A 41,345-nucleotide genomic window follows, 5' to 3' on the forward strand; every position below is an offset into this window, starting at 1 on the left:
GGACACCCTACGGGACGCCTACTCCTCACGCGCGAGCCGTATGCCATCCACCTCGACGCCATTCTGGAGAAGGCGGCACGCGTGGGCGTGGCGATCGAACTCAACGCCGACCCGCACCGGCTCGATATCGACTGGCGCGCCTGCCGGATTGCCGCGGAGAAAGGTGCCATGGTGAGCATCGGCCCCGACGCCCACTCCCCGCAAGGGTTCGACAATCTCGAACTCGGCGTGGCGGTGGCACGCAAGGGATGGTTGAGGGCCTCGAATGTGCTCAACACGAGATCCGCCGCGGAGGTGATGGCGTTTGCGGCGGCACGGCGCGCGGGAGCAATCGGGACCGCAGCAGGGACCGCAGCAGCACGATCTGGTGCGGCGCTGCTGCGCGTGATCTAGACACCGCGCGGATGCCCAAAGGATCGAACGCCCCCCGCCAGCCGTTGAGCGTGAAGAAGCCCGCGAAGGCCGCGCGCCAGGCCCCGGCCGCGGCACCCGTCCTCCCCGAGCGCAGCGCGGGGAAGGGCAAGCGCAAGACGTCGAAGACCTTCGGGCTCAAGCCGTCGCAGCGCGCCGCGCCGGTGGCCAAGAGCCCCAAAACGAAGGCCGAGAAGCAGGCGGTGGCGGGCGTGGTGCTCGAACGGCTCAAGGCCGAATATCCGGATGCCCACTGCGAACTCGATCATCGCAATGCGTTCGAGCTCCTGTGCGCCACGATCCTGTCGGCACAGTGCACCGACGCGCGGGTGAACATGGTGACGCCCGCGCTCTTCGAGGCCTATCCCACGGCGCACGCCCTCAGTGTGGCGAAGGTAGAGGCGGTGGAAGAGATCGTGCGCACCACCGGCTTCTTCCGCGCGAAGGCCAAGAGCCTGGTGGGGATGGCGAACATGCTGGTGGACCGCTTTGGCGGTGACGTACCGCGCACGATCGCCGAGCTCGTGCCGCTCCCCGGAGTGGGGCGCAAGACGGCCAACGTGATCCTTGGCAACGCCTTCGATATCAACGAAGGGATCGTGGTGGACACCCACGTGCAGCGTCTCGCACGACGCTTCGGCCTCACGCGCGAACCCGACCCCATCGGCATCGAGAGAGAGCTGATGCCGCTGTTTCCGCAGCAGGACTGGGCGCTGCTGAGTCACCTGCTCATCTGGCACGGCCGGCGCGCGTGCTTTGCGCGGAAGCCGGCATGCGGGTCGTGCGTCGTGGCGGATGTGTGCCCGAGCGCCGGAATGGAATGAGGGAGAGGGGACGCACCGGCTGAGCAGAACAGGCCGTGCGCACCGGCGTCGGCCGCTATGGCTGCCCCGGTCTCACCCCATTCGGTCCGGTGCCACTGATAAAGTCCCGCCCACCGCCACCGATGAACAGGCCGCCACCCGGCACCACCGTGCCGCCATTGGAGCAGGTCGTGACATTGGTCGGTACCTCTGCCAGCCACTGCGTCCCGTCGAAGCGCCGGATCGTGGTATTGCCGCAACCGCCGGCGTACACATCGCGATCGCCGCTGCCGGTAATCCACTGGTAGTTGTGGCCGGCGAACGGCGCGGAGACGTGCCACTCACCGTCACGTCGATCGAGCAGTTGTGTGGGCGCCGCAACGAACGCGCGCGTCGGCCCCATAAACACCGCACGCAGGCTCTGATCGGTACCGCTTTCCTCACGGGTCCACGCGCGGCCGTCGAACTTCCAGATGCGCCCGTCCTCGCCAACCGCCAGGATGTTACGCGCATCGCGTCCGTGAATGGCGTTGAGCGTACGCCCGGTGCGGAAGGTGAGCGCCCAGCGTGCACCGTTCCAGAAGAAGATCTCCCCCGCCTGAGTGACGGCCCACACGCTGTCGCGCGTCGTGCCCCACACCCCCGAGACCACCGCTGTCGTGGGCATGGGATAGTCCTGCCAGGTGGCTCCGTTGTAGAGCACGGCCGCTCCATTGCCCCCGACGGCCCAGACGGCATTGCGCCCCGTACCCCAGAGCGCGCGGATTCCCTGCCCCGCGCCGAACGGGCGGATGTTGCGCCACGTGCTGCCATCCCACAGATCCACCATGCCGCGTCCACCGGCGGCCATGATGAGGTCGGGGCCACCGGCCCAGGTGGCCCAGTACCCGGACGAGCCGTGCGTGACGGTCCATCCGCTTGCGGTGCGCCGTGCCACAAGCCCGTCACCGCCGAAGAGCATCGCACCACCCGCATCGACAAAGCCGGCGCGGAAGCCGGTGTCGTTCACGCGCTCGGCGTCGCTCACCCAACGACTGCCCTCCAACCGCCAGACCACGTTGTTCCAGCCCGCGGCGTACACCTGCCCTGCCCCTTCGACAATGGTGTTCATCAGGTCGCGCGACGGCCCCTCCATGCGTTCGAACGTCTTGCCGTCCCAGCGCTGGATGTTGCCCCCCCACCCGCGTTCGTTGCAGGCGAGCATGACATCGTTGGCGGCACGCACGTGCACGGCGGTGCACTCGCTGTACAATCCGCCGGCAGGCAACACCGTCTGCCACGCCATGCCGTCGTAGCGGAGCACCACACCGCCATCGCCCACGGCCCACAGTGTGGAACCAGACACACCGTCGATCGCTCGCAGGGTACCGGTCACCCCGGAGTTCATCGTACTCCATGTGCCGTTCACATTGCGGACGATCATCCCATCGCGGCCAACGGCATAGATCACGTTCTCAACGGTGACGGCGCCAAGGATCTCGCGCGGCGGCGTGTAGCTCTCCCGCGCCCAGGCGGTGCCGTTGTAGCGCCAGGATTGCGGGCCGAGCACGTACACATTGTTGTCGCCGGTACCGGTGACCGCATTGGCACAGGGGCCGATATTCGTTTCGTAGCGCCAGGTTGCGCCGTTCCAGCGTGCGATGCCGCCACAACCGGCGACGATCACGTTGTTCCCCTGCAGCGCCCAGGCCCCGTTGATGCTGAACGACGGTTCGGGGCGTATCATGGCGTTCACGTAGCGGTACTGCGAGGCGGCGCGATACGGGTCTACGGTGATCGACACGCTGCGCACCTGCGTGGGATCGGCATCGGGTGCAGCGGAGATCGTCACGGTGCCTTCAGCGCGCCCGGTCACGAGACCGGTGCTGTCCACGATGGCCACGCTGCTGTCGCTACTGGTGTAGCGGACCCGCTGACTCACGCCGGGGGCCACCTGCAGTGTGGGTATGACCCGCACCGTGAGTGTGCGCATCACGTTGGGCGCCGCGGCAGAGAGCGAGAACTGCTGCAGCATATTCACGGTGACCGCCACGCGTGCCGTGCGCGATTCACGCGCGGCCGTCACCACCGCGCGACCGCCGCGGACTCCCACCACCTGCCCGGCAGCGTTCACCGTGACGATCGATGGATCACTCGACGTGAAGGTGAGCGGTCGCCCCACCAATGGACGATCGGCGTTGTCGAGCACCGCGACGGCCACGGTGCGACCGACCCCCATGGGGAGCACGATCGCGGTATCGAGGAAGACGAGCCGATGCACCGGACGGAACTCGAACCCGGAGGCGGTGCGCGTGTCGCCGCCAGCGAGGGTGAAGGCCGGGGTATCTGCCGAGTCGAACGGTACGCCGGAGGCATCGAGCAGTCGGACGCGTACGACTACTGTGCACGCGATGCTGCTGCCGCAGCCGAGTGTCCCGGCGACGGGCACGCTGCTACCGAAGCTGCTCGCGGGCACGGCGGCGCGGCCGTACGTGCTCCATCCACCTCCGCCGGTCTGTCCCACCAGCACCTCGGCGCTCGCCGCAGCGATGGGGTTGGGGCCGGTGGTGAGTGTGGGAACGGCGGCGTTGACGGTGAAGGTGGTCACGCGCACCGGTGACTCCACCGCTTTGCAGGCGCCGAGGAGCAGCAAGGCGGCGGCGAGTACGCGTGGTGGGCGAGGCGCGGTCACGCCGTCACCACATTGCGACGATGTAGTAGCGCCACCCGACCAGCCCGTTGGTGATGGTGATGGACTTGGTGGTACCGGCCGTGGTGATGCCGCAGTACACATCGCCGTTGGTGGCGGGCACCTGACTCACACTGAGCCAGGTGTTGTTGTTGGTGCTGATCCAGCACGCCACAAAGGGCAGGCGGTTGTTGGCCACGGCAGCGGCGGGAAGCACGAGCGAGAAGGTGCCGGTTTCGTCGAACAGGCCCGTGCTTTCCAAGCGATTGACCACGCCGGCCGGGCCCTGCGGACCGGTGGGGCCGGTGGGACCCTGCGCGCCGGTTGCTCCGGTGGGACCCTGCGGTCCCGTGGGCCCCTGCGGACCGGCGGGGCCCGCGGGTCCTTGCGGCCCGGCGGGGCCCTCGATGCCAGCGCAGGCCTGTAGCGCGAGCAGCCCCGCCGCCGTGATGACCGACTGCGTCCGCGACAGCACTCGCGGCATTACACGAGGGCTCGCGGGTGCCGACGCGGCAGCCGTCACGCGGCTCACAGAAAGACTCCACGGAACCGGGGGACGTAATTGGGGAAGATCAGCGACTGATTGGGATTGTTGAGGCGCGCCTGCACGAGTTCCGCGAGAATGTCGCGGGTATCGGTGGTCACTCGCAGGTCCTGACCGTCCTCGAGCTGTTCGCGTGCGATGCCTGGCCAGTCGCCGAACACGCGGCCGCCGCGTACGGCGGGTCCCATCACGAACATCACACCGGCGCGGCCATGGTCCGTGCCCATGCTGCCATTTTCGCGCACGTTGCGACCGAACTCCGTGGCTACCACCAGCGTGACACGGATCGCCTGCGGCCCCTGCATGATGTCCTGCCAGAACGCCGCGAGCGCGCGCGAGAACTCCGTCATGCTCGTGGCCATCGCGCCGCCGTTCCCCACGCTGCCTTGCTGGTTATGCGTATCCCACCCGCCGTAGTCCACGTGCGCCGCCTCGAGCCCGATTTCCCCCCGGATCATCGTGGCAATCGCACGCATGGAGTTGCCCATCTGGTTGTCGTCGTAGCGCGCACCGTTCGCCGGCTGATACCCGGGGAAGTTGAGCCCACGCATCACGTTGATGGTGGCGAGCCCGTCGAGCGCTGCGCTGCGCAGGGGCGCCCATGCACTGGCGAAGAGGCGCTGCAGGGCCAGTTCGTGCGGTGTGTTGAGCGAGAAGTTGGCGGGATTGGGTACGGGCAGCGTCTTCGGGCCGCCCTGCAGCGTGCGCGGCATGCCGCCGGTGAGCGACACGGCGCGCATCGACGCCGAGGGGTCGAGGGGGCGCGAGCTGGCCAGATGGCGCGCAAGCCAGCCGCTTTCGAGCGAATAATCGTCGGGCTTCCCCTGCTCGAGATATCGCTCCGCCTCGAAGTGCGAGCGCGAGGTGCTGTAACGCTGCCCCGCCGCGTGCACGATCGCGAGCTGGCCGGCACGGTACGCCGGCAGCAGCGCCACCATGCCCGGAGGGAGCATGAAGAAGTCGTCGAGTGCGGTGCCGCGATTCGGCGACGTGGAGTCGGGGCGCGGGACGGCAATCGTTGGACGCACCGCGTAGTAGGTGGGATCGCCGTAAGGCGCCACGAGCGTGAGGCCGTCGGCGCCGCCGCGCATGAAGACCGACACGACGATGTCGCGCGCGGAATCCTGCGACTGCGCCAGGCGCACCTCAGGAAACCACGACGGCAGCGCGGCCGCCATGGCACTCATGGAGGTCATGCCGATGAAGCGGCGGCGATCGAGCGCGCGATATTCCTCGCAACCGCCGCTCGCGCCATGATGGGGCTCTGGATGATGCATGAGAGGAGAGGCGGTCAGAAGAAGTGGAATTCCGGCGCAGTGACCGCGAGGCGCAGGGCGCTGGCCACGCGCGCGCTGTTCACACCCGGGCGCAGGATCACGCGCAGTTCGTTCTCGAGCGCCAGGGACATCTCGCCACCGAAGAGGCGCGTGTTGATGGCGCGCACCGCGCCGTCCTCGGTGCCGTTGCCCATGAACAGCGACCAGTTGGTCACCGCACGCCCCGGTGCGTCGAATTCGGAGACGAGGTTGTTGTTCGCCTCGTTCCAACGATCCACGATCAGCCCCGCCCAGAACTCGGCGTGATCGGGATAGCCGTCGGGCGTGGGCCAGTTCATGAACGGCTGGCTCATGTTGTTGATCGGATAGACGGCTGAGAGATAATCGCGGCGAATGTCGACGACGGGGCGCAACGTGGCCTGCGTGGCGCGCAGCACGGAGACGCCGTAATGAAACGGCCGCTTGAGCATGGCCGGCGCGCGCATGAGGTTCTCGCGCGAGAGCGCCACGCGCAGCATGGCTTTGATGTCGCCCTCCGCGCCATAGGCGTTGATGACCGCCTGGATCTGCGCTTCCGTGGGATCGGGGGACACGAACCAGCGCAACATCTTCGTGGCGAGGAAGCGCTTGGTGCTGGGATGGCGGATGAGCATCTCACCGAAGGCGATGCCCTCGTCCATGCCGGCGGTGCCGCTGTCGGCCTGCGGGCGGGCAGGAAACGACATGCCGAACGCGCGCTTCGCGCCGAAGTCGTGATTCCACGCCTTGTATTCGAACTCCATGTCTGCGTTCATGCTCCACCCGGTGAGAATGCGGGCGAGTCCGGCGACATCGGCTTGCGTGTAGCCGCCATCCCACCCCACGGTGTGGAGCTCCATCAGTTCACGCGCGTAGTTCTCGTTGACGCCCCAGCGCGTGCTCCAGATCTGATCGAGATATTGCAGCATGGACGTGCTGCGCATGCCGGCGCGCGTGAGGGCCCCGAAGCTCCCGAGTACGTGCGGGCGAATCGTGCGTTCGTAATGAATGGGCGGCAGCCCGCTATTCCAGATGGGGACGTACAGCTGATCGAGGAAGAATTCATACATGCGCTCCTGCAGCTGCCGGCGCGAGCAGATCGCGCGCTCGGACGTGAGGAGCGACATGGGAAGCTGCGCGTCGAAGTAGGAGGAGCCGCGCTCCTGCTGCTCGGCGAGCTGCCGCGGGGTGAAGCCGAGGAGCTGCGTGAACAGGGGGGCCTGGAGGCGGGCGTCCATCACCGGGTCGGGGATGGTGCCGGGGTTGAGCTGCTCCTCGAGGTAGGCGGTGTAGCCGAGCTGCTGCACGCGCACGACGTCGGCCTCCGAGAGCCCGAGGGTGACGCGGCGCACGAGGCGCAGCTCAGGGCTCTTCCACTGGGTCTGCTGGCTGAGCTGGTTGAGCAGCCCACCGATGCGGCCGGTGTTGGGCTGACGCGGGGGCTGGGCGTCGGCGGGGCCGGCGAGCAAGGGAGCGGCGAGGGTCGCGGCACCGAGCGCGACGGCGCTCTGACGCAACAGGTCGCGTCGGGACGCGGCGGTGGGCTCTGAAGGCATGGCCGGACTGGAGAGGGGAACGGGCCGTCTCCGGGTAAGTTCCATCACAAGGACGAGCTGAGCAATAGGCCACCCGTTGCCGCGGCGGTGGTTCGAGCCGTGGCTCGGGCCGTCGCGGTGGCGATTTCCGCCCGTGGTCCCCCCGTGTAGATTGCGCGCCAGTCCGTCAACCTTCCGAGGATTCCGTGGCCAAGCTGGCAACTTTTGAAACGAACAAGGGCACCATCGTCGCCGAACTCTTCCCGGGCGAGGCGCCGATCACCGTCGACAACTTCGAGCAGCTCGCGAACGCCGGGTTTTACGACGGCATCAAGTTCCACCGGGTGATCCCCGAGTTCGTCGTGCAGGGTGGCTGCCCGCACACGAAGGACGGCAAGGGCCCCGTCGGCACGGGCGGCCCGGGCCACAAGATCAAGTGCGAGACGGCCGGCAACCCTCACAAGCACGCGGTCGGGGCACTCTCCATGGCGCACGCCGGCAAGGACACCGGGGGCAGCCAGTTCTTCATCGTGCTGAGCGAGGCCAACACCCGCCACCTCAATGGGGTGCACACGGTGTTCGGCCAGGTGACGCAGGGGCTGGACCTCCTGCCGTCCATCGCCCAGAATGATCACATGGTGTCGGTGCGCGTCGCCGACACGCAGTAAGCGATAGCGTTCCGGCAGTTCCGACACTCCCCCACAGATTCCCACCACGATGGCTGGTCACGAGAAGCAGGGCAGTGACATGGGCGCGGCGTTCACCGGTCTGATCGGTGGCCTCGTATTCCTTGGCGCGATCATTTACGGGATCGTGCTTTGGACCAACGCGCGCTTCGCGTCGCATCACAAGGCCGAGGCGGCTGTCACCGTTTCGTCGCCGACGCTGGGCTGAGCGGCGCGTCGTACCACCGCGCCGACCGCAGCAGCAATACGACAGTTTAGCAGCAGCATCGCACCGCAGGTGCCGGAACCCCCGGCATCTGCGGTTTTGCGTTGCCAGGCACCCCGCCCATCCGCGCGCTCCGCCCCCACCGGCCACGCGAAGCCCACCGCCCATGTCGCCACGGGCCGTATACAAACTGACTGGTCAGTCACTAACTTCCCAGTGTGCCAACCCGTCGCCGCGCCCCGGAGTCCCGCCCCACGCAGATCCTCGACGCCGCCTTCCATGAATTCGGCGAGAAGGGGCTCGCCGGGGCACGACTCGACGACATCGCCAAACGCGCCGGCGTAGCCAAAGGCACCATCTATCTCTACTTCCCCCACAAGGATGCGCTGTTTCGGGAGATGGTCCGCACCACCATCGTCGACGCCATCGCCAGCGGGGAAGCGCAGCGCGACGAAGCCGACGGCGACGCCAGCGCGGAATCGCTGCTCCGCCAGCTCGCCACCGCATGGTGGCACTTCCTGCGCGAAGAGCGCGTGCACACGCTGCATCGGCTCGTGATGGCCGAACTGCCCCAGTGCCCCGACCTGATGGCCTTCTACGCGAGCGAAGTGATCGCGCGTGCGCGCCGCCTCGTGGCGGGGATCATCGAACGGGGGGTCGCACGCGGCGAGTTCCGCCCCGTCGACCCGCTGATCGCCGCCCGCATGTACTCCGCCCTCTGGATGTCGCACGCCACATGGGCCGCCAACCGCCCACTGCACCCCACGCTCGGCGCCGACGAGCAGATCCTCGAGGAGATGCTCGAGTTCTATCTCCACGCGCTCACATCGCGCACCCCATGACCCTCTCCCGATTCATGCGTCCGGCCGTGGTGTTCGCGGTTGTGGCGCTCACGTCCGCACCGCTGCACGCAGTGCGCGCCCAGCGCCTGTCGCTTGGCGATGCCGCCCGTCTCGCCGCCAAACAGAATGGAGCCGTCGACGTGGCGCGCGCCCGCGTATCGCAGGCGTCGGCCCGCGTCACGCAGCGGCGCGGTGCACTCCTGCCCGATCTGGCCGCCGGCGTGCAACAGGCGGAGCGCACGCTCAACTCCGCCACCTTTGGCTTTTCCTTCAACAACCCCGCAACGGGGCGCCCCCTGCTCCGCCCCGACGGGGAGCTGCTCGGCCCCATCCCCACGCTCGACCTGCGCTATCGCGTCCAGGCGCCGCTGCTAGACCTCGGGAAGTACCAGGGATGGCGCGCCGCGCAGGCTATCGCCGGCGCCGCATCGCTCGACGTGGAAGCGCAGGCCGAGGCAGCCGCCGCGCAGGCCGCCGCCACCTACGTGCGGGCTGCGCGCGCCGACGCACAGCTGGCGGCACGACGCGCCGATTCGGCGCTCGCCGCTGACCTCGTGCGCATCGCGCGTGACCAGCTGAGCGCCGGCGTGGGGATCGCGCTCGATGTGACCCGCGCCGAATCCCAGCTGGCGAACGTGCGCGCACAGATCATCGGCGCCCGCAACGAACGCGATCGCACCCTGCTCGAACTCAAGCGCGTAACGGGCATGCCGCCCAGCGCCCCGATCGAACTGGCCGATTCGCTCGCCGCGCTACCGCTGGAGAGCACGCCTCCCTCGGAGAGTGCCGCGCTCGACGCCGCGCTCGACGCCGCGCTCGACGCGCGCCCCGACGTCCGAGCACTCCGCGCGCAGGAATCCGCCCAGCAGCTCGCCGCCAAGGCGATCCGCTGGGAGCGCACCCCGCAGCTGTCGGCGCTGGCGGAGCACGGCGTGATCGGACGCAATTACGAGCGCCTCCTTCCCACCTACACCTGGGGCGTGCAACTGTCGCTCGGCATCTTCGACGGCTTCCGTCGCGAGTCACGCCTCGAGGAGCAGCTCGCCGTGGCGCGCGAGACCGACGCGCGGCTCAAGGAGCTGCGCGCCCAGGGCTCGCTCGACGTACGGACCGCGCTGCTCGATCTCGCGTCGGCCACCGAACAAGTGGAGGCCGTGCGCGAGCGCTTGCGCCTCGCCGAGCAGGAGGTGTCGCAGGCCCAGGAGCGCTTCCGTGCGGGGGTGGCCGGCAACGCCGACGTGATTATCGCCCTGCTCTCTCTCAATCAGGCCCGTACGCTCCGCAACGACGCCCTCGCCACTTATCAGGGCGCCCGGGTGGCACTGGCGAAGGCGATGGGGACCGTCCGGCGCATGCCATGAGCACGGCTCCTCTGTTTTCGACGTGTCCATCCGCACCCTCCGTATCCATCCAATGAACATCCGTCTCGTCGTTCCCGTCGCGCTGGCTCTCGGTGTCGGTGTGTGGGGCTACTCCAAGTGGGCGTATGGTCAGTCGCACGAGTCCACCGATAACGCCCAGGTCGAGGGGCACATCGTGCCGATCGTGGCGAAAGTGGGCGGCTACGTACTGGCCGTGAACGTGGCGGAGAATGCGCCCGTGACGCAGCAGGCGGAGCTGGTGCGCCTCGATGACCGGGAGTTCGCGGTGAGGCTGGCGCAGGCAGAGGCGGAGCTGGCGGCCGCGCGGGCGGCTGCGGGCGGCCCAGGGCTGGATGGACAGGCGGTGACCATGGTGCGCACCGCTTCCAGCCAGCGCGACGTGGGGAACGCACAGGTGGCAGCGGCACGCGCACAGCTCACGAAGGCCCGGAGTGATCTTGCACGCGCGCAGGAGCTTTCGGCCAAGCAGATCATCAGCATGGCGCAGCTCGATGCGGCGCGAGCGGCGTACGACGCCGCGCAGGCGCAGCTCACGGCCATGCAGCGCCAGGTCACGTCGGCCACGAGCAGCATCGCCAATGCCGAAGCGGGAGTGCACATGGCGGAGGCGCGCCTGGCGGCGGCCGAGGCCATGCGTGACAACGCGCGGCTGCAGCTCTCGTACACCACACTCACCGCCCCCATCGCCGGCGTCGTGTCACGCAAGCAGGTGGAGGTAGGGCAGCTGGTGCAGGCCGGGCAAACGCTCATGAGCCTCGTGAGCGACAGCGGCGTATTCGTCACCGCCAACGTCAAGGAAACGCAGCTTGCGCGCATCCGCGCCGGCCAGAAGGTGGTGATCGAGGTGGATGCCTACGATGGCGCCGCCGTCGAGGGTGAAGTGGAGAGCATCGCGAGCGCCACCGGCGCCAAGTTCGCCCTGCTCCCCCCCGACAATGCCACCGGCAACTTCACCAAGGTCGTGCAGCGCGTACCCGTGCGCATCCGCATCACCAAGGGGCTCGGCGCCGATCGCCCGCTGCGTCCCGGCATGAGCGTGCTCACGCACATCGTGGTCAAGTAGAGCGTGCTGGTGGCCACCGAGGGAGCGCGCACGCCGCAGGTGCTGCCCGCGGATGCGGTCGACGATCCGTACAAGAACAAGTATCTGATCGCGATCGCCGTGACGCTGGCGGCGGTGCTCGAGCTGGTGGATACGAGCATCGTCAACGTGGCAATCCCGCACATGATGGGGACCCTCGGAGCCACGCTCGACGAGATCGCGTGGGTGAGCACCTCCTACATCATTGCAAATGTGATCGTCATTCCGATGTCGAGCTGGCTGAGCGCCTTCTTCGGGCGGCAGCGCTACCTCACCGGCTCGATCGCCCTCTTCGTGGTGGCCAGCTTCTTCTGTGGGGCAGCCACCACCCTGTGGGGGTTGGTGTTCTGGCGCGTGCTACAGGGGTTGGGCGGCGGGGCACTCCTCAGCACCGCGCAAACCACGCTCTTCGAGTCGTTCCCGCCGCACGAGCGCGGCATTGGGCAGGCGATCTTCGGCGTCGGCGTGATGGTCGGCCCCACGCTCGGCCCCACCCTTGGCGGCTTCATCGTGGATGCGTACGCGTGGCCGTGGATCTTCTACATCAATGTGCCCCTCGGCATGATCGCTGGGATCATGGTGTGGACGTACGTGAAAGATGCGTCGCATCAGGTGAAGGCCAAGTCGGTCGACGTGCTGGGGATCGTGCTGCTCACCCTCGCCGTGGGCTCGCTGCAATGGATGCTCGAGCGCGGCGAGCGGTACGACTGGTTCGAGTCCCGCTTCGTGACCACGCTCGCGGTGGTGACGGTGGTGAGCACCATCTTGCTGGTGTGGCGTGAGCTTACGATCGACGAGCCGGTGATCGACTTCCGCGTACTCAAGTCGCGGCAGCTCGCGCCGGGGGTGACCTTCGCGGCGTTCCTCGGTCTGGCCCTGTACGGATCGGTGTTCGTGCTGCCGGTATTCCTGCAGTCGCTGCATGGCTACACGGCCCAGCAGACGGGGATGGTCATTCTCCCGGGCGCGATCGCCAGCGCGGTGAGCATGGCCGTGATGGGGCGGCTGGGCGGGAAGCTCGATGCGCGCCCGCTCATCGTGATCGGCGCGCTGCTCTTCCTGGCGTCGATGTATTCGCTGTCCACCCTCACGCTCGATGCCGGGCAGGACGACATGTTCTGGCCGCTCATCCTCCGCGGCGTGGGGCTGGGACTGCTCTTCGTGCCGCTGACTGGCGCCAGCATGGCGGGGCTGCCCATGCACAAGCTTGGCCAGGGTACGGGGATGTTCAACCTCATGCGCCAGCTCGGCGGCTCACTGGGCATCGCCATCATGGCCACGATGCTGTCCCATCAGACCAAGGTGCACCAGGCGCTCCTGTCGGAGCACGCCGGCGCGTACGACCCAACCACCATCGAACGACTCGGCGGTGTCACCCGCGGTCTCATGGCTCGCGGCTACGACGTTACGGCAGCCAAGGCCATGGCGCTCTCGATGATCGACCGGCAGATCGGCGCCCAGGCAAGCGTGATGGCCTTCTCGAAGATCTATCTGATCTCCGGCGTGTTGCTCGTGTCGGCGTTGCCGTTGCTGCTGTTGTGGAGGACGGGACGGGCGGTCCCGGTCAAACTCGATCATTGACCGGCGGGATGGGCTGACCGTCGCAGAGTTTCCCCCTACCGCGCGAGACGCCCCGCCTGCAGTCTTCCCCCGATGCCTACCCGTCAAGACGCCTTCGCCCTCGTGCAGGAGTGGACCCAGTCGGAGTCCCTCCGTAAGCACATGCTCTCCGTTGAAACCGCCATGCTTGCGTATGCGCGCCGTTTCGGCGCCGACGAGGAATCGTGGGCGGTGGCTGGCCTCATCCACGACTTCGACTACGAGCGCTACCCCAACGACGCGCAGGCGGCGGACGCGGAGCACCCGGCCGAAGGGGTGCGGTACCTGCGCAGCCTCGGGTGGCCGGAGGAAATCCTGCAGGCGGTGCTCGGCCACGCCCACTACACCGGGGTGGCGCGCGCATCGCTCATGGCTAAGGCGCTCTTCGCCGTCGACGAGCTCACGGGGCTCATCACCGCCTGCGCCTTGGTGAAGCCGTCCAAGGCGGTTCGTGACGTGGACGTGGCGGGAGTGCGGAAAAAGATGAAGGACAAGGCGTTCGCGCGGGGGGTGAACCGCGACGACATCGTGCAGGGCGCGGAGGCGCTGGGTGTCCCGCTCGACGAGCACATCGGGGCGGTGCTCGCCGCCATGCAGGCCAACGCCGAGGCGCTGGGGCTGGCGGGGGTGCCGATGGCACCATCGTCGGCGGCCTCGACCTCAACGACGATTTCGAGCGATGCGTAATTCGGGTGAACCCGCCCGATCACGTGACTGCCATCCCGCTTCCTTCGTCGCTGGCGGCGCCCCGTCCCGGGGCCCGACCTGCTCCGCGCCTCGTGGGGGGCCCCCCGACCGGGGCGCCCCTCACTGGGGCGCTCCATGTGGGGACCGGCATGGGCGCTGAGCATCCCGTGTCGCCGGAGGTGCTGGAGGAGCGCGAGTTGGTGCTGGCCGCGCAGGCCGGCGACAACGTCGCGTTTGCCGGTCTTGTCCGACGGCATCAACGGCGGGCGTACGCCGTGGCTCGGGCCATCGTCCTGTCTCATGACGATGCCGAGGATGCGGTGCAGGAAGGCTTTCTGCATGCCTTCCGGGCATTGGAGCGGTTCCGTCCGGAGCAGGCCTTCGGGGCGTGGCTCCATCGGATCGTGGCGAATGCCGCACTCGACATTGCGCGGCGTCGCAAAGTGCGTGATGCGGATGAGTTGCCGGAAACCTTGTCGAAGCCGCACAAGGACCCGGCGGAATCGGATGAATTGCGGGTGCGCTTGTCCAGGGCGCTCGACACACTCGGCGAACGGCAGCGCGCGGTGATCGTGCTGCACGACGTCGAGGGCTACAAGCACGCGGAGATCGGCGCCATCCTCGGAATTCCCGAGGGCACGGCCCGGTCGGACCTGCATCATGCTCGGGCGCACCTGCGGCGCCAGCTGAGCAATCTTCGGAGTGAATCATGAACGTCACGCGGAACGACGACGGGCGGAGCGCAGGGCGCTCCCCGGGCGCGGATCCTACAGTGACCGCGGCCCTGCGGGCGCAGTATGCGGCGCCCTCGAGCGAGGCCTATTGGGAAGGGTTGGAAGGGAGCATCATGCGACGCATTTCGGCCGCGACCAGCGGGGTGGTGCGCGAGCTGCGCCCCTCGTGGTGGAGCGGCTTCACCGAACTGCGCCGCGCCGACTGGGGGGCCCTGGGGATGATCGCCGCCACGCTGGCGCTCCTCGCGGCGGGGGCGACGTTCGTGCGCGACCAGCAGGCCCACGCCAACGCGCGTGACCTCGCGGCGCGCGCCGCGGTGGAAACGGCCATGCCCCTCCCCATCGACGGCACGTTGACCGGCGCCCGCCGCCATCTCTCGCCCGACGCCCCGGAGCGGTATCTCAATCCGCTCGACTACTAGGCGCGGCGAGCGTTCCATGTCCCAGTCTCCCCGTCCCAAGTCGCTCGCGCTGATGTTCATCCTCGGCGCCCTCCTCACCGGGGGCGCGGTGGGGTTCGTCGCGGCGCGCGCGGCCAGCCAGCCGGTCGTGATGGCCACCGACGACCGGGCCATGCGCGCCGCGCTCGCGCGTGAGCTCGAACTCACCCCGCAGCAGACGGCCTCCGTTGATTCCGCCTGGGATTGGCGCCGTGCGCGCTCCCGGGAGATCATGACCGTCGTCCGCCCCGCCCTCGACTCGGTGCGCGACAGCGCCCGCGTTCTCATGATGACCACGCTCTCGGAGTCGCAGAAGGAACGCTTCCGCGCCCTCATCGAGCGGAACCAGCGCATAGCCGACAGCACCGCCAAGGCGCGCGCGAACACCAGGTGATCGGCATGATGCCACGTAGTCGCCTCCGCAGCACGCCTTTGTCATCGCGCGGCGCGTCCCGCCAGCGCCGCATGCTGGCAGTGTTGGGGGCGGTCCTGGTGGCCGCCCCATTGTCATCTCCGGCGCAGCCCCAGACACCGGGGCAGCCCACGCGCGTCGCCGCCGGCGACGACGACGCCCGCCCCATCCGCCTCGCTGAGGCGGTGCAGCAGGCCCAGCGCAACGCCCCGGCCGTGGTGCAGGCGCGCGGTGTCGAGCGGAACGCCGCCGCCGCCGGGCGCAGCGCCCTCGCCGCGTACCTCCCCAATCTCACGCTCAACGCCGGCAGCGCGCGCACACAGGGTGTGCAGTTCTTCCAGGGTGCCCTCGTGCCGCTGCGCGGTGACCCATGGAACTACAACAACGGCCTTGCCGCGAACGTGCAGCTGTTCGATGGCAATCAGCGGTGGAACGAGATTTCGCGGAGCCGCGCCACGGCCGATGCCGCCGATGCCGCCGTGGTCCAAGCGCGCTTCGACGCCGCCCTACAGACCAAGCAGCAGTTCTACGCCGCCGTCGCCGCCCGCGAGTCCGAAGCGGCGGCCCGCGCCCAGCTCGAACAGGCCGAACAGCAGCTCAAGGCGTCGACGGCACGTGTCGCGGCCGGCGTGGCCACCAAATCCGACTCACTCCGGTCCGTCATTCAGGTGGGCAATGCCCGTCTGGCGGTACTGACCGCCCAGAACGACCTGCGCGTGGCCAACGCCGCGCTCACCCGCGTCATTGGGTCACAGGTGCTCGTGACCCCCGCCGCCGACGATACCGTCGACACGGTGAACGAGCTGCCCAGTGAGCAGGAGCTCACGCAGCTCGCGGGCCGGAGCCCGGTCGTCATGCAGGCGGAGGCGAACCTGATGGCCGCCCGCGCCAGCAAGCGCGCACAGCGCTCGTCGTTCCTGCCGTCGCTCACGATGTCGTACAACTACGCGTATACGCAGACCAGCAAGACGTTCTCCGGGAGCGATCTCTGGTTGTTCAGCGGCGGCAACCCGAACCGCCAGCAGCTCAACTTCAACGTGAGCTACCCGCTCTTCAACGGGCTGGTACGCGAGCAGCAGTCCGTGCAAACCGATGTGCTGCTGCGCAACGCGGAAGCCCAGCTCCGGGATGCGCGCCTCGCCGCCCGCCAGAACCTCACCACGCAGCTGCGCACCCTCAACAATGCGCAGGCGCGGGTGCAGATCCAGCAGGCGGCCGTGGCTGCGTCGGAGGAGGACCTGCGCGTGCAACAGCAGCGCTACGCGCTCGGCGCCAGTACGTTGCTCGACCTGCTCACGTCGCAGACGCAGCTCAATCAGGCGCGCCAAGCACTGATTCAGGCGCGCCTCGACGGGCGCATTGCGCGGGCGCAGCTGAGCGCCTTGGTGGGTCGCGAGCTGTAGGAACCGCCCGCGGCGTCAGAGGCGCAGCGTCACCGCCGTCAGCAGCACGCCGTTCCGTCGGGCCAACCCACCTCGTGCCGCGCGGTCGGGGAAGATCGGGCTGTCATCGTGCAACAGGCGCGCTTCGGTGCGCCACAGCAGCCGCGCGGCGGGCTGTAGGTCCACGCCGAGGGAGGCGCCGTTGGTGCGCATCCCCGCGGTGGTCCCGGTCACCACGATCACCTGTTCGGGGTCCGCATACCGTTCGACCCGGGCATTGAGCGCGACGGCCGGTGTCGCCTGCCAGCGAACCACGGCGCTGCCGCCGTACCAGTGGTGCGCCGGGCTCCGCAGCGTGTCCGCGGCGTCCTCCCGACCCACGTCGAGGGCCGCCATCACGTCCACGGTCGGCGCAAGCCGCGTCTTGATGCCGACACCATTAAAGAGGCGCAGTCGTGCGCCCACCTCGCGCCCCCCCAGCGCATACCAGCTCACCGTGGTCGATGGCGTCGGCGCGAAGTCGACGCGGGCCCCGAGCGACTTGTCTTCGTTTTGTTCGGAGATGACCTGCCAGCCGTTCACGACGTCGGCGCGCACCGTGAGCCTCGGCGTGGCCTGCCACGTGGCTCGCACCCCGCTGGAGTAATACGGCGAATAGTCGGCCACCAGCGAGCGCGTGTAGGTCGGGTGGTCGCTGGAGATCCAGCCTTCCATACCCACGTTCGAAAAGAAAACGCCGGCATCGACCCAGAGCCCGGGGCGCACTTCGTAGCCGGCCCACGCCTCCTGCAGCAGCCGTGCGAGGTCGGGGCCGCTGGTCGCCCCGATCCGCGGCTCCCCGGCGTAGTTCACCTGCACCGAGGTACCGGCCTGCATGGCCACCCGGCCGCGCACCCGTGGCCCAGTCAGCACGGCGTCCACAAACGCGAGGTTCACATTGAACTCGCCGTGACGTGCCGCTTGGGTGGTAAAGGCCCGGTCGAGCGCTCGGGGACGGCCACGATCATATGCCACGTAGCCATCCACGAAGGCCCCGACCCGCACCACCGTGGCCGTATCGGCGGACGGGGGGGTGACGGTATCGGCGTGACGGGACACCACAATGGTGTCGGGGCGTGGCGCCGCGACCCCAATGGCCAGGAGGAGGGGGATGGTGAGCGATGGCAGCATGATGGCCCCAATGATGGAGCGGGACCCCCTGCATCGGCAACGGCAGGGGGACCGTTTGACGGGGCGGGGGACGACCACCCGATCAACTGCCTGTTGCGCGTGACATGGGATAGATTCACGGTTCCTGTCACCAACCCATGCCAAACGACCAGAATCTTCCGGCCTCGGCGGACACCGCTGAGGCCTCTTCAGACGGCGGTTCCGAGCCGCCCTTGGACGAGCCGCCTTCTAGCGCGGCCGCCAGTTCCCTGAGACACCCGTCCGGCCCCGCGGCAGCACCGGGGGCAACAAGCGCCCACGAGGGGCTCCCGGGTGACGAGTTCCATGCCAACACGGGCATGTTCCCCGTCCAGCATCAGGGTGGCGGCCACCACAAGGACACCAATCCCACCGGCAAGCGCCTGGCGATCCTCACGCTCACGGCCCTCGGGGTGGTGTACGGCGACATCGGCACCAGCCCGCTGTACGCGCTGAAGGAGTGTTTCAGCCCGCATTACGGACTGGCCCCCACGCGTGAGAATGTCTTCGGCGTGCTGTCGCTCATCGTCTGGGCGCTCACCCTCGTGGTGACGGTCAAGTACGTCACCTTCGTGCTGCGCGCCGACAATCGCGGCGAAGGCGGCACCTTGGCCCTGCTGGCGCTGATCTTCCCCAAGCGCTCACCCGACGCGCCAGCCGCTCGCGGACGCTGGCTGGTGGCCCTCGCCCTCTTCGGGACGGCGCTGCTCTACGGTGACGGCATCATCACCCCCGCCATGAGCGTGCTGGGTGCCCTCGAAGGCATCCAGATCGCGACGCCAACGCTCAGTCGCTACATCGTGCCCTTGGCCGTCCTGATCCTGGCCGTGCTGTTCGCCGTGCAGCGCTTCGGTACCGACCGCGTGGGCAAAGCGTTTGGGCCCATCATGCTGGCGTGGTTCGTGGCGATCGCCGTGCTGGGGGTGAATTCGGTTCGTCAGGATCTTTCCATTCTGGCAGCCGTCAATCCCCTGTACGGCGTGGCCTTTGCGAAGGCCCACGGAACGCTGGCCTTCTTCGTGCTCGGCTCCGTGGTACTCGTGGTGACCGGTGGTGAGGCACTGTACGCCGACATGGGACACTTTGGCCGGAAGCCCATTCGTGCGGCATGGCTGTGGCTCGTGTTCCCGGCGCTGTTGCTCAACTATTTCGGCCAGGGTGCCCTGCTGCTTCGCGCTCCGGAGGCAGCGGAGAATCCGTTCTTCCTCCTCGCGCCCACACCTTTCCTGTTGCCCCTGCTCGCCCTGGCGACCATGGCGGCCATCGTGGCCTCACAGGCCCTGATCTCCGGCGCCTTTTCGATCACGCGTCAGGGTATCCAGCTCGGCTATGTCCCGCGTCTCGAGATTCGCCACACCAGCGTGACCGAAGAGGGGCAGATCTATATCCCCGAGGTCAACTGGTTCATCGCGGTCGGGTGCCTCCTCGTCGTGGTCGCGTTCAAGAACACCTCCAATCTGGGGGCGGCGTACGGCATTGCGGTGACTGGTACGATGTTCATCACCACGTTGCTCTTCGACGTGGTGGCCCGGCTTCGCTTCCGCTGGGAATCATGGAAAGCCACCACGGTCACGAGCATCTTCCTCATCGTGGACGTGGCATTCCTCGCCGCAAATCTTGTGAAGGTGCAGAACGGTGGTTGGGTTCCGCTGGTCCTCGGCATCATGCTCTTCCTGCTCATGATGACCTGGAAGCGCGGACGCATCCTGCTGACGCAGCGCCTCGCCGATGGCACGATGCCCATCTCGCTCTTCCTCGAAGGCGTCGAGAAGTCGAGTGTGCACCGCGTGACGGGCACCGCCGTGTTCATGACCGGCAGCGACGACGGCGTGCCGGCCGTGCTGCTGCATCACCTCAAGCACAACAAGGTGCTGCACGAGCGTGTGCTGCTGGTGTCGGTGAAGACCGCCGATGTCCCGGAAACGAGTGCCGCCGAACGCGTGCGGGTGACATCACTCGGGCATGGGTTCTGGCGCGTGGTGGCCTCGTACGGCTTCATGCAGACGCCGAACGTGCCCAACGTGCTCGAGGTCGTGGACCAGATGGGGATTCGCTGCAAGCCCATGGAAACGAGCTACTTCCTGGGGCGTGAGCGACTCATCCCGGTGGCAGCGAGGGCCGGCGATCGCATCGTACTCTCACGCTGGCGCAAAATCGTGTTCGCCATCATGGCGCGCAACGCGCGCTCGGCTACCGAATTCTTCTGCATTCCCCCCAACCGCGTGGTGGAACTCGGTACGCAGATCGAGTTCTGACCACGCGTTCGGGGATTCGTATTCACGATGCGAAACGAGGTGCAGCGCCAGCGCTGCACCTCGTTTTCGTTTCGTCGCACCGACACCGTGATGAACGGGGGCGCTCCCGCGTCACCCCCCAGCCACCGCGACCGGCTCACGCACCGCATGCGGCTTCGCGGCGTTCCTGGCCTTCCGGCTGGCCACCAGGCCATCGAGCAGCGTATACACCACCGGCGTCACGTACAGCGTGATGAGCTGCGAAAACGCGAGGCCGCCGACCACGGCAAGCCCGAGCGGCTGGCGCGACTCGGCGCCGGCCCCGTAGCCCACCGCGATGGGCAGCGTACCCATGAGCGCCGCCATGGTGGTCATCATGATCGGGCGGAACCGCACGCGCGCCGCCTCGAGGATGGCGTCCCGCGGCGCCATGCCGTCCTTCCGCTCCGCGTCCGTGGCGAAGTCGATCATCATGATCGCGTTCTTCTTCACGAGGCCAATGAGCATGATCACGCCCACGTAGGCGTACACGCTGAGATCCTTGCCGAAGATCATGAGCGTGGCGAGCGCGCCCACTGCAGCAAAGGGCAAGCCGGACAGGATGGTGATGGGGTGGATGTAGCTCTCGTACAGGATGCCCAGCACCACGTAGATCACGAAGATCGCCACCACCAGGAGGGCGAGGAGACCGCTCTGCGCCTGCGCGAACGCCTGCGTATCACCACTCAGTGCACTTGTGACGCCCACCGGCAACACGGCGGCCGCCTCGCGTTGCACCGCATCGACGGCGGTGCCCAATGCCACACCGGGGCGCGTGTTGAACGAGATGGACACGGCAGGCTGCTGCCCGTTGTGCTGCACCGACACCGGTCCCACGCCCTTGGTGAACGTGGCCACCGCGCCGAGCGGCACCAGGTTGCCGGTGTTGGAGCGGATGAACAGTTGGCTGAGGGCCGCCGGGTCTTTCTGGAATTCTTCCTTGAGTTCGAGAATGACCTGGTACTGGTTCACCTGGGTGTAGATGGTGCTGACCTGACGTGATCCGTAGGCATTGTAGAGCGCATTCTCGATCTGCGTGGCGGTGACGCCGAGCGACGAGGCGCGTTCGCGATCGATGATGATGCCCACCTGCGGGTTACCCACCTGCAGATCGCTCGAGATGTTCTCGAGTTCGGGAAGGTCTCGCATGCGCTGTTCGAGGGCACGCGCACTGGTGTAGAGCTCGGCAATGTCGGCTCCCTGCAGCGATACCTGATAGGCGCTGTTGCCGCGACGCCCACCGATATTGATCGGGGGAGGATTGCGGAGGAACACCTGCACGCCCGGCACGCCGGCGGTGGAACGCGTGATCTCGCGCATCACCTGATCCACGTGCGGGCGCTGCGCGCGATCCTTGAGCGTGAGCATGAGGCGTGCGCTATTGCTGCCGCCCCACGGCCCGCCACCGATGGAGACGCTCACGCGCTCCACGTACGGACTCTCCTGGATGATCTTGCCCACTTCGCGCGCCTTCACGGCCAGCGCGTCGTACCCAATCCCTTCGGGACCCTCGACAGATCCCTGCAGGCGCCCCGTATCCTCGGAGGGGAGGAAGCCCTTGGGGATGGTCATGAACAGCCCGACGGTGGCCACCAGCGTGATCGCGCTGAACAGCATGGTGAGGCCGCGATGGCGCATCACCCACTGCAGCGACGTCACGTACGCGTTCTCGGAGCGCTGATAGAGCCGCTCCACCGACCGCCAGGCGCCCTGCGGCTCCTCGTGCCCCTCCCCACCCTTGAGGAACTTGGCGGCGAGCATGGGGGTGAGCGTCAGCGACACGAATCCGGACACGAGAATCGCCACGCCGATGGTCACGGCGAACTCGCGGAACAGCCGTCCGATGAGCCCCGGCATGAACAGCAGCGGAATGAACACGGCCACCAGTGACAGCGTCATGGAGAGAATCGTGAAGCTGATCTCCTTCGAGCCATCGAGCGCCGCGCGCATCGGCGATTTCCCCATCTCCATGTGGCGCACGATGTTCTCGAGCATCACGATGGCGTCGTCGACCACGAAGCCCACGGCGAGCGTGAGCGCCATGAGCGTGAGGTTGTTGAGGCTGTAGTCGAGCGCCCACATCACAATGCACGTGCCGATGATGGAGAACGGCAGGGCCAGTGACGGGATGATGGTCGCGCGCGCGTTGCGGAGGAACAGGAAGATCACCATCACGACGAGCGCCACCGTGAGCGCCAGCGTGAACTGCACGTCGTGCACCGCTTCCTCGATGCTCTCGGCGCGATTGAACACCGTGAACAGCTTCACCCCGGGCGGCAGCTGTTCCTCGAGCTGCACCATTTCGCGCTCGACCGCCTTGGCGGTGGCGACCGTATTCACTCCAGGCTGGCGGATGATCGACAGCGAGATGTTGCTCACCCCGTTGATTTCACTGAACCCGCGCAGTTGCTGCAACCCGTCGTACACGGTGCCGAGTTCGCCGAGCCGTACCGGCACGCCGTTGCGATTGGCCACCACGAGCTGTCGGAACTCGGCGGCGTTCTTGAGCTGGCCGGTGGCCTGCAGTGTGAACGCCTGGTTGGGGCCCATGAGTACGCCGGCCGGGGAATTGGAGTTCCCCTGGTTGATCGCCTGCTGCACTTCGTCGATACCGATCCCACGTTGCGCGAGCGCGCCGGGATCGAGTTGCACGCGCACCGCGTACTTGGCCGAGCCGTAAATCTGCACCTGCGCCACACCGGTCACCGTGCTGAGCTTCTGCCCGATGAAGGTTTCGGCGTACTCGTTGAGCGCCGCGCGCGACATCACGTCAGAGGTCAGCGAGAACATCATGATGGGCGAGTCGGCGGCGTTGGCCTTGTTGTACGAGGGCGGATTGATGCCCTGGGGCAGCTGGCGCAGCGTCTTGGAGATGGCCGACTGCACATCGGCCGCCGCCTTGTCGATGTCACGATCGAGATTGAACTGGATCGTGACGTTGGTGCTCCCCTGCGAGCTCGACGACGTGATGTTGTCGATGCCGCTGATGGTGGCGAACTGCTGTTCCAGCGGCGTGGCCACCGACGTGGCCATGACCTCGGGGCTCGCGCCCGGGAGGTTGGCCGACACCGTGATGGTGGGGTAGTCGATGGTGGGCAGGTCGCTCACCGCGAGGCGCTGATACGCCACCGCGCCGAAGATGAGGATCGCCGTCATGACCAGCGTGGTCATGATGGGCCGACGAATCCAGATCTCGCTGAGGTTGCTGGTGTTGGCGACTTCCGGCGGCACGTCATTCGCCGGTCCCTGAGACGGCTGACTCATCGTGCGGGCCCTCCCTGGCCTCCGGTGGCTCCCGGCTTCGCCCCACTGGCATCCCGCCCGCCGCCATTACGGCCGCCGCCATTGCCGGCGCGCCGGCCACCGGGCCCGCCGGCACCGGCCGGCTTGCGCAGCTGCACCGGGGCGCCGTCGCGCAGACGGGCCTGTCCTTCCACGATCACCTGCTCACCGCCCACGAGCCCGCTGTCGATCTTCACCAGCGTGCCCGCGGGGCGGCCGACCTTCACCGACGCACGTCTCGCCTTCCCCGCTTCCATGAGGTACACGAAGGTGTTGGCACCCGAGGTGACCACCGCCTCCGACGGGAGCGTGATGGCATTCTCGTCAACACTGAGCTGAAGCGTCACGGTGACGAACTGCCCGGGCCACAGATGGCGATCCTCGTTCGCCACCCGAGCCTTGAGGAGCACCGAGCCGGTGGCACGGTCCACCTGGTTGTCCACGAAGGTCAGTGTGCCCATCACGTTTCTGGTGCTGTCCGAACTGTTGGGCATGACCATCACGTCGAGCGGCTTGTCGAGCCCGGCGCGGCTACGGAGTTCCTCGAAGTCGCGCTCCGGCACGGGGAAGCGCACCAGCACGGGGCGTAATTCGTTGATCGTGACGAGCTGGTCGGCCGCGGCGCGCACGAGTGATCCGGCCTTGTACAGCAATTGACCGGTACGCCCCGAGATGGGGGCCTTCACCGTCGTGTTCTCGAGGTCGAGCCGCGCGCGCTGCAGCGACGCGCGGCCGGCCGCCACCGTGGCCGCGAGCGCGGAAGCCTCAGCGTAGGCCTGATCGAGTTGCTGCTTGGTGACGTACCCGTCCTTGGCGAGCGACGCAAAGCGCACCGAATCGCCGCGGGCCCGCACGAGGGTGGCTTCGTCCCGCGCCAGGGTGCTCTGCAATCGCTCGACCTCGGCGCGGAACGGGCGGGCATCGATCTGAAAAAGCACCTGCCCTTCGCGCACCTCGTCGCCCTCGGCGATGGCCACGCGAGTGAGCTGCCCCGAGACCAGCGATTGGACCGCCACGGTGCGGTTGGGCTCGACCTGCCCGTTGGCCGTGACCACATAGGGGAGCGGCGCCGGCTTGGTCGTCGTGACCGAGACGGTGGGGACAGGGCGCTGCGGTTTGGGCGGTTCCTTGCACGCAGCCGCCGCGAGTCCGAGCAGCGCCAGGGTGGGCGCGTGAACGAACGGGCCGACGGCTCGTATGGCGAAGCCGCGCGGGGGATGCGACGGCGATTCAATTGCGGACATTCGCGGGGCAAACGACGGGAAGAGGGCGCGCAGCCCCAGCCGTCGGGCTGGGGACTCGCGAACGGGCTACTCATTTAACGCTAGCCCGCCGTCCAGCGTTGCCGCCCCGTTTCCTGCCGCCGCGCTCGCCGGCCAACCGGCGTCAGATCACGATGATCCGCCGAGAGCGCTCGAGCACCCGAACCTGGGGCGCTTGCCCGCGGGGCATGACCATGATCTCGCGCCCACCCGTACGATCACCATCAATGCGCACCTCGACGTGCTCCAGCAGTTCCGGCAGTCGCTCCAGACGACGCTCGATCTGCTGCTCGATCACGCGACCCATGTCCTCGAAATGACGGCCGTCGAGGGTGAGCTCGAGCCGGCCCGGCATGCGCCCACGCTGATCGCCGCCGCTCCGCTCGCCCGGACCGTCAGGAAGCGGCACGAAGAGCATACGCGACGCCTCGCTGGGCAGGTCGCCGGCCTTGGCCGCGGTCACCGTCACGTCACGGTAACGCCCATTGCCATACACGCGCAGCGACAGTGTCTTGCCGGGCGCGCTTTTCTGCACTTCGCGCACGAAGCGGTCCACGCGCGCCGAGGCAACCGACGCCTCCTCGAGGTCCTCGTGCGGCACACGCACATCGACGCCGTTGACCGCCGCGATGCGCTCTCCCTCGATGATGCCCGCTTTCTCGGCGGGGCCACCGGTCACGACGCTGTTCACGAACAGCCCCAGGGTGTCTCGCGCATTGCCGACACTCCCGACGCTCACGCCAATCATCGCCCGCTCCCGCGCGGGCTCACCGGTCCGCACGATCACGCGCTCTTCCAGTGCCCCCCCACGCGCGTCACGGGTCTCTCCGACGGGATCGGCAAGCTTGTCGAGCTCGACCGACGAGATCGTCTTGACCGTGACAGCGCGCGCCGGACCGTTGGCGCTGCGCACCATCAGCTTCACGTCGTCGCCCGGCTTCGCCTTCGCCAGGACCCGCTGCAGGCGCCGCTGCCCGAGTCCTGTCAACGCGAGGTCCTCGGTATCCTCACGCGACAGGCGCAGTGAGGTGCCGTTGATCTCCGTGATGACGTCGCCCGGCTTGAGGCCCGCCTTCGAGGCCGGACCATTCGGCTCTGGACGCTCAACGCGCACGCCGGCCGTGTCGGCGCGCGAGGCCTCGGCCAGCGCGATGCCGAGGACCGCGCGATCCGGGAAGTCATTGCGGGTGACCGTCAACCCATCCGGGGTACGGACGACGCGGACCTCCCGCTCCACGCGCCGCTCACGCTCCTGCGCGTTGCCGGGAGTGGCGAAGACGAACGAAAGGGTACCGGCCGTGGTCGCGAGGAACAACGCGACACGGACACGTCGCAGCGGGAACAGGATCATGGAAGCCTCAGAGTGATGGTCTCGGAGTCTGACACGCATCCGGCGCGGAGGGTTTCCCGCCCCCAGCACAGGCGATGGCCGGCCTCCGGTACGTCAGCGGGCGGGTGGCTCACACCACGATGTTCAGCAATCGCTTGGGCACGAAGATGACCTTTTTCGGTTCGGCGGCGATGAACTTCGCGATCCCGTCCTCGGCCTGGGCCAACGCGAGGGCCTCGTCCTGGGTGATGGTGAGCGGCACCCGGAGCTTCCCGCGCACCTTGCCGTTGACCTGCACCACCAGGTCCACCTCGTCGTCCACGAGCATCGCCGGGTCGAACACCGGCCAGCCGGCGTCGAAGACGCTGGTGGTGTGGCCGAGGGTCTCCCAGCACTCTTCGGCGAGATGCGGCGCATACGCGGCCACCAGCGGCACGAGCGGGAGCACTTCATCCCGGTGCGGCGTGCGTTCCCCGCGGCGCACGGCGTTCATGTACTCCATCATCGCCGCGATGGCGGTGTTGTAGCCGAGGTTCGCCGTGTCCTCGCCAACCTTCTTGATGGTGCGATGCAGCTTGCGCAGCACGTCGGCGTCGGGCGCGCCTTCGGTCGTCGCGTCACGCACCGACGCCCAGAGACGATCGAGGAAGCGACGCACGCCGCTGATCCCCTGATCGCGGAAGTCGCCGCCTTCCTCGTACGGCCCGAGGAACATGAGGTACATCCGGAACGCGTCGGCGCCCCACTCCTCCATGTACACGTCGGGGTTGATCACGTTGCCCTTCGACTTCGACATCTTCGCGCCTTCGCGGATGATCATGCCATGCGCGCGAAAGCGCGTGAACGGCTCTTCGAAGTCGATGTGCCCGCCATCCTTCATCACCATCGTGATGAAGCGCGAATAGAGCAGATGCAACACGGCGTGTTCGTTGCCGCCGATGTAGGAGTTCACCGGCAGCCACGTCGTGGTGCGCTCACGGTCGAACGGTACGTCGTCGCGCGTGGCGCTCGGATAGCGCAGGAAGTACCAGGCGCTGTCGAGGAAGGTGTCACTCACGTCGGTTTCGCGCCGTGCGGACGTGCCGCACGTGGGGCACGGCACGCGGTACCACTCCTCGTGGCGCGCGAGGGGGGAGATGCCGCTGTCGTCCGGCTTGAAGTCCGGAATGAACGGCAGCTCGACCGGCAGCTGGTCCTCCGGCACGGGCACCGCCCCGCAGGCATCGCAGTAGATGATCGGAATGGGCGGGCCCCAGTAGCGCTGCCGCGAGATGCACCAGTCGTGCAGGCGGTAGTTGGTGACCGGCGTGGCGTGCCCCTGTTCGGCAAGCCACGCGGTGACCTTGCGCTTGGCATCCTGGACGGGGAGTCCGTCGAACGACCCGGAATTCACGAGGCGGCCGTGATCGTCGTCGGTGTAGGCGGCATCCCCCAGCGGCGTATCGCCCTGATCGTCGGGGCCAGCCACCACACGGACGATCGGCAGACCGAACACCTGCGCGAACTCGAAGTCGCGCTCGTCGTGTCCTGGCACGGCCATGATCGCGCCCGTGCCGTACTCCATGAGCACGTAATCGGCGATCCACACGGGGATCTGCTGTCCCGTGGCGGGGTTGACGGCGTACGACCCGGTGAAGACGCCGGTCTTGTCCTTCGTGCTCTTGCGGGAGATCAGATCCTGCTTCGTGGTCGCGTCTTGGTACGCACGCACCGCCTCGCGCTGGACGTCGGTGGTGAGGGTGGTCACGAGCGGATGCTCGGGCGCGAGCACGAGGTACGTGGCGCCGTAGATCGTGTCAGCGCGGGTGGTGAACACGGTCACACGCGCGTCGTGACCGGCGAGCGAGAACGTGAGCTGGGCACCCTCCGACTTGCCGATCCAGTTGCGCTGCGCCTGCTTGGTGACCGCCGACCAGTCGAGCCAGTCGAGGTTCTGCAGCAGCCGCGGGGCGTACTCGGAGATCTTGAAGAACCACTGCTCGAGGAAGCGCTGCTCGACGGCGGTGCTGCACCGCTCACACTGGCCGTCCTCGACCTGCTCGTTGGCGAGCACGGTCTTGCACGACGGGCACCAATTCACGGCGGCGGCCTTCTTGTACGCGAGCCCCTGCTTGAGGAGCTGCAGGAAGACCCATTGGGTCCACTTGTAGTAGTCGGGGCGCGAGGTGTCGACCTTCTGGTTCCAGTCCACCATGAAGCCGGCGCGCCCGAGCTGTCGCGTGAAGTTCGCGACATTCTTCGGGGTGAGCTCCATGGGGTGCGCACCGATCTTGAGCGCGTAGTTCTCGGAGTGGATCCCGAACGCGTCGAAGCCGAGGGGCTGGAACACGTCGTGACCCATCTGCCGGTGGAAGCGCGCGGAGATGTCGCTGCCGGTGAAGGCAAAGAGGTTCCCCACGTGCAGCCCTTCGGCGCTCGGGTAGGGGAACATCATCAGCGCGTAGAAGGGGCGCGCGGGGTTGGCGAGGTTCGCGGTGTTGGTGCCGCGTTCGGTCCAGCGCTGCTGCCACTTGGGCTCTACGGCCGCGGGCGCGTACGGGGTCGGGGCGTCGGTCTCGTGCATCCGTGGAAGGTAACCGATTTTGTTGCGCGGACTTCGGTGCGGGGCTCGGGGCGGGGGCCGTACGGGGCGCGCGTCTCGATGACCTGCACGCCCCCCCGAAGCGGCGACCGGCCCAGGGGCTCGCCCCGCCCCCCAAATCACGCCGAACCGAACGTCAGCGCCGGTACAGGAACGCCGCCGGCTCGAGGCGCGGGCCCTTCTCGTCGCAGACCGCGAACTTGCCCCCCGAGTACAGGGTGGCGCCGCCGAAGCGCCCGTCCTTGGTGAGCGCGTAAAACTCGAGGTCGAAGCGCGGGCGCCCGCCGGGACCCAACAGGCGCGCTTCGGTCATCGCCACCACCCGCTCCAGCGCCTTGAGACAGGCGGCTTCGGGGGCCAGCCCATTCCGCATGAACTCCACGATCAGGAAGCTCGCACACGTCTTGATATTGGCCTCGCCGCGCCCCGTGCTTCCCGCCGCGCCCACGAGATTGTCGCAGTACTGCCCCGCGCCCACGATCGGCGAGTCCCCGATGCGCCCCGGCACCTTCCACGCCATGCCGCTCGTGGTGGTTACCGAGCCCAAATCACCGGTGACGTTGACCGCGTTCATGTTGATCGTGCCCGTGGTGAACTTGATCTTGATGTCATCGTTGTGGTCGAGCCACGCATCGTTCGCGTTGAGGCGCGACTTCCAGCGCATCCAGTCCTGTCGCGATTTCTCCGTGAGCAGGTTCTGCTCCTTGAAGCCCATGGCGCGTGCGAACCGCGTGGCCCCTTCACCGACCAGCATCACGTGGTCGGTGTAGTCCATGACCGCCTTCGCCACCAGCGACGGCGTGGCGATCCCCTCAATGCATGCCACCGACCCCGCCCGGCGCGTGGGGCCGTGCATGCACGACGCGTCCAGCTGGACCACGCCTTCCTCATTCGGGAGGCCCCCCAGCCCCACCGACTGGTCGTCCGGATCAAGCTCCTGGATGTTGACCCCCGCAATGGCCGCGTCGAGCGGGTCCTCGCCGGCTAGCATCCGGTCGTAGGCCACCTTCACGCCACGGATGCCGTTGGACGACGACACCACGCACGGGCGCCCGCGAAACCCCGGCGGTGACAGGACCGGCGACAGGGCCGGGGCCTCCGCCGAGGCGAGGCGCGGGACGAACCCCGCCGCCGACAGCACGGCAGAACGCTCGAGGAACTCGCGACGGGACAAGGACACAGGACGACTCCGGAACAAGGAGGGTACGGCAGTGAGGGTGGCAGACACATGTTACGCCCGTCGGGCGGTAGTGGCGAGGCTGACGATGGCGCAGGCCGCGCGCGATCTGTATGCTCTAGAAGGCCGGCCTGGTGCCCGTGAGTGGCGACCACACGGCAACCGACGTGGCTCAGGCATCCGCTGTGATCATGCCGGCACCATCGGCACTCTCCCCGCACCCCTCCGTTCATGGCTCCCGTTCGTTCGCAGGCGCAGTGGCTGGTACGTGCCGGTTCATCGATCGTGGTCCTCGCCGCCGCGCTGGGCGTGGGAGCATGCGGGGGCGAGAGCGGGAGTGGTGGCGGCGGGGTGACCCCGCCGCCGGCGCCCGTGGTGCGCAGCGTGACGGTGACGCCGTCCACCACCACCGTGCGCGTGGGGGACTCGCAGACGCTCAGTGCCCTCGTGGATGCCAGCGCGGGGGCGGCCACCACCGTCACCTGGAGCTCGGAAGCGCCCAGCGTGGCGACCGTATCGCCGACCGGCGTGGTCACCGGTGTGGGAGGCGGCACCGCCACCATCCGCGCGGCCAGCACGGTCAACAGCGCCGTGAGCGGGATCGCGTTGATCGTCGTACAACCGACGCGTACGCTCGCGGTGAGCCCGAGCCTCATCAACATCGGCACCAACCAGACGGCACAATTGACCGCCACCGTGCAGATCGAGCCCGCGCTCTCCACGGCCGTGCAGTGGCGCACCGCCAACCCCGCCGTTGCCACCGTCAGCGCGACCGGCTTGGTCAGCGGCGTGGCCCTAGGCAGCACCCAGATCACCGCCGTCTCCCAGGGCGACACCACACTGCGTGCCTCGACCACCGTGAACGTGACGCAGGTCGTGCGGGCGGTGGCGGTCACCCCCGCGGCCGCCACGCTCAACATCAACAATGCGCAGCAGCTCACCGCCACCGTTACGGCCGACGCCGGCCTGGCCACCACCATTACCTGGCGATCCGCCAGCCCGGCGGTGGCGACGGTCAACGGCAGCGGGCTGGTCACCGCCGTCGGGGTGGGCACCGCCAACATCTTGGCCATCTCTACCGCCGACACCACGCGGCGCGCCACCAGTGTGATCACCGTGGCACCGCGCACCACGACGGTGCGGATCTCCGAGCGCACCGTGGCAGTGAATCCCGGCACGGGCACGTCGCTCACCACGACGATCGTGGCGGATCCGGGCGTGAACACCACGCTCGACTGGACGTCGAGCGCCCCACAGGTGGCCTCCGTCTCGGCGTCGGGCGCCGTCACCGGCCTTTCGGTGGGCACCACCCTCATCACCGCCGCGGTGCGTGCTGACCCGACACGCCGCGACACCCTCACCGTGCGGGTGGTGCCGCGGCTCGGCGCCACCTGGACCGCCTCCCGGCTCACCGGGGCCCTGTACGAAGACGTGGTCTCGATCGTGGCCCCTGATGCCGGCAGCAGCTTTGCCGTCAACTCGGTGGGGAACGTCTATCGATGGAACGGCACGGCGTGGGCGCTGTCCGCGGCGGGGAGTGCCTTCAACACGACGTTCTACGCCGTGCATGCGTCGTCCGGGAGCAACGTGATCGCCGTGGGCGCCAACGGCGTGATCGCGCGCTTCAACGGGACCTCGTGGAGCGCGATGTCGTCGGGTACCACGCGCGCGCTGTACAGTGTGTGGGTCGAAAACGGCACCACCGCATGGGCCGCCGGAGCGAACGGCACGGTGTTGCGCCTCGCCACGTCCACGTGGAGTGCGGAGAATGCCGGAACCACCCGGGCACTCAATGCGATCTGGAGCGGCGACAACGTGGTGGTGGCAGCGGGGGCCGACGGGACGGTGCTGCGCCGCGTGGGGAGCAGCTGGAGCCTCGCGTCGGTACCCACCACCGAGGACCTGTTCGGTGTGCACGGCGTGTCGGCCACCGATGTCGTGGCCGTGGGCAATAGCGGCACCATCCTGCGCTTCAACGGCACGGCGTGGAGCCTCGTGCCCCCCAGCGGCGTCACTGGCAGCTTCTACGCGATTGGTGGCGCGCCGGCCGACGCGGGGCGGCGCTTCCTCGCGGGAGACGCCGGCGTGTCGCGGCTCGATGGCACCACGCTCACCGCGGTCAGCACTCCCTACGCGCCGCGCATGTACGGCGTCACCCTCGACGCGGCCGGCACGGTCTGGGCCGCGGGGCAACGCGGGGCCGTGCTGCGCAGCGGTGCCCCGTGGACCACCAACAATCTCGCACCAGATCTGCTCGACGTGTGGAGCGTGTCGCCGACGGTGTCGTATGCGGTGGGCGAGTTCGGCTTCGTGTATCGCTGGACCAACGGCGCGTGGACACGACTCGTGACCCCCACGACGGCACACCTCAACACCGTGTGGGCGCCCACGGCCACCGACGCCTTCGTGGGCGGCGTGGACGGCACGATGCTGCGCTGGAACGGCACCACCTGGACCACGATGACGGTGCCCACCACGGCGTCGATCACCGCCATCTGGGGTGCCGCCGCAAACAACGTGTTCGCCACCACACGGGCGGGGGAGATCCTCCGCTTCAACGGCACGACCTGGTCACTCGCCCAGTCGCACGGCAGCCCGCTCTGGTCGGTCTTCGGCGCCTCGGCGACCGACGTGATGGTGTCGGGGGAGAACGGCAGTGTGCTGCGCCTGAGCGGTACAACGTGGACGGCGTTGCCGGTGCCGGCGGGGAGCGGCACCCTCGCGGGCCTGTGGCTCACGGGCGCGACCAACGTGTTGACCGTTGGCGCCACGGTAAGCGGCAGCAACGGCGCCGCCTACCGTTTCGACGGCGCCAATTGGAGTGGGCTGCAGGTGGGAAGCCCGCGCGTGCTCACGTCACTCTGGGGGCCGAGCGTGAACGATCTGTTCGTGACCGGCGCCGACGGACTGCTGCTGCGCTTCAACGGCAGCACGTGGAGTCCGATCGCCACGGAAACCACGGACCTGCTGTGGGGGCTCACCGCATCGCCCGATGCGACCGGTGCCGCGTTTGCCGTGGGGCAAAACGGCACCGTGGTGGCCGGGACGAACGGCGCCGGGTTTGCAGCGGCGGCGTTGCGGACAGACGGCGCCCCATCGCTCGAACCAGGGACCGCGCGGTGGCGGCGCAGCCCCGCGCCCAGCGGCGACGCACGGCGGCGACGGCGCTGAGGCGGGATAACCCCGCCCATCACTCCCGCGAGAAGGCCGCCATCGTCGGGCCCATGGCGTCGATCGTCTCGCGCGCGTGCCAGCGGTCCTTGCCATTGTACAGGAACGCGAAGGCGAGAATCTCGCCGTTCTCCGCGGTCACGTAACCCGCGAGGCCGATCACGTCATTCGTCGTGCCCGTCTTCGCGTGCAGGTTGCCTTGCGCCGGGGTAGCGCGCATGCGGTTGCGCAGCAGTTCCGATTCCCCGGCCACCGGGAGCGACGCATGGAACGCGCTCCCCCACGGCGCACGATGGGAATGATCGAGCAGTTGGACGAGTGAACGCGGCGTCACGCGGTCGAGCACCGACAAGCCACTCCCGTCGGTCGCGCTCACGGCGTCGCCCGGGAGTTTCACCTGCTTCGTGAGGAAGGTGCGCAGCGTTGCGCCGGCCGTTTCCGCCGAGCCTACGACCTTTTTCTCGGGTCCGCGCGCGGCGTTGCGATAGAGCATCTCCGCGTAGTGGTTGATGCTCTCCCGGTTCATGGCGCTCACCAGACGCGCCAGCGGCGGCGACGGGAGTCTGGTGAGCAGCGTGGCGTTGTCGGGAGTGCGCCCCACACGGGTCTCGCCGTCCACTGTCACGCCCGCTGATTCGAGCGCCGCCTTGAACGCTCCTGCGGTGAACGTCACGGGATCGCCGACCACCAATTGGTAGCGCGCCGTACCGGCCCGCGCACCGATCGTGCCCGATACCACGACGCGGTCGTCACCAATGCGTCGGGCGCTGATCCGTGTACCGCTGCCAGACACCGTGCGCACCGTATTGGTCAGGGTGAGGCCCCGGGTGGCTGGTTCGAGGAACACCTGCGCCGCACCACCCGACTTGCCGGGCGCCACCCCCACGATCACAATGTTCTCATTGAGCGAGAGCGCCGAGAAGGGGGCGGCATAGCCCGCGCCGGCATAGCGCGTGAGCCATCCCTCGGGGATGCGCCGCGATTCGAAGGCCGAGGCGTCGGCGATCAGGTTCCCGGTCACGCGACGAATGCCGGCACCGGCAGTGAACTGCGCCAGCAGCATCATCGGCGCGCTCGGGCCACCGCGCACGAAGCGCGGTGACAGCGACGGGTCCCCATCACCGCGCAGCACAAGATTTCCCTTGAGCGTGCCCGAACCGTCCACGGTGCCGTCGCGCAGTACGTCGGTGCTGAACACATGCTCGGCGCCCAGCTTTTCGAGCGCGATGGCAGCCGTAAACAGCTTCATCGTGCTCGCCGGCACGAGCTTGTCGTCGGCGCCACGTGCAAAGAGGGTGTCGCCGCGAGTGATGGAGACGACCATCGCGCCCCAGGCCCCGTTGCGCGTACGGCTCCCCAGCAGCGCAGCGAGATCGGCGGTGAGCGCCGTCGCGCCGCGCGGCGTGGTGTAGCGCAACACCGGCACGACCGGCGCACGACTTCGCCGCGAGGCGGCGCTGGCGACACGCTTCGAGCGCTTCTTGGGTGGGGCCTTCTTCGTGGGCCGCTTCGTCTTTCGCTTTTTCGCCTGCATCGGCGCCACCGCGACAGACAACGGCGCGGTGAGCGAAGACGCGGTGAGCGCGGACGTGGTGGACGCGCCGGCTGCGACCGGCGGGACAATCGGCGCAGCCAGCAGCATGGCCAGCGCCAACCCGCACGACGGCGACCACCCCTGTCGAACAGACGAGCGACCACGACGGATCATGACGTCAGACCTTGAGGACGAACCCACGCTTCCACGCGGCCCAGAGGACGAGGAACCAGAACGCTACGAAGCTGACGGCGTAGGCGAACGAGGCCTCCCGCGGCGGAAGCCATGTGGCGTACAGGGTGTGGTATACGAACCCCTGTGCCGAGGTCCGCGTTCCGCCGCCGGTGTCCCACGTCCAAATCGAGGCGATACACCGCGCCATCAGCCCCGACCCCAGGAAGGCCAGCATCGGATTGACGCCGTACACCAGAAACGGAAACGTCCAGCGCCGGAGCTGCATCACATCGATGAGCCACATGCACGTGGCGAGGGTGACCGCACCAATGCCCGCGGTGAACAGCACGTAGGAACTGGTCCAGATGTTCTTGTTGATCGGGAACACCCAGTGCCACATGGAACCGAGCATCATCGCCAGCGCGCCCACGGCGAACAACCCCGCGAGACGTTCGGTGAGCGCGCGCTGCTGCTGCGCGATCCACTTCCCGGCGAAGGTCCCACAGATCATGGTGCCCACGGCGGGCAGGGTGCTGAGCAAGCCTTCCGGATCCCACGTCTTGCCACCCACCCAGAGGTGGGTGGTGCCGAGCACCGTGCGGTCGAGCCATGCGCTCAACAGCTGGTCGGGTTTGTCGAGCACAAAGCGCCCCGGCACGCCGGTGTCGGGCACGGAAACGAGCGTCATGAGGGCCCAGTAGCCGAGCAACAGCGTGGTGAGGATCACCATCTGCTGGCGGATCGTCGTGCGCCACGTGAGCAGGCCACCGATCAGGTAGGCCACGCCGATGCGCTGCAGCACCCCCATCACGCGCCAGTGCTCAATCCGATCTACCACGCGCTCGGCGAACGACGCGCCGTCGAGGGCCGGCCCCCACGTGAAGAAGGGGAAGCCGGAGAGCAGGAACCCGAACAGAAAGATCAGCGCCCCGCGCCGGAGGATCTGCTGAAGAATGGCGCGTTCATCGTCGCCCCGCGCACGCCGGGCCCGGAGCGACAGCTCGGTGGTGATCCCCACGATGAACAGGAAGAACGGGAAGATCAGATCGGTGGGCGTCCACCCATGCCACGGGGCGTGTTGCAAGGGCGGATAGATCGCCGACCACGTGCCGGGGTTGTTGACCAGCAGCATGCCGGCCACCGTCATGCCTCGGAAGACATCGAGCGACTGCAAGCGCTCCGTCTTCACGCTCGTCACGTCGTGGCGCCCGTCGTGGCGCCCGTCGTGGCGCCGGCCGAGTCGCCGGCAGGGGCTGCGGGAGCGGCCGGGGTGCCGGGCGCCGTCTTCGCCGACGGCAGTCGCCAGCCCGTGGAGTCACAGCGCACGATGATCTGGCGCACCGGAGCGGCCTTTCCGTCGTGCTCACCACCCACGTAGTGACCGGCGAGCGTTACCGTGACCGTGTTGCCGTTGTCGGCATCCGCCCTGCCCTTGTAGACCACGAGCAGCGACGCATACGGACCGACCGAGGCGAGCTTCTCCTTGATCTGCTCCTGCGCCTTGGGATCGCTGCTGTAGAAGTACGTGGGGCCCTTGTTCTGCAGCACCTTGAAGCCGTCGTCGGGCACGGCGGAATCCGTACCGGCAGCGGACAAATAGCGCTGCGGATGCGGATTGGCCGTGGTGATGTAGTCGAGTACGGCGAGCCCCACCGGCGTGGTGTCCACGCTCGTGCAGGTTGGGCCTATCGTGGCCTGCTTGTTGCCGGACACGTTGTCATCCGAGGCCGCGTCGCCACCGCAGGCGGCAACGAGCAAGGCGGCAGGCACAACCCACGTGAGTGATGCGGCGAGCAGCGGGCGGGGACGGGTCATGGCAGGTAGCGGAAAAGGCCCATGGCTGACTGGTCGATACACCGAAGATGATCGTGAACGATCAGGGAGGCAACGCACGGTGGCACCCGGGTATCGGCGATGGCCGATACACACGAATGACGCTGCCGCGTCAGTCCCAGCCGGTGTCGATCTGTTCGGCCAGCGCGGCCAATGCCACGGTCCACCGGTCGCGCACCTGCGCGTCGGTCGCACCGTCGGGGATGCGCGAGTGCTCGACACTCACGGTGCAGCGCGCATTGCCCTGCCGCATGACCGCGACCCCCACGAGTGAGCCATCGGGGAAGGCGAGCCGGATGAATCGCGGCGCGAGCACGCTCACGATCTTGTAGAGCGGATCGGGGGCCCAGCCGCGCTTATCGAGGTCGTTGATTGCCCGAAAGATCGCGCTGGCAGGCACGTGGAAGATCCGCGACACGCGCACCGATCGACCAGCATCGGTGATGGGTGCCTGCACACGCGGTGCGTGCCGCGGTGTCGGCCGCAACGATGGGGCGGCGACGGGACGCGGCGCGCTGCGCTCCGCCTCGTCGCTGCCACTCGCACTGGTGTCCTCGGGCCGCTTACTCCACTTCGGCCGTCCCTTGTCGGCGCGCTGCTTCTCCGCCGCCTTCCAGTCGACGGCGCCGCGGGCGGACGTGCTCTTGCCCCCCGCACTCCGTCCGGCACCACGCTTGCCGGCTCCGGCCCGTGGCGACCCCTTGCCGCCCCCTGATCCGGCGCCGCCTTTGGGCGGGCCACCGCGTCCACGGTTACCGCCGCGGCTAGCGCCGCCGCCATTCCCGCCGCGTTCGCCACTCATGACTGGGCGCTCGGCACCCAGCCCACCTGCGCACTTTCCTCGGTGTCCTCACCGCGGTTGGACCACTTGAAGAACACCACGGTCATCACCGCGTAGAAGAAGACCCCGCCGGGGATCCACATGATGAGGCCCCCGTACTGCTGGTCCTGCATGGGGGTGATGCCCATGATGCGCGGCGCCGCGGCGTAGGCCGGGTAGAGCAGCGTGTCGGCCATCGCGATGTAGATCGAGATGATCGACATGGGAATCACCATGAGGAAGCAATACAGCATCTGCGCCGGATAGGCCGCCCGAGGCAGCTCGGGCAGTGGCGACATCAGTGGCCACCACATCAGCACCGAGGCCGCGATAAACATGAGATGCTGCCCAATGTGCACGCCGTGGTTGGCGAGGGCGAGGTTGTAGAGCGGCGGCAGGTGCCAGAAGGCGAGCACCACGTTGAAGGCCACAAAGCACCAGGTGACGCTCGTGAGCCTGCGGGCGGCGGCAAAGAGCGACGCACGGCGAAGCAGCGGGCGCAGCATCCATCCCGGAGTGCCGACGATCATCAGCGGCGGCACAACGAGCGTGAGAATGAGGTGCTGCACCATGTGCCCGCTGAACAGGTAGAAATCGCTCAGGTCGTGTAGCGGCCCGTTCAGCGTGAGAAACAGCAGCACCAGTGACGAGAAGTACGACAGGCGCTGCACAGGCGTGGGGCCGGCCGGCGCCGTGGCGGCATCGAGCTGGGCCGTCGTGGCAGTCTCGGCGGTCACTCCCACAGGGAAACGATCAGCAGCCGACGGGCCCTGACGTGCACGCCAGATATAGGCGGCCGCGAAGAGTGCGATGCCGATCGTCGTACTCGGATGCACCGAGAACTCGGACAACGAAAGGCGGGCGACGGGATGGAGCAGAAACATTCGTTAATTCTAGCGGGTGATCCGGAGAATTGAGACAACAGCGGCAGAGCTGAGCCGGAGAATCGACACGGCGCAGCATTGAGCCCGGATAGATGCGAGAGGTCAGTAACGCAGAAGGTGAGAAGCGAACCTACGTAGGTTCGCTTCTCACCTTTTGCGTTATTCCGCCTCGTCGCTATCCCGGCTGAGCGCTGAGGCGTGTCAGCGCTCAGGCGCCAGGGCTCAGTTCCCGGATCTCCGGTCTCAGTTCAGGAGGCCCAGTCGGATGACCAGCTTGCTGAACAGGAACAGCAGCCCGATCAGCGTGAGCCCCGCCACCATCAGCGGTCCCGAAAAGAGCGCCTTGAACAGCTTGTGGTCGTACTTCAGGTGCATGTAGTACGCGACCACGAGGAAGAACTTGAGCGCCGACATGCTGAGCATGCTCGGCACGTAGATCGCGCTCGTTTCCCACGCCGGGATGTAATACGCCGACACTTCGGCGATCGTGATGATCGTAAGGATCAGCGCAATCTTGCCGTACGTGGAGACGCCCGGGTGCTCGTGCGCGTGCGCGTCGGTATGGCTGGCCATCATCGCCTCACTTGATCAGGTAGATGAGCGGGAAGATCACGATCCAGACCACGTCGACGAAGTGCCAGTAGAGCGCCGAGATGTCCACCAACAGGGCATCCTTGGGCTCGAGCCCGCGCTTGTAGTCGATGGCGAGGAGCGTGAACAGCCACAGGACACCCACCGTCACGTGCGCGCCGTGGAAGCCGGTGAGGGTGAAGAAGCTCGAGCCGAACAGGTTCGTGCGGATCGTGAGCCCTTCATTGATGAACGACGTGAACTCGTACGCCTGGAAGCCGAGGAACACCGTGCCGAGGAGCGCGGTGGCCCACAGCCACAGCTTCGACGAGCCCTTGATCTTGTCCCACGTGGTGACCTTGGGCTGGTGCTTGGTCTGCACCGCGTTGAGCGCCATCACCATCGCCACCGACGACATGAGCAGGACGAACGTCGAGGCCGACGTGACCGGGATGTCGAGGATGGGCTTCACCACTTCGCCCGTGGACGGATTCGTCCACGGCTCGTGCGGGAAGGGCCCGTTGGGGCTGCGTCCCTTGTAGATCAGGTACGTCGAGATGAGCGACGCGAAGAGCATGCACTCGGAGCCGATGAAGGCCCAGATCGCAATCTTGCGGTTGTCCAGCCCGAGCGAGGTGTGGTGATGACCGCCGCCGTGCGCGTGGCCGTCACCGTGGGAGGTCGGAGCAGTGGTGGCAGTCATCTTAGTGGTGATCCTCGAGCGGCGTGAGCAGCCACTTGTACAGGGAGCCCACCCACCAGACGGTGCCGCCGAGCATGATGGCGACGCCCGTGGCGGTGCTCTTTTCCAGGAACATCAGGCCCGTGAACATCACGATGATGCCGGCAGCCGTGATGAGGGGCCAGATCGAAGGATTGGGCATGACGATGCCAAGCTCCTGCGACGTGGGGATGCGGCGCCCCTTCTCTTCCTCATACGTGGTCTCGTGCACGAGCTCCGCACCTTCCTTCTGGTTCCAGAGCGGATAGCGCGACTTGATCTGCGGCAGCTCGGCAAAGTTGTAGTCGGGCGGCGGCGAGGGGATGGCCCACTCGATCGTCGCGGCGCCCCACGGGTTACTCGACGCCATGGCGCCACCCTTCCAGCTCTTCCAGATGTTGATGAGGCCAAAGAGCGTGCCGATCATGAGGATCAGCGTGCCGACCGTCGACATCAGGTTGAAGATCTCAAAGCCCTGTCCCGCGTCGTACTGGTAGTAGCGGCGCGGCATGCCGAGGAGCCCGCTGAAGTGCATCGGGAAGAACGTGAGGTTCATGCCGACGAGCGAGATCCAGAAGTGCCAGTTGCCGAGCTTCTCCGAGAGGAAGCGGCCCGTGATCTTCGGGAAGTAGTAGTACGTGCCGGCGAAGATACCGAACACCGACCCGCCGTAGAGCACGTAGTGGAAGTGCGCCACGATGAAGTAGGTATCGGTCTGCTGCAGGTCGGCCGGCGGCGAGGAGTGCATCACGCCGGAGATACCGCCGATCGTGAAGAGACCCACCAGCGCCACGGCGAACTTCATGGCCACGGTGAAGCGGATCTGGCCGCCCCACATCGTGGCGATCCAGTTGAAGATCTTCACGCCCGTGGGGATCGCGATGAGCATCGTCGCGAGCGAGAACACGGAGTCGGCGATCGGACCCATCCCGACCGAGAACATGTGGTGCGCCCACACGCCGAAGCCGAGGAAGCCGATCAGGATACCCGAGTACACCATGACCGGGTACCCGAAGAGCGGCTTGCGCGAGAACGTCGGCAGGACTTCGGACACGAGGCCGAAGGCCGGCAGGATCAGGATGTACACCTCGGGGTGACCGAACACCCAGAAGAGGTGCTGCCAGAGCAGCGGGTCAGCGCCCTTGGCGATCGTGTAGAAGTTCGTGCCGAAGAAGCGGTCGAACTGCAGGAACACGAGCGCGACGGTGATCACCGGGAAGGCGAGCACCACCAGGAACTGCACCACGAACGACATCCACGTGAAGATCGGCATGCGCATGAGCGACATGCCGGGGGCCCGCATGTTGATGATCGTCGTGATGAAGTTGAAGCCGGCCGCGAGCGACGAGATGCCGAGGATCTGCAGACCCAGCACCCAGAAGTCCATGTTGACCTGCGGCGAGTACGCCTTGGTGCTCAGCGGGGCGTAACCGAACCAGCCACCATCGGGCGCGACCGAGAAGAAGATCGGGACCGTGATGAAGATGCCGCCCAGCAGGTAGATCCAGTACGAGAACGCGTTGAGGCGGGGGAACGCCACGTCACGCGCGCCGACCTGCAGCGGAATGAGGAAGTTGAAGAACGCCGCCGACAGAGGCATGACGGCGAGGAAGATCATCGTCGTGCCGTGCATCGTGAACAACTGGTTGTACATCTCCGCAGAGACGAGGGTGCCGTTGGGCACCGCCAGCTGGGCACGGATGACGGCGGCCTCGAGGCCACCGACGACGAAGAAGAACAGACCGGTAATGAGATAGAGCGCCCCGATGCGCTTGTGGTCCACCGTGGTGAGCCACGACCACAGCCCGGTATCAGCGGGTGCGGCCTTGGCCTGGGTGT

General features: G+C 67.6%; 32 protein-coding genes and 1 pseudogene. 15 read left to right on the forward strand and 18 right to left on the reverse strand.

Going from position 1 to position 41,345, the window contains the following annotated elements; genetic code table 11:
• Together ACIQ51_RS09030 and nth are read left to right on the forward strand one after the other, a co-directional pair.
• Positions 1-393, forward strand: a pseudogene (locus ACIQ51_RS09030) (hypothetical protein); the annotation flags it as partial.
• Between the two features lie 11 nt (positions 394-404).
• Positions 405-1,235, forward strand: coding sequence for an endonuclease III (nth, locus tag ACIQ51_RS09035; protein ID WP_396204713.1), 831 nt, complete (start codon positions 405-407; stop codon positions 1,233-1,235).
• Positions 1,236-1,290: 55 nt separating this feature from the next.
• Here the strand turns inward: nth and ACIQ51_RS09040 are convergent, their stop codons facing one another.
• The 4 genes from ACIQ51_RS09040 to ACIQ51_RS09055 are packed head-to-tail and all read right to left on the reverse strand — an operon-like array spanning position 1,291 to position 7,277.
• The gene (locus ACIQ51_RS09040) at positions 1,291-3,885 is read right to left on the reverse strand and encodes an Ig-like domain-containing protein (protein WP_396204714.1); all 2,595 of its coding nucleotides are present in this window, start codon (positions 3,883-3,885) and stop codon (positions 1,291-1,293) included.
• Between the two features lie 4 nt (positions 3,886-3,889).
• A complete protein-coding gene (locus ACIQ51_RS09045; RefSeq protein ID WP_396204715.1) occupies positions 3,890-4,366 on the reverse strand; it encodes a hypothetical protein in 477 nt (158 codons plus the stop codon).
• A gap of 44 nt (positions 4,367-4,410) precedes the next feature.
• On the reverse strand, positions 4,411-5,703 hold the full coding sequence (locus ACIQ51_RS09050; RefSeq protein ID WP_396204716.1) for a DUF1501 domain-containing protein: 1,293 nt from the start codon (positions 5,701-5,703) through the stop codon (positions 4,411-4,413).
• Positions 5,704-5,717: 14 nt separating this feature from the next.
• On the reverse strand, positions 5,718-7,277 hold the full coding sequence (locus ACIQ51_RS09055) for a DUF1800 domain-containing protein (protein ID WP_396204717.1): 1,560 nt from the start codon (positions 7,275-7,277) through the stop codon (positions 5,718-5,720).
• A gap of 185 nt (positions 7,278-7,462) precedes the next feature.
• Between ACIQ51_RS09055 and ACIQ51_RS09060 the strand changes: the two genes are divergently transcribed.
• The 11 genes from ACIQ51_RS09060 (at position 7,463) to ACIQ51_RS09110 (ending at position 16,727) form a co-directional block, all read left to right on the forward strand.
• A complete protein-coding gene (locus tag ACIQ51_RS09060; protein WP_396204718.1) occupies positions 7,463-7,924 on the forward strand; it encodes a peptidylprolyl isomerase in 462 nt (153 codons plus the stop codon).
• 49 nt (positions 7,925-7,973) lie between these two features.
• Entirely contained in the window at positions 7,974-8,150 is a 177-nt protein-coding gene (locus ACIQ51_RS09065) for a hypothetical protein (protein WP_396204719.1), read from the forward strand.
• Positions 8,151-8,365: 215 nt separating this feature from the next.
• Positions 8,366-8,989, forward strand: coding sequence for a TetR/AcrR family transcriptional regulator (locus tag ACIQ51_RS09070; protein ID WP_396204720.1), 624 nt, complete (start codon positions 8,366-8,368; stop codon positions 8,987-8,989).
• Positions 8,986-10,350, forward strand: a complete 1,365-nt coding sequence (locus tag ACIQ51_RS09075; protein WP_396204721.1) for a TolC family protein — start codon at positions 8,986-8,988, stop codon at positions 10,348-10,350. Before ACIQ51_RS09070 ends, ACIQ51_RS09075 begins: the two co-directional genes overlap by 4 nt.
• Positions 10,351-10,372: 22 nt before the next feature.
• Positions 10,373-11,434, forward strand: coding sequence for an HlyD family secretion protein (locus ACIQ51_RS09080; RefSeq protein ID WP_396204722.1), 1,062 nt, complete (start codon positions 10,373-10,375; stop codon positions 11,432-11,434).
• Positions 11,435-11,443: 9 nt separating this feature from the next.
• Positions 11,444-13,033: a DHA2 family efflux MFS transporter permease subunit gene (locus tag ACIQ51_RS09085; RefSeq protein WP_396204723.1), complete on the forward strand. Its 1,590-nt coding sequence runs from the start codon at positions 11,444-11,446 to the stop codon at positions 13,031-13,033.
• Positions 13,034-13,105: 72 nt separating this feature from the next.
• Positions 13,106-13,738 carry an HDIG domain-containing metalloprotein gene (locus tag ACIQ51_RS09090; protein WP_396204724.1) on the forward strand — a complete coding sequence of 211 codons (633 nt, stop codon included), beginning with the start codon at positions 13,106-13,108 and terminating at the stop codon, positions 13,736-13,738.
• Between the two features lie 200 nt (positions 13,739-13,938).
• On the forward strand, positions 13,939-14,451 hold the full coding sequence (locus ACIQ51_RS09095) for an RNA polymerase sigma factor (protein WP_396204744.1): 513 nt from the start codon (positions 13,939-13,941) through the stop codon (positions 14,449-14,451).
• Entirely contained in the window at positions 14,448-14,894 is a 447-nt protein-coding gene (locus tag ACIQ51_RS09100) for a hypothetical protein (RefSeq protein ID WP_396204725.1), read from the forward strand. Before ACIQ51_RS09095 ends, ACIQ51_RS09100 begins: the two co-directional genes overlap by 4 nt.
• 16 nt (positions 14,895-14,910) lie before the next feature.
• On the forward strand, positions 14,911-15,306 hold the full coding sequence (locus tag ACIQ51_RS09105; RefSeq protein ID WP_396204726.1) for a hypothetical protein: 396 nt from the start codon (positions 14,911-14,913) through the stop codon (positions 15,304-15,306).
• A 5-nt stretch (positions 15,307-15,311) separates the two neighbouring features.
• Positions 15,312-16,727, forward strand: a complete 1,416-nt coding sequence (locus ACIQ51_RS09110; RefSeq protein WP_396204727.1) for a TolC family protein — start codon at positions 15,312-15,314, stop codon at positions 16,725-16,727.
• A gap of 15 nt (positions 16,728-16,742) precedes the next feature.
• Here the strand turns inward: ACIQ51_RS09110 and ACIQ51_RS09115 are convergent, their stop codons facing one another.
• Entirely contained in the window at positions 16,743-17,876 is a 1,134-nt protein-coding gene (locus ACIQ51_RS09115; RefSeq protein WP_396204728.1) for an outer membrane beta-barrel protein, read from the reverse strand.
• A gap of 338 nt (positions 17,877-18,214) precedes the next feature.
• Between ACIQ51_RS09115 and ACIQ51_RS09120 the strand changes: the two genes are divergently transcribed.
• A complete protein-coding gene (locus tag ACIQ51_RS09120) occupies positions 18,215-20,149 on the forward strand; it encodes a potassium transporter Kup (RefSeq protein WP_396204729.1) in 1,935 nt (644 codons plus the stop codon).
• A gap of 111 nt (positions 20,150-20,260) precedes the next feature.
• Here the strand turns inward: ACIQ51_RS09120 and ACIQ51_RS09125 are convergent, their stop codons facing one another.
• From ACIQ51_RS09125 to ACIQ51_RS09145, 5 genes are all read right to left on the reverse strand, one after another.
• The gene (locus tag ACIQ51_RS09125) at positions 20,261-23,431 is read right to left on the reverse strand and encodes an efflux RND transporter permease subunit (protein ID WP_396204730.1); all 3,171 of its coding nucleotides are present in this window, start codon (positions 23,429-23,431) and stop codon (positions 20,261-20,263) included.
• A complete protein-coding gene (locus tag ACIQ51_RS09130) occupies positions 23,428-24,693 on the reverse strand; it encodes an efflux RND transporter periplasmic adaptor subunit (protein WP_396204731.1) in 1,266 nt (421 codons plus the stop codon). The genes ACIQ51_RS09125 and ACIQ51_RS09130 overlap by 4 nt, the downstream gene beginning before the upstream one ends.
• A 142-nt stretch (positions 24,694-24,835) precedes the next feature.
• Complete coding sequence (locus ACIQ51_RS09135; protein ID WP_396204732.1) at positions 24,836-26,062, reverse strand: PDZ domain-containing protein; 1,227 nt, start codon at positions 26,060-26,062, stop codon at positions 24,836-24,838.
• A 109-nt stretch (positions 26,063-26,171) separates the two neighbouring features.
• The gene (gene leuS, locus ACIQ51_RS09140; RefSeq protein ID WP_396204733.1) at positions 26,172-28,604 is read right to left on the reverse strand and encodes a leucine--tRNA ligase; all 2,433 of its coding nucleotides are present in this window, start codon (positions 28,602-28,604) and stop codon (positions 26,172-26,174) included.
• Between the two features lie 154 nt (positions 28,605-28,758).
• A complete protein-coding gene (locus tag ACIQ51_RS09145) occupies positions 28,759-29,802 on the reverse strand; it encodes a N(4)-(beta-N-acetylglucosaminyl)-L-asparaginase (protein WP_396204734.1) in 1,044 nt (347 codons plus the stop codon).
• 228 nt (positions 29,803-30,030) lie between these two features.
• Between ACIQ51_RS09145 and ACIQ51_RS09150 the strand changes: the two genes are divergently transcribed.
• Positions 30,031-32,970 (forward strand): beta strand repeat-containing protein, encoded by a 2,940-nt coding sequence (locus tag ACIQ51_RS09150; protein WP_396204735.1) that lies wholly within the window; start codon positions 30,031-30,033, stop codon positions 32,968-32,970.
• A gap of 19 nt (positions 32,971-32,989) precedes the next feature.
• Here the strand turns inward: ACIQ51_RS09150 and dacB are convergent, their stop codons facing one another.
• The 8 genes from dacB to ctaD all read right to left on the reverse strand — a co-directional run.
• Positions 32,990-34,678, reverse strand: coding sequence for a D-alanyl-D-alanine carboxypeptidase/D-alanyl-D-alanine-endopeptidase (gene dacB / locus ACIQ51_RS09155; RefSeq protein ID WP_396204736.1), 1,689 nt, complete (start codon positions 34,676-34,678; stop codon positions 32,990-32,992).
• Positions 34,679-34,682: 4 nt separating this feature from the next.
• Entirely contained in the window at positions 34,683-35,876 is a 1,194-nt protein-coding gene (locus tag ACIQ51_RS09160; protein ID WP_396204737.1) for an acyltransferase family protein, read from the reverse strand.
• On the reverse strand, positions 35,873-36,493 hold the full coding sequence (locus tag ACIQ51_RS09165) for a hypothetical protein (protein ID WP_396204738.1): 621 nt from the start codon (positions 36,491-36,493) through the stop codon (positions 35,873-35,875). Before ACIQ51_RS09165 ends, ACIQ51_RS09160 begins: the two co-directional genes overlap by 4 nt.
• A gap of 130 nt (positions 36,494-36,623) precedes the next feature.
• The gene (locus ACIQ51_RS09170; RefSeq protein WP_396204739.1) at positions 36,624-37,313 is read right to left on the reverse strand and encodes a hypothetical protein; all 690 of its coding nucleotides are present in this window, start codon (positions 37,311-37,313) and stop codon (positions 36,624-36,626) included.
• Positions 37,310-38,215 (reverse strand): cytochrome c oxidase assembly protein, encoded by a 906-nt coding sequence (locus tag ACIQ51_RS09175; RefSeq protein WP_396204740.1) that lies wholly within the window; start codon positions 38,213-38,215, stop codon positions 37,310-37,312. Before ACIQ51_RS09175 ends, ACIQ51_RS09170 begins: the two co-directional genes overlap by 4 nt.
• A gap of 243 nt (positions 38,216-38,458) precedes the next feature.
• Entirely contained in the window at positions 38,459-38,791 is a 333-nt protein-coding gene (locus ACIQ51_RS09180) for a cytochrome C oxidase subunit IV family protein (RefSeq protein WP_396204741.1), read from the reverse strand.
• 4 nt (positions 38,792-38,795) lie between these two features.
• Positions 38,796-39,488 carry a heme-copper oxidase subunit III gene (locus ACIQ51_RS09185; protein WP_396204742.1) on the reverse strand — a complete coding sequence of 231 codons (693 nt, stop codon included), beginning with the start codon at positions 39,486-39,488 and terminating at the stop codon, positions 38,796-38,798.
• A 1-nt stretch (position 39,489) separates the two neighbouring features.
• The coding region (gene ctaD, locus ACIQ51_RS09190; protein WP_396204743.1) for a cytochrome c oxidase subunit I at positions 39,490-41,345 on the reverse strand (1,856 nt) is incomplete at its 5' end.

Origin of the sequence: Gemmatimonas sp., assembly GCF_044344655.1 — a bacterium.
GTDB lineage: Bacteria > Gemmatimonadota > Gemmatimonadetes > Gemmatimonadales > Gemmatimonadaceae > Gemmatimonas.

What these genes read in the sequence shown, in the direction of transcription:
- nth (WP_396204713.1), top strand. Translation starts at nt 405, where the DNA reads ATGCCCAAAGGATCGAACGCCCCCCGCCAGCCGTTGAGCGTGAAGAAG.
- ACIQ51_RS09045 (WP_396204715.1), bottom strand. Translation starts at nt 4,366, where the DNA reads ATGCCGCGAGTGCTGTCGCGGACGCAGTCGGTCATCACGGCGGCGGGG.
- ACIQ51_RS09050 (WP_396204716.1), bottom strand. Translation starts at nt 5,703, where the DNA reads ATGCATCATCCAGAGCCCCATCATGGCGCGAGCGGCGGTTGCGAGGAA.
- ACIQ51_RS09055 (WP_396204717.1), bottom strand. Translation starts at nt 7,277, where the DNA reads ATGCCTTCAGAGCCCACCGCCGCGTCCCGACGCGACCTGTTGCGTCAG.
- ACIQ51_RS09065 (WP_396204719.1), top strand. Translation starts at nt 7,974, where the DNA reads ATGGCTGGTCACGAGAAGCAGGGCAGTGACATGGGCGCGGCGTTCACC.
- ACIQ51_RS09075 (WP_396204721.1), top strand. Translation starts at nt 8,986, where the DNA reads ATGACCCTCTCCCGATTCATGCGTCCGGCCGTGGTGTTCGCGGTTGTG.
- ACIQ51_RS09090 (WP_396204724.1), top strand. Translation starts at nt 13,106, where the DNA reads ATGCCTACCCGTCAAGACGCCTTCGCCCTCGTGCAGGAGTGGACCCAG.
- ACIQ51_RS09100 (WP_396204725.1), top strand. Translation starts at nt 14,448, where the DNA reads ATGAACGTCACGCGGAACGACGACGGGCGGAGCGCAGGGCGCTCCCCG.
- ACIQ51_RS09105 (WP_396204726.1), top strand. Translation starts at nt 14,911, where the DNA reads ATGTCCCAGTCTCCCCGTCCCAAGTCGCTCGCGCTGATGTTCATCCTC.
- ACIQ51_RS09110 (WP_396204727.1), top strand. Translation starts at nt 15,312, where the DNA reads ATGATGCCACGTAGTCGCCTCCGCAGCACGCCTTTGTCATCGCGCGGC.
- ACIQ51_RS09115 (WP_396204728.1), bottom strand. Translation starts at nt 17,876, where the DNA reads ATGCTGCCATCGCTCACCATCCCCCTCCTCCTGGCCATTGGGGTCGCG.
- ACIQ51_RS09120 (WP_396204729.1), top strand. Translation starts at nt 18,215, where the DNA reads ATGTTCCCCGTCCAGCATCAGGGTGGCGGCCACCACAAGGACACCAAT.
- ACIQ51_RS09125 (WP_396204730.1), bottom strand. Translation starts at nt 23,431, where the DNA reads ATGAGTCAGCCGTCTCAGGGACCGGCGAATGACGTGCCGCCGGAAGTC.
- ACIQ51_RS09130 (WP_396204731.1), bottom strand. Translation starts at nt 24,693, where the DNA reads ATGTCCGCAATTGAATCGCCGTCGCATCCCCCGCGCGGCTTCGCCATA.
- ACIQ51_RS09135 (WP_396204732.1), bottom strand. Translation starts at nt 26,062, where the DNA reads ATGATCCTGTTCCCGCTGCGACGTGTCCGTGTCGCGTTGTTCCTCGCG.
- leuS (WP_396204733.1), bottom strand. Translation starts at nt 28,604, where the DNA reads ATGCACGAGACCGACGCCCCGACCCCGTACGCGCCCGCGGCCGTAGAG.
- ACIQ51_RS09150 (WP_396204735.1), top strand. Translation starts at nt 30,031, where the DNA reads ATGGCTCCCGTTCGTTCGCAGGCGCAGTGGCTGGTACGTGCCGGTTCA.
- dacB (WP_396204736.1), bottom strand. Translation starts at nt 34,678, where the DNA reads ATGATCCGTCGTGGTCGCTCGTCTGTTCGACAGGGGTGGTCGCCGTCG.
- ACIQ51_RS09165 (WP_396204738.1), bottom strand. Translation starts at nt 36,493, where the DNA reads ATGACCCGTCCCCGCCCGCTGCTCGCCGCATCACTCACGTGGGTTGTG.
- ACIQ51_RS09170 (WP_396204739.1), bottom strand. Translation starts at nt 37,313, where the DNA reads ATGAGTGGCGAACGCGGCGGGAATGGCGGCGGCGCTAGCCGCGGCGGT.
- ACIQ51_RS09175 (WP_396204740.1), bottom strand. Translation starts at nt 38,215, where the DNA reads ATGTTTCTGCTCCATCCCGTCGCCCGCCTTTCGTTGTCCGAGTTCTCG.
- ACIQ51_RS09180 (WP_396204741.1), bottom strand. Translation starts at nt 38,791, where the DNA reads ATGATGGCCAGCCATACCGACGCGCACGCGCACGAGCACCCGGGCGTC.
- ACIQ51_RS09185 (WP_396204742.1), bottom strand. Translation starts at nt 39,488, where the DNA reads ATGACTGCCACCACTGCTCCGACCTCCCACGGTGACGGCCACGCGCAC.